The sequence below is a fragment of the Paenibacillus sp. MAHUQ-63 genome, assembly GCF_028765165.1.
GTDB lineage: Bacteria > Bacillota > Bacilli > Paenibacillales > NBRC-103111 > Paenibacillus_E.
The window spans coordinates 1-57671 of record NZ_JARADB010000004.1 but is presented as its reverse complement, the minus strand read 5'-3'; the positions used below and the strand labels follow the sequence as shown (position 1 = coordinate 57671).

The following is a 57671-nucleotide window of genomic DNA, read 5'->3' as shown; positions in this document are numbered from 1 at the left end:
CCCCTTCCTCGATCGCAACCTCGAAATCGCCGGACATCCCCATGGACAACTCCTTGATTTCGTAAGGAAAAATACGCTGATCGTTCAAACGGTCCCGCAGTTCCCGCAAGCCTCTGAACACAGGTCTGGTCGCTTCAGCTTCCATCTCATAGGGAGCCATGGTCATCAAGCCGGTAACCTGAATATGCGGAAGCTTGCTTACCTCGGAAGCGAACTCGAAGAACTGCTGGGGATCAATGCCGTACTTCGATTCTTCGCCGGAGACGTTCACTTGCAGCAGGCAATTTACTTGGATGCCAAGCGCTGCAGCCTGCTTGTCCAATTCCTTGGCGAGGGACATCCGGTCCAGCGAATGGATGTAGGCGAACTTGCCGATGACATCCTTCACTTTATTCGTTTGCAAGTGACCGATGAAATGCCAGGTTCCGCGCTCGTGCAGCGCCTCCCACTTGGGCTTGACGTCCTGCCAGCGGTTCTCGCCGATATGCCGCATGCCCGCATCCAGGACGCTCCTGGTCGTCTCTAGGGAAACATATTTGGTCACCGCAATGATATTGATCTCCTTCGTATCCCGCCCCGCCCGTTGACAGGCGGCAGCGACGCGAGACTCCACTTCCTTCATGCGTGTCAGTAAACTCATTTCGCTATGAACACCTCAATTCCACAATGCCGCTTGCCCAGCTCATCTTATCGAAGACCGATCCAAGCAACCATTCTCCCTGTTGAACCCCCTTCTCTTCGGTGAGAAAAGAAAGTGTCGGTTCTGCAACTCGTACATAACTGGGATACTTCGATATGGGACGACAAAATTCCTGCTTGGCGCAACAATTTTCGGTTTAGTTCTTGCAAATTCAGCATGTACTTCCCATTCTCCTTGCTCCGAATGACTTCAAGCTGCTCCGCTTGTGAAGCTTGGATCTCGGCGAGCACGGCGTAGACGCGATCCGCAACGGTTCGGTCCACCTCATAGCAGCAAACGCCGATGGAAGGTCCGATAGCCGCCCGAATGTCCGAGGGCTGGCTACCAAAAGTATGCGTCATTAAGGATATTGTAGCCATGGAAATGTTTAGTACCGAGCCCTTCCAACCCGCGTGCGAAAGTCCTGCCACATGACGGACGGGATCATAGAAAAACAGCGGCACACAGTCCGCGAACTGCGCGCACAGCACGATTCCCTTTTCATTCGTCACGAAACCGTCCCTCGCTTGAATAGCCGATTCCCGCGAAGTCCTCCCTCTCCCCTTATCCGCCTGCCGGACGATGGCAATTTCATTCCCGTGCACTTGCTCCCCATAGGTAAAGGCTTCGAACGGCTCGCCGACGGCTTCGGCCAGCAGCTCGCGGTTCCTGATCACATGGTCAGGCAAGTCATGAACATGCAGTCCGCAATTCAGCGTCGAATACGGCGCTTCACTTACGCCGCCGTGGCGGGACGTAAACCCCGCCGTCACTTTTTCGAATTGATCCATCCAACTGGCTATCGTATAAAGGACCGGCTGATCCTCTTTGGTTTGTTGAACAAACGGTTCCATTCGTCTGCCTCTCTCCTCTTCCATCCGTCTCCTTCTACTTTAGCATAAAAAAATAAAAAGACACACGATGATCTTCTGAGGCCCAGGGCCAGCAGTCCTCTCGTGTGCCACAGCTTAATTGCGGAACTGGCGGTTAAATTCGTAAACGCCCTCGTTCGTATCCTCGGTTTGACGATACGGCCTTACCTCTTCCAGTTTCACCAGCACGACATCAGCGCCGATCTTCACAATATGCTTCCACGGAATGATAACGTCCGTCCCCGTTCCGAACAATCCGAAGAAGCGGCTTTGGTTCGGCACAACGATCGATTCTATGCGACCCTGGCGCAGATCAAGCTCCAAGTCACTGATTTGACCGAGCTTTTTGCCGTCCACAATATTGATTACATCCTTCGTCTGGAAATCAGATATTTTCATGAGGCTTATCACCACGAATCTCATTAGATTTGAACTGATTTTGTACTAGTATATGTACCGGGTGGGCAAAATGTCCTGAATACGAAAAAAAGACCGCACGGCTTGTCAGATCCGCGTCGGTCTTTATGTAATGAAATTACGATTTCACATGTTTCTGCATCTGGCCGATGGCCGACTTCTCCAACCTGGAAACCTGTGCTTGTGAAATGCCGATCTCATCGGCAACTTCCATCTGCGTCTTGCCTTCGAAGAAGCGCATGGAGAGAATCAGCTTTTCCCTGGCATTCAGCTTGCGCATCGCTTCTCTCAGCGCAATGCCTTCGATCCAGGACAAATCTTTGTTCCGCTCGTCGCTGATCTGATCCATGACATAGATTGGATCTCCGCCGTCATGGTAGATCGGCTCGAACAACGAAACCGGGTCCTGGATGGCGTCGAGTGCAAAGACGACATCCTCTTTGGGCACGTTCAGCGCCTCGGAAATTTCATAAATCGTGGGTTCGCGCGAATTCGCATTCGTCAGGCTGTCTCTGACTTGCAGCGCTTTGTAAGCAATATCTCTTAAGGAACGAGAAACGCGAATCGGGTTATTGTCTCGTAAGTAGCGGCGTATCTCACCTATAATCATCGGTACAGCATAGGTTGAGAATTTGACATTTTGGCTCAAATCGAAGTTATCAATAGCCTTCATCAGACCGATGCAGCCAACCTGGAAGAGATCGTCCACATACTCCCCGCGATTATTGAACCTCTGGATCACACTTAGAACCAACCTGAGGTTCCCGTTCACCAATTTCTCTCTTGCCGTTCGCTCCTGCTTGGTCTGCAAATCAGCGAACAGCTCGCGCATTTCAGCATTGGTCAGAACAGGCAGTTTGGCGGTATCAACACCACATATCTCAACTTTATTTCGGGTCACCGTGATTACCTCCCAAGGAGAAACATTAATGTTAATTATCCCCGCGAGCGACCGATTTATTCCTCGTCCGAACCGTGCATGACCACTTGACAAAAGGGCTGCGACTCGCTCCCCCCTGAGACTGCTGAACAATTTCGATATCCGGCCGCCAAAAAAATTTTCACAAAAAAAAGAGAGGCTGAATGGCGTCAGCCATTCGATGCTCTCCCTTTCCTTTACACCATCTTATTAAATTCCTTGCGCAGCCGCTTAATAATCCGCTTCTCCAGCCTCGATATGTACGATTGGGAAATGCCCAATAGATCCGCTACATCCTTCTGCGTCTTCTCCTCGCCGTCTTGCAGGCCGAAGCGCAGCTCCATGATGATCCGCTCGCGCTCGCTCAGCTTATCCAGCGCTTTATGCAGCAGCTTGCGGTCAACCTGCTCCTCGATATTTCGGTATATCGTGTCGTTCTCCGTACCCAGCACGTCGGACAAGAGCAGCTCATTGCCGTCCCAGTCAATGTTCAGCGGTTCATCGAACGAGACCTCCGTACGGATCTTGCTGTTGCGCCGCAGGTACATCAGAATCTCGTTCTCGATACATCGCGAAGCGTAGGTGGCGAGTTTGATCTTCTTCTCCGGGTCGAAGGTATTGACGGCCTTGATTAAGCCGATTGCTCCGATCGAGACCAAATCCTCGATATTGATCCCCGTATTTTCAAATTTTCTAGCTATATAAACAACCAATCTCAGGTTGCGCTCGATCAGCATAGCACGAATGGCGGCGTCCCCGGACGGTAATTTTTCCAATAAGTATTCTTCTTCTTCTCTCGTGAGCGGCGGCGGTAAAGCTTCACTGCCACCGATGTAGTAGATTTCTTCTCCCTTAAGGCCGAGAAACATCAAAAGTCGGTAGTACGCTAGTTGAAAAAGCATTTTCCACTTCAAGAACATGTTAGTTTCCTCCTAAGAGTTTTGCATTGGCAAAGCTGGTTTCGTTAGCTTTGCTGTGTTGCAGAAGGCATATGGCTCATCTACTAACCGGCTGATAGTAAGGCTGGGTGAATGATCGCTTGATACGATCCGTCGCTGCATAGCTTTCCTCCGTCGAGTCCAATGAGTACTTTTGACGCTTCAATCTGCGTATGATTATGGGTGATCACCACCTTATCCGGTTTAATGGCCAGCATGAATTGGGTGTTCCGGTTAACGCCCCGGTAAGGCACAAGACGCAATCGGTCCTGCCATACGAACTCCTCCACACCCAAACCACTTATGATCTGGTCAACATCTGCCGACCGGATCCTCTGCAGCCATTCTACTGGCAAGACATCGCCCCATTCCGAGACCTCCATCACCATGACTGGGGTACGCGTCAACGGGTCATACAGTTGGTTGCCTGTATCAATCAACCCTTTGCAAGTCGCCGTGTAATCCCCTACGTGTATCGTTACCTCCGCTACGAACGTAGTCAGCACCTCACGCTGCTTCGTGCTTTGCAGGACGGTTCTAAACCACCACAGCAAAGGAAGCAGCAGCATCAGGACAAATAGTACGCTGCCGATTTGCAGCTGAAACATCGGAACACCGGATGATGTGAAGACAATTCCCTTCATCACGTCGGATGAAGAGGCTGCGACATAATGGATGCCGAACATGCCGCCGGCCACAGCGAAATTGACTAACAGGAACGTTCCGACGTTTCTTATTAAATTTTGTAAAGAACCGAACCCAAAAGCTGTCATAATCATCGCTATGCAAAATATACATTTCACAGAAAATGTAAATAAGAACGCCGGCACCGGCAGGAACATAATGACTACATAGGAGGCTCCTAAGAACGACGAACCTGCGATTCTCCACCACTTGAACGAGATTTTCCGCGTTTTGGCCGTCACGATCAACATGGCCGCATCGATCAGAAAGTTCAGCAGGAAAATGAGATCCGCGTAAACGATCACAATGTCCTCACCTCCATGACAGATGCTATTTCAACCATTTTCCTGACGAAACTTTAAGGTTCTAAATCAGTATAGGGCAAACCTATTTCAAAGTCTGTCTAAATGTGCTGATAGGCTACTACTTTTTTTGTCAGTTGACGCGGCATCCGGTTCGCTAGAAAAGCCCTAGAAATAGCAAAAAACCGAAGCCACTACGATCTGTAGGGCTTCGGTCTCTTTACATATTTGATGTAATTATTTGTCGTTATTCCGTCCGCGGTTGCGCAGGAACGTCGGAATATCCAATTGGTCGTTCGATGGTGTAGAACCGAAAGGTTTGAGATTGTTCAAGCGGTTGTCCGAAGTCTGCTGGGTTGACGGCTGCTCTGGTTGTCCTGAGATCGGACGTCTCGTCTGCTGATTCATCGGCATCGCTTTATGTTCAAATCCCGTTGCAATAACCGTTACAAGAATCTCGTCTTTGAGCTTCTCATCGATCACCGCACCGAAGATCATGTTCACCTCTATATCGGAAGCGGAGGCAACAATATCTGCCGCTTCGTTAACCTCATAGAGGCTAAGGTTCACACCGCCGGTAATGTTCATCAGAACCCCGCGCGCTCCTTCAATCGACGTTTCCAAGAGCGGTGAGGAAATCGCCTTCTTCGCTGCTTCTGCGGCACGGTTCTCGCCGGTCGCTACCCCGATGCCCATAAGCGCGGAGCCGCGTTCCGTCATGATCGTTTTGACATCGGCGAAGTCCAGGTTAATGAGACCAGGAACTGCGATCAAGTCGGAGATCCCTTGTACGCCTTGACGAAGCACGTTATCCGCTTCACGGAATGCTTCAAGCATAGGCGTCTTCTTATCTACGATTTCCAATAATCGGTCGTTAGGAATGATAATGAGCGTATCTACTTTCTCTTTCAGCGCCGCAATCCCTTGCTCAGCTTGCAAGGAACGCTTGCGGCCTTCGAACGTGAACGGACGCGTCACGACGCCTACCGTTAGCGCGCCTACTTCTTTGGCGATTTCCGCAATGACCGGAGCCGCCCCTGTTCCCGTACCGCCGCCCATACCGGCTGTAACGAATACCATATCTGCGCCGCGAAGCGTGTTCAGAATCATCTCCCTTGACTCTTCTGCCGCTTTCTTCCCGACGTCCGGGTTAGCGCCTGCGCCAAGACCGCGCGTAAGCTTGTCCCCGATTTGCAATTTATGCTCGGATTTCGCCAGATGCAGCGCTTGCGCATCCGTGTTCACCGTAATAAACTCAACGCCTTTGACGCCGTTCTCGATCATACGGTTAACCGCATTACTACCGCCGCCACCTACACCGATGACTTTTATTTGAGCCAACTGGTCCAAATCCATATCAAATTCAAACATGTGAGTCATATCCCCCTAACTTTGCATTCACTATATAAATTCACTGAAAAAACTTTTGACACGTTCGATAAAACCTGGTTTTGAACTATCGGAGGATTTTTTTGTTGCTGCAGCAGCCGTCTTCGCCACTACTTTCTTGGAGATGCCAGAATTCCGGTTCTTCATATATTTGGATACGAACTGTATGATGCCGACGCCGCTTGTGTAAGACGGGTCACGCACACCGATGAAATCAGGGACGGCAATACGAACGGATGTGGCCAACTGCGCCTGCGCAATCGGAAGGATGCCAGGCATACAGACGGTACCGCCTGTCAGCACATAACCGCCGGCAAGATCGCCATAGCCCAGTCGGTGCACCTCGGCACGAATCAGTTGGAAAATTTCTTCCACACGGGGTTCAATGATATTCGCCAGATCAACTTGCGAAAACTCTTTCTCCACGTTGCTGCCCATTCTCGTTACTTTGAACACTTGATCGGGAGCGGAGTCGTCTACGGAAGCACAGCCGTACTTCAGCTTGATTTTCTCTGCGATCTCAAGCTGTGTCCGAAGACCGATCGAGATATCGTTGGAGATATATTCGCCGCCGATTTGGATCGTCGACGTAGCTGCCAGATTGCCTTGCTCAAACACAGCAATAGTCGCCGAACCTGCACCGATATCAACGAGAACCGTTCCAACCGATTTCTCATCCTTGGATAAGGCCAGCTGTCCGGATGCAAGCGACATCAAGATGAGACCTGCGACCTTCAGTTCGGATTTTTCCACAACACGGATTAAATTATGTATCCCCGTCTTCGCGCCCGTGATAATCGTCGCTTCGACTTCCAAGCGAACGCCGATCATGCCGCGAGGATCGTTAATGCCCTCTTGACCATCTACTAAGTACTGCTTCGGTACGACACCAATAATTTCACGTTCGGGAGGTAATGCGATGACTCTTGCCGCTTGAATGACACGATCGATATCCTCTTCTCCAATCTCCCGGTCTTCATTAGAGACCGCGACGACACCGTGACTGGATTGCAGAGCAATATGATTTCCTGAAATTCCAACATAAACCTCGGAAATTTGTACGCCTACCATACGTTCAGCATGATCAACGGCACTGCGGATGGAGTTCACAGTTTGATCGATGTCAACGATAGCGCCTTTACGAATACCCTCTGACTCGGCAGATCCCACACCTATTATATTAATGGTTCCGTTAACAACTTCCCCAATAATAGCACGAACCTTGGATGTACCGATGTCTAAACTAACAATGATGTCATTGTTGCTCAAGCCCCTGGCACCTCCTATAACTTGGATAATAAAGTGATTTCATGACAATTACATAAATACGTATTCCACACAACCGCCATATTCCCTCTTTTTTCTACATTTTTTTTGCTGGACATCAAGTCGTTTTTTTCAACATTCCATTTTCGATAGAATTGGGGTAAAACGCGTCTAGTAAATCATTCTCCAAATTGCCAGGTTAATAGGTTTCTATTTAACCATAAAACTAATTTTAACATTAATTTTCATGCTTGAGTAGCCCATTAAAGCGTTTTTTTGCGAGTCATGACGCGGTGTTTCCTCTTATGGCCCTTGAGCGGTCAATTTCGGCTTCGGCTTTGTGCCGGCTACTGCGACGGCTTCGTGGCGGATTTGCCAGAATCTTTGTTAGCATCGGGGGTAGGGCTTGGCTGACCGCTTCCGGATTTAGCACCGGACGTACTGCCCGAATCGCTCCGGGGCTGTTCATTCGGTTCGAATGGAGCATGGTATTCAACTTCCAGCATGGTGATCACTCCGCTGGTAATATGGTCTTCATGTAAGCTTGCTATATATGCCGGGAGATTGTCAATTTTCTCGGGCAAATAGGCAATGGTTGTATACACCTCAAACTGGGATCTTGTGTACAGTTTGATTTTGTCAGGATACGGCTCGGAAGGATCCGGCTTGATCTCGGAAATATCCGAGAGTGCGCTTTCCGGAATTTCGCTTAGCACTTTACAAAGCGCGGCCTTGTTCGGGTCCCCGTCCGTCCACCCGGTCAGGATCGGCATATCCAGCGGAACGCTGCTGCCTGCAGGCAGTTCGACGATTGCCCCGTCTGCGAGCACGGCTTGCTTCGTGCCGTTTGCGCCCAATTGAAACGCGACCTTCGGAAACTCCTCCACGGTTATATGGATGACGCCGGGAAAGTGCTTCTTCACGGATGCCGTTTTGATCATCGGCAGGGAAGTGATCCGCGATTCGATCGTTCCCGACGAGACGGCGAAGAAACGGTCTCCGACCGCGATCTGACTGGCTTGTCCAATAGTTTCGGCAGCCATAAGCTCATTTCCTTCAACCTCGATCGCACTAATTCGGCTCAGCGACGATTGAAAGAAGAGAATGAACAAAATGATGATGAAAAAAATGAACAAAAAAATGAGCAGTTTCCGATTGGTACGCGCTCGTGGCTTGGGTACAGGCGGCAGAGCGGGCACATTGCGGTCTTCTGACAAGATGGGCACCACCTAATAGTTTCGTATGGAGGATCATATCTACATATCTATGGCCCTGTTTCCGAACATCGATGAAAACCGTGAATCCCCGCCTGCTGCCAGGAAGGGATGCGCGGAAATCATTCAAATGTTCCTCTTATTCACTCGGGACCGGTGATTGGCGATGCACGGAGGCTCCCAACCTGGAAAGCATTTGTTCTATTCTATCATAGCCTCTATCAATATGGTGAATTTGCTCAACAATCGTCGTGCCATGCGCAGCCAGACCGGCGATAACGAGTGCCGCGCCAGCACGCAAGTCGGTAGCCTCCACAGTCGCTCCATACAGCCTAGGAACGCCGCGGATAAAGGCTGAACTCATATCCACACGGATATCTGCACCCATGCGGGACAGTTCATCTACGTGTTTGAATCTACCTTCGAATATCGTTTCTTTCATTACGCTCATGCCGTCTGCTAGAGAGAGCAGCACCATAACTTGCGATTGCAGATCCGTAGGAAACGAAGGATGCGGTGAGGTGACGATGCGTTCAACGGCTTTCGGCCTCGTCGGACAGCTTACATGTATTATATCATCGTCAGTGACGATTTGAACACCTGCGCGCTTAAGGACATGAATTACCGATGTCAAATGAGCGGGATTGACCTTCTCCAGGGTGATGTTCCCTTTGGTTGCGGCTGCGGCAACCAAGAAGGTACCGGCAACGATGCGGTCCGGGATGATCCGGTATTCGCAAGGCGTTAGTGACGTTACACCGCGAATCGTGATGGTGTCCGTCCCGGCTCCGATAATGTCGGCGCCCATTGCATTCAGGAAATTTTGCAAATCCTGTATTTCCGGCTCCCTTGCCGCATTATAAATCGTTGTGATGCCTTCCGCCCTAACAGCGGCCATCATAATATTTTCCGTAGCTCCGACACTGGGGAAATCGAGGACGATTTCTGCCCCATGCAAGGAGTCGGCCGTGCAAACAATTTTGTTCGCGAATTCTTCGATGCTGGCACCGAGCGCTTGCAAGCCCTTCAGGTGCAAATCGATTTTACGTTCGCCGATCGCGCAGCCGCCGGGCTGATACACCGTGACACTGCCGAATCTGGCGAGCAGCGGACCCATCAGAAAGATGGAAGATCGCATCTGACCCATCAATTCTTCCGGAATATGTGAGGAATGTGCTGTGGATGTTGTAACGGATACCGTATCCTCCTGCTGTTCGGCACGACAGCCCAGTGCGCGCAAAATACGCATCATCGTGTCGATATCCAGCAAGTTCGGAACGTTGTGCAGAGTATGAGTGCCGCTAGCTAGGATGCATGCTGCTAAGATTGGTAATGCGGCGTTTTTCGCGCCGTGTATCTGGATGGCTCCCGTGAGAGGTCTTCCACCTTCGATAACGAGCTTCTCCAAAGTTCCACCTCCGATTTACCTCTCACCCATCACCAGCACTTCAGGTACGAGCGATATGCCGTACTTCGATTGTACGATCTGCTGTACTTCGGTTATGAGAGTGAGAACGTCCTCGGCTTTAGCATCTCCGGTATTGACAATGAAATTGGCGTGCAGCGTAGAAATTTCCGCTCCACCGACACGTTTGCCTTTCAGGCCGGCATCTTCGATGAGCTTTGCTGCGAATCCCCCTGCGGGGTTGCGGAATACACTGCCGGCACAAGCTAATTGCAGCGGCTGCGTGCGGAGACGCCGATCCCGGTACGCCGCCATGGCGCCCGCAATTTCTTTGCGTTCTCCGACCTGCAGTTCAAAGACAGCTTCCGTTACAATGCCGGGTAATGTATGCAAAATGGAATGCCGATAAGCATACTGCAAATCCTCCACCTGCATGGTGACCAATTCCCCTGTGTCCAGGATGACTTCAGCCTGCTTGAGTATGCGTGACACATCGGACCCGTGAGCCCCTGCGTTCATGTAAACGGCGCCTCCCACAGAACCGGGAATGCCAGAAGCAAACTCCAGTCCGGTTAAACCTTCTTTGGCCGCTAAGACGGACAATTTGATGAACGAATAGGAACCGCCGGCATATACGGTCGCGCCTTCGAAGCGCAAAGTCTCCAGCGCCGAGCCTAGCTTAATGACGACTCCACGAATGCCTTTGTCACTGACGAGCAGATTGGATCCTCGGCCGATAATCGTCCACGGCACTCCGCGCTGATGCAGGAAGCGAATGCATGCTGCAACCTGCTCTTTCGAATGAGGGAGGATAAGACAATCGGCCGGACCTCCGATTTTCCAAGTCGTGTAAGGGGCCAGTCGTTCATTCGTTCGAATCTCGCCAATATTTGCTGCCTGTAAGTCGGATATTAACTGCTGCATGGGAAAACCTCCTTCACAGAACGTAGGGCGAAATTATTGAGCCATCGGTTTGAAGTTCCATAATTTCATAAATACGGACCCTGTTTGAAGTTGGCCGGTCTTCTTTCAGCGGTGCCGTATCAAGCCTTAGGTGTCTGTCACGGTTATAGTATAGTTTATGTAAAATCGGATAGAGTGTGACAATCGCCCATTCGCTTTCGAAAATCTAACTTGATAAGCTATGGGATTCAATCAGTTTCACGATGGCTGCCACGGCATCGCTGTCGTTGCGCGCCTGCATGGCGGCCTTATAGGACGCTCTGTCGGCGTATAGCGACTCTACGCGCGCCAGCAGTGTCTCAGGTGTTAATTCCTCTTCCTGCAGAACATCGGCGTATCCGGCTTTCTGAAAGGACTTCGCATTCAGGATCTGATCGCCACGGCTCGCTTGCAAGGAAAGCGGAATGAGCAGCATCGGTTTCTCCAAACCTAGAAACTCATAAATCGACGTTGCGCCGGCGCGTGAAATAACCAGCTCGGTCATCGCCAGCACATCCGGCAGCTCTTCATTTAAGTACTCGAATTGCTTATAACCGCGCAGCCCGGCATGCTCCGCCGAAATATTGCCTTTGCCGCACAAATGCACGATCTGGAACTGCTCCAGCAGGCGGGGAAGATTCGCTCTCACCGCCTGGTTAATCGCTTGGGAGCCTAAGCTGCCTCCCATAATTAAAATTACCGGCTTCTGCTTGTGGAAATCGCACAGCTGGTAGCCGGCAGACGCTTTGCCGCTGCGGATATGCGCGCGGATCGGCAAGCCGGTCAGTACCGCCTTATCTTTCGAGACATGCTGCAGCGATTCCGGAAACGTCACACATACCTTCGTCGCCAGCGGTATCGATATTTTGTTAGCCAAGCCTGGCGTCATATCGGATTCGTGAATGATCACCGGCACTTTATTGAGGCGGCTGCCCACAACGACCGGGACGGAAACGAACCCGCCTTTCGAAAAGACGATGGCGGGCTTCAAACGGCGGAGCAATCTATAAGATTCATACACGCCTTTCATGACTTTGAAAGGGTCCTTGAAATTTTTCAGATCAAAATACCGACGCAGCTTCCCGGACGAAATCCCGTAGAACGGAACCCCTTCATGTCCGATGATGTCTTTCTCGATGCCTGTAGCTGAACCTATGTATTTAATTTCCCAACCCAGCTCCTTCAGCCTCTGCATGAGGGCGATGTTGGGTGTCACATGTCCTGCGGAGCCTCCTCCGGTGAAGACAATCGTTTTCATTCCCCTGTCACCTCGAATAACGGGATATATTAAGCAGGATGCCGACCGAGGTCAGCATGAGTGTGAGCGATGAACCCCCTGCGCTTATGAACGGCAGCGTGATGCCGGTAACCGGGAACATCCCGATGACAACGCCGATATTAATAATAACCTGCACGGCAATCATGCCGATGATGCCGACAGCAATCAAACTCGCGAACGTATCCGGGGCCGTGATCGCCGCCCGCATACCGCGCCAAACTAGAATCGTAAACAGAAGCAGCACCAGCGTACCGCCTATGAAGCCAAGTTCTTCGGCAATGATGGAAAAAATAAAATCCGTCTGAGGCTCCGGCAAGTAACTGTATTTCTGCCGGCTCATGCCCAACCCCAAACCTACCAAACCGCCCGGTCCTATCGCATAAAGCGATTGAATAGATTGATAACCTGCACCCAGCGGATCCTGCCAAGGATCCAGGAAAGCGGTGATCCGCTTAAGCCTGTAAGGTGCGGCGATGACCAACCCTACGAAACCGGCAACTCCTATCATACCTAGATAAGAGAGATGAAGCAATCTTGCGCCCGACGTATAGATGATGAGCAGCGATGCGCCGACGAGCACAGCGCCGGTCCCCAGGTCAGGCTGCAGCATAATAAGCCCGAAAGCCAGCCCCATAATGCCAAGAGGCGGCAAAAGCCCTTTCGTAAAATGGGTGATTTTGGACTGCTGCTCGGAGAGCAGTTTGGCCAAATAAAGAATCATACCCATCTTCATGAACTCCGACGGCTGAATGCCGAAGGCGCCGATCCCTAACCAGCTGCGCGCGCCGCCGCGAACGACGCCGATGCCGGGAATCAGCACGATGACCAGCATGATGAAGCACACAATCAGCGTAATTCTGGCGAATTTTTTCAAAACGAGATAATCCACATTCATCGTAAAAAACATGGCGACAACGCCGAGAACGGCGAATATCAACTGCCGCTTCAAGTAGTAGAGCGAATCGCCGAACTCGCGAAACGCGAGTACGCTGCTCGCGCTGTACACCATAATAATGCCAATCGTCAAAAGCAGCAAGGTGGGAATAATTATCCAGATATCAGGAGCGGACCGTGCTTTACCCATAACAGACACCTCTTTATGTGTTCTGGGCCAAATGTGGATAAGCCCTATTTAAAGGTTATGCACGGACTCCTTAAACATGCGTCCCCTCTCCTCATAGGAGGGGAACATATCCCAACTTGCGCAAGCAGGTGAAAGCAGGACGATATCCCCGGGTTCGCTCATCTGCCAGGCAAGCTGCACGGCTTGAGCCACCGCATCCGCTGCATCCTTAGCAGTATCGACGGTTTGAATGCGGCTAATCCCTGCCAGCTCGGCAATATGATTAATTTTCTCCTTCGACTGCCCCAGCGTTACGACACCTTTAACCCGGTCGCGGAACGTCGGAAGCAGCTCCATATAATCGGAACCGCGGTCAAGGCCGCCGGCAATCAGAACGAGCTTCCCTTCGAACACTTCAATCGACTTGATAGTTGCCGCAGCGTTCGTGGCTTTGGAGTTATTGTAGAAGGTCACGCCATCCAGCTCTCTCACGAGCTCCAGACGGTGTTCTACGCCATGGAAGCTTCTTAGCGCCTCGGCGATCGTCTGAGGCTGTACGCCTACTGTCAGGGCGGCTGCAGCCGCTGCCAAAGCATTCTCCAGGTTGAAACTGCCCGGAATCCCCATTTCGTTGGCCGGCATAATGGTCACGACCTCGCCCTGCCCATTCGCATAAACGAGGTTCTCCGAGCCCTGCTCGAAATAAACCCCGTAATCCAGCGCTTCCTTCATCGAGAACGGGAACAGCTTCGCTTGCAGCGACGGCATCAGCGCCCGGCAAACCGGATGATCCCAATTCAGCACGGCCGTATCTTCCGCCGTTTGATTGGCGAAAATCTTCGCTTTGGAGGCAATATAGTCATCCATCGAACCGTGATAGTCCAGATGAGTTTCATACACATTCAGCAGCATTCCAATTCTCGGACGGAACGAAGTCGTTCCTTTGAGCTGGAAGGAGCTCAGCTCCACAACCATCCAATTCTCCTTCGTCACTTCGGGAGCCGCTTCGGTCAGCGCACGTCCGATGTTGCCGGCGACCACCGGAGACAAGCCTGCTGCATCCAGCATTAATCCGATCAGCGTCGTCGTCGTCGTTTTGCCGTTCGATCCGGTAATGCCGATAATCGGCGCTTCACAGAACTGATAAGCCACTTCGACCTCGGTCACAACCTCGACACCGAGCTCCAATGCTTTGCGGACCGGCTCAACCGTGTAAGGAATGCCCGGATTCTTCACGACAAGCGAAACCCCTTCGTGCACCAGGGACTCCGGATGATGCCCGCAGACAACAGAAATACCCAGGGCCTCCAGTTCGTCGGCCTCAGGGCATGCGCTCCGCTCTTTTTTGTCATTGACAGTGACAAGGGCTCCTTTTTGATGAAAAAGCTTAGCCGCAGCGACGCCGCTGCGAGCCAAGCCCAGAACAACCACTTCAAGTCCACGATATTCCCGCGGATGCCTCATGTTCTACAACACCTCATTCATATATAGTCCGAGCGCGGCAAGTACGAGACCTGCGACCCAGAATGTAATTACGACACGCCACTCCGACCATCCGACCAGCTCGAAATGGTGATGGATCGGACTCATTTTGAACACCCGCTTGCCTCTAGTCTTGAAAGAAACGACCTGGATGACAACGGACAAAATTTCGACGAGGAACACGCCGCCAACGATCGCCAGCAGAAGCTCCGCTTTCGTCAAAATCGCCACGGCGACAAGCCCGCCGCCGATACCGAGCGACCCGGTGTCTCCCATGAATACTTTGGCCGGATGCGCATTGAACACAAGAAAGCCAAGCACAGCGCCAACCATGGCCGCCGAGAAAATCGCGGCCTCCGGCTGCGTATTATTCATTGCGATTACCGTATATGCGCCGAATGCGATTGCACTTGTCCCGGCCAGCAAGCCGTCAAGCCCGTCGGTGAAGTTCACCGCGTTGGATGCGCCCAGCATGAGAATCGCCATCAGCGGGAAATACAGCCAGCCCGGATTGAAATGAAACTCTACAAACGGAATATATAAGTCCGTGCTATGCCCTTGCATGACCAGGAGATAGCACACGATCGCCGAGATGAGCAGCTGCCCGAACAGCTTCTGCTTCGCCGTAAGGCCTAGCGAGCGTTTGAAAATGATTTTGATGTAATCGTCCAGAAAGCCGACGAGACCATACCCAAGCGACGCGATCAGCAAGATGAGCAAATCCGTATTTTTATCGGCAAAACGAAGCGTCGCCAGCGCGAGCGCCAATAAAATAATGACGCCGCCCATTGTCGGTGTCCCTTGCTTTTTCAAATGCGCTTGCGGGCCGTCCTCGCGAATTTGCTGGCCAAATTTCATCCGCCGCAAAATCGGAATAAACAGCGGCCCCATAATCAAGGCGAGCACGAATGCAACGCCCATCGTTAATAAAATTGCGTTCTCCACGTTTGGTTCCCCCTGCTCGTTAACGCCATGCGAAAACGATCTACTGATTCATAATTGATAATGAGCCGGCGGTTAGGCCAGCAAGGCGTTCACTACTTGCTCCAGCCGCATGCCCCGCGAGCCCTTCACGAGCACGAGATCGTCCGGCTGCGCCACAGCAGCGAGCTCGCCTGCAAGCTGCTCTTTGTCGTCGAAGGCGCGTACGCGCTCCTTCGGAAACCGCCCCGCCGCTTCCTCGGCAATGAAGCGGCCCAACCGGCCGAACGTGAAGACGTAGTCCGCACGTTCCGGGGACAGCATCGCGCCGATCTCGCGATGGAACCGCTCTTCGTGCTCGCCAAGCTCCAGCATGTCGCCGAGCACGAGGAACTTCCGACCGAAGCCGCCCAGCTGCTCGGTCAACAGGATCGCAGCCCGCATCGATGCCGGGCTGGCGTTGTACGCATCGTTGAGCACGGTCAGCCCGGAGGCTGCCGTTAGCTTCTCGATGCGCATGCTGGTCATTTGCAGCGAGCGAAGCCCCGCTGCAAGGGCTTCCGGCTGAACGCCGAAGGCTTCGCCGATCGCGATGGCCGCTAACGCATTGATGACGTTATGCGTGCCGAGCAAGGGAATGTACAATTCCGGATAGCCCGGAGTATTGATATGGAAGTGCGCGCCGTCCGCATCCATCCGGATGCTGATTGGAAACTTCGCGAGCTCCTGTCCTTGACCGAAGCGGAGCCTGCGCAGTCCTTCCGGCAGGCTGATTTCGCTCAGCGCCTGCTCGATAAGCGGCTCGTCACCGTTGTACACGAGCAGACTGCCGCTCGGCATGCCGCTGACGATCTCCACCTTCGCTCGGGCGATTTCCTCGCGCGATCCGAGCTGGAGCATATGCGACTCGCCGATCATCGTGATGATGGCGGCATCCGGCTCGGCCAATTTGCTGAGCAGCTCGATCTCGCCGCGTCCGCTCATGCCCATTTCGACAACGGCGAATTCCGTCGTCTCTTCCAGCTGCAGCAGCGTCAGCGGCAGGCCGATATGATTATTGAGGTTGCCTTTCGTCTTGTGCACCTTATACGTACTACCCAGAACGGCGGCAACCAAATCTTTCGTCGTCGTTTTCCCGTTACTGCCCGTAATCCCGATAATGCGTACGGGCAGCTCCTGGCGATAGGCCTTCGCCAATTGCTGCAAAGCCGTGAGGCTGTCTTTGACCAGAATGTGCGGCACGCCGGCCGGCGCATCGCCACGGTTTTCCTGCCAGAGCACGGCCGCCGCCCCTTTATGGTAAGCTTCTTCCGCGTAGGTATGCCCGTCAAATTTCTCCCCGATCAGCGGGACGAACAGACTGCCTGCAGGTATCGTCCGGGTATCCGTAGAAATGCCGGCGATACTCACTGCACCTCCGTCTGTTATGCCTGAACATTCACTCCCCAACATGTCTGCGATCTGCTGTAATGTGCGCCGAATCATCGTGTTCTCCCCTTTATCGCAGCCTTGGCCACCAAACGATCGTCGAAATCATGCTTGACTCCCATGATATCCTGATACGTTTCGTGGCCTTTTCCCGCTATCAATATTACATCCTTGGGGCCTGCCCCTTCAATAGCCTTTTGTATCGCTTTTTTGCGATCGGCAATTAATTCGTACCGGTTATCCGGGTAATTCGCCTCTTGCAAGCCGGGAACGATGTCCCGAAGAATAGCTTCCGGGTCCTCGGTTCGCGGATTGTCCGATGTCACATATAAATAGTCGCTATAGGACGCCGTCACCTTGCCCATCAACGGACGCTTCGTCTTGTCGCGATCGCCGCCGCAGCCGAACACCGTCACAACCCGTCCTTCGGCGAATTCGCGCACGGTGGACAGCGCGTTCTCCAACCCGTCCGGCGTATGGGCGTAATCCACCAAGACCAAGTAATCCTGGCCTTCGTCGACCACCTCCATGCGTCCGTCCACGACGGCAATGCTCTCCAAGGAACGCTTGATTGCCTCCAGCGGGAACCCTTCCGCCAGCGCAGCCGAGATCGCTCCCAGAGCGTTATAGACATTGAATTTCCCGACAAGCTTCATCTGGAACTCGGCATTCCCCGCAAAGGAGACAAGCTGGAACGACGTCCCTTTGGCCGTAATGCGAATGTTCGTGGCCCGTACGTCGCAAGGCTGTTCAATGCCATATGTAATAACCTGCGCCGCCGTCAATCGGCCGAACAGCTCCGATGCGGCGTCGTCCGCGTTCAGAACGGCGTATTGACGCTCTTGCGGATCGCCGGAGAATTCGTTCCCAAGCCGCGAGAACAAGAGACCTTTGGCTGCCGCATAGTTTTCCATCGTTTGATGATAGTCCAGATGATCCTGCGTCAAATTGGTAAATATGCCCGAGCGGAAATGAATCCCCTTGACCCGGCCCATTTCCAATCCGTGGGAAGATGTTTCCATGACGCAATAATCGACCTGAGCGTCCGCCATTTTCCGCAGGATCCGCTGCAGCTCCAAAGATTCCTGCGTATTGGTCGCTTTATTTTCTTCATACTGCTCGCCGATTTTAATATGAATATTTCCCATCAAACCCGTCTTGAAGCCCTGGTCCGAAATGATTTTATCTAATAAATAGGTCGTCGTCGTTTTGCCGTTCGTTCCCGTCACGCCGATCATTTTCATTTGTTGGCTGGGGTAGCCGTAGAAATGCGCCGCCAAGGCTGCCATCGCATATCTGGCGTCTTTCACGACAAGCTGCGGCACGGGCAGATCGAGCACCCTTTCCGTAACAAGAGCAGAAGCCCCAAGCGCAATCGCTTTTGGGGCATAATCATGACCGTCAACGGTCAGTCCGGGGATGCAAAGGAACAGATTCCCCGGTTTTATTTTACGAGAGTCTGCTTCAATCCCCGTAATTTCCGTGTCCGCATTGCCGTGTATATAGGTAATGAGGAGTACCGAAGCAAGCTCCTGCAGTTTCATGAGCAACCTCTCCTTAACGTTTTTCCTAACTATTATGGACAATTTTATGCATATGGAAAAGCAAAACATGTCTTACTTGCCAAAATCTTTTTGGCGAGGCTTATTGCGGCGGCGCATTGTCGGATAGAAAGATGCGAATCGTAGAGCCTTGATCGACCCGCGTTCCCGCTTTGGGCGCCTGACTGATTACATATTTGCCGTTCCCCGATTTGGCCAGTTTAAAATTCATGTTCAGATCTTCTAATATATCATCAACCGACGCTCCAACCAAGTCCGGAACTTCGACAACCGGCGTTTCGCCGTACCGGTATTCTTTATTGAGCTGATTTTTGTCCGGCTCCACCTTCATATAGCGAAGTGCGTCAGCCATCATATTCTTAACGAGCGGAGCAGCGATCAGACCACCGAATTGAATGCCTTTCGGGTCATCGACAGCCGCATAAATGATCACCTTCGGATTATCCGCCGGTGCGAAGCCGATGAACGAAACGATATGCTCATCCGGCGAGTAACGGCCGTTCACAACCTTCTGGGCGGTCCCCGTCTTCCCGCCGACCCGGTAACCGTCGATAAACGCGTTGCGCCCCGTGCCCAAGGCTACGACGCTCTCGAGCGCTTCGCGCACTTGTTTGGAAGTGTCTTCGGAGATGACATTGCGCACCAGCTCAGGCTCCACGCTATTTACGACCTCTCCCGTATCCGGGTTCGTGAACGATTTGGCCAAGAATGGCTTGAACAGCTTGCCGCCATTGATCGCTGCGGAAACCGCCGTAATCTGCTGAATCGGCGTCACGGAAACGCCTTGGCCGAACGCCGTTGTCGCCAGCTCGACCGGTCCGACCTGCGAAGGCTTGAACATGATGCCGTTCTCTTCGCCGGCCATATCGATGCCGGTCTTCTTGCCGAAGCCGAATTTGGAAATATAATCGAACAGCTTCTCTTTGCCAAGCCGCTGACCCATCACGACGAAGCCGGGGTTGCAGGAGTTCTGAACGACTTGCAGCATCGTCTCGCTGCCGTGCCCGCCACGCTTCCAACAGCGCAATCTGGCTCCTCCGACTTCGATGAAGCCGGGATCGTAGAACGGCTCGTTCTTGAGATCGACTTTCTTCTCCTCAAGCGCTGCGGCGAGCGTAATAATTTTGAATGTCGAACCTGGCTCGTACGTTTTCCAGATCGGCAGATTCCGGTTGTAAGTCTCGGACGGATAATTTTTGTAATTGCCGGGCTCATAGGTCGGTCTGCTGCCCATCGCCAATATTTCACCGTTGTTCGGATCCATCATGATGGCCACAACGTTCTGCGCTTGGTATTGGACCATCGCCTGATCCAATTCCCTTTCCATGACCGACTGCAAGTGGCTGTCGATCGTCAGCTTGACGTTAAGCCCGTCTTTGGGGCTTGTATATTTGTCGGTCGTCCCCTTGAGCGTTCTGCCTGCCGCATCGGTCATGTACGAGATATGGCCGGGAATCCCCGTCAACTGGGAGTCGTACTTGGCCTCGATACCTGTCAGACCCTTGTCGATTCCGGCGAAGCCAAGAATGTGAGCCGCCAAGCTGCCGAAAGGGTAATATCTTTTATTGTCTTCAGCAACAACGACACCGGGAAGGTGAAGATTGCGGACTTCCTGCGCCTTTTCAATCGTAATTTTACGTCCCGACGGCTTAATGTCGACTTGCGACGTTCTCTTCGTGATTTGCTTGTAAATGTCGTCTGCATTCCCCTGAAGCACTTCCGCCAATTTGGCTGCCGTGCTTTGCGGATCTTCAATCTGCACGGGGATGGCGACAATCGTTGGCGTACTCATACTGTAGGTCAGCGTAATGCCGTTGCGATCTTGAATTTCTCCTCTTTTCGGCGCAAATTCAATCTGTCTGCGCCAGCTGTCCTCCGCTTTATTCGCCAACTCTTGTCCTATCCAAAGCTGAACATAGGCGAGTCGAACAATAAGCGCTGTGAAGATGATCGTGCCAATGATGAGCGCAGTGAACAATCTGCGGCGGACGGTAACGTTAGAAACTCGCATGAACGTTCATTCTCCCTTCCCGAATAAGTCAGTCTCATTCCTAACATGACTATTCGGGACAAACAGGGGTTAGAACAAGCTCTCACAGTTGCCTGCGCTATGGCGCTCTATTCCGGCTCTACGGCAAGCTTTAAGGCGACTTTTTGGCTACTTGTTTCTGTGCATCGCTTTTTTCATTTTTGCTGTTGTTCGTCGGTGGCGGCGTCGCTCCGCTCGCGGCACCCGCAGCTGCCGTTTTCTCATTGAGCGGGTTCAACTGCAGCGTTACGCTTCGCGCTTCTCCTTCACCCAACGACGCTTGCTCCGATACGTATCCTTCACCGGTCGTTTGGCAATTCACTTTGAAAAAGGAGCAAGCCTCTACGGCATCTCGCAAGGATCTGCCGACCAGATTAGGAAGCGGCATTTCACTTACGTTTTGCATCGCAACATATATTCGTTGCGTCGAGACGATTTCAGTACCCGGCTTAGGGAATTGATCGACGACTTTCTCACCTTTACCAAACACTTCCAGAGTCAGTCCGCTCTCTTTCGCCATAGCTTTAGTGCTTTCTGCCGTCATCGCCATGAAGTTCGGCACCGTCAGCTTATTGGCTGCCTTCGTGACCATTTGCGCCTGCTTGCTAGATTTTACGCCCATATATTGCAGAGATTCGCCGACGATTTCTTTGAAGGCCGGCGCCAGCACCTGGCCGCCCAGATGGTAATTGCCTCCGAGTTCCGGCTGATCCGCGATCAGGGTGACAAGAATCTTCGGATTCTCGACAGGCGCATAACCGATGAAGGAAATGACCCAGGAATCCGTCGAGTACGTTTTCTCGCCCGGGCGGACGATATTCGCCGTTCCCGTTTTCCCCGCTACCCTATAACCTTCCATGAAAGCCAGCTTACCCGTACCAACGTCTTGATCCGATACGACCTGCTCCAAATATTCGCTAACTTGCTTCGCCGTTTTCTCGCTGACGACTTGTCTGACGACCTTAGGCGCAAAAGACTCAATCGTTTTACCGGTTTTCGGATCAACGATGTCCTTCACGATATGCGGCCACATCAGCTTCCCGCCGTTCGCCATTGCCGCATAGGCGGCTGTCTGCTGAATTGCCGTGACCACGACTTTCCCCTGGCCGTACGTCGCCGTAGCGACCTCGGGTTTATACCGCATATCGATGAGCCCGGACACCTCGTTCGGCATATCGATATTCGTCTTCTCCTCGAAACCGAATCTCGTAATATAATCGCGGAACTTAGGTTCTGTCAATTTCTCCAAACCGAGTTTAACGAAGGCCACGTTACTGGAACGCTTTAGTCCTTCCAAATAAGAGATTTTCCCCCAGCCCACATAGTTGTGGTCATGGAGCTCGCGGTCCGCTACCTTGATTTTCCCGGATTGATACATTTCGGTAGGGTTAAAGACCCCCTCTTCTACGGCACCGGCTAGGGTAACCAGCTTGAATGTCGACCCCGGCTCATACCGCGAAGCTACAGCGGCATTTTTGAAATCGGCTTGGTCATTAATGTTCCAGTATGAGTTCGGGTTGAAGGTCGGCGTATTCGCCATCCCCAATATTTCCATCGTTTGCGGATCGACCGCAATCGCGGTTAAGCTCTTCGGATGCCATTTCTCCGTAACCTTGGCCAGCGCGCTTTCCAAATAAAATTGAATGTTCTTGTCGATCGTTAGACGAACATTTTTCCCGTCTTCCGCAGGCTTGAAATCTACCTTGGCATCGGGCAATTCCACCCCTTTGCCGTCCTTTTCATAGCTAAGCATACCGGGCACGCCTTTCAGCGTATCGTCCAGCTTCAGCTCCATGCCGAGCGACGCCTTGCCTTCTTTGTTCGTATAGCCCAGAATATGCGCGGCCAAAGTCTCGCCAGGATAGTAGCGCTTCTTCTCTTCGATAATGCCTATGCCGATGTTCGTTTTGGACGATTTATTCAATCTCGTCTGCATCGTGGCAATGAAATCGCGAACTTGGTCAGCCTTCTCTTTATCAATTTTCCACCCTTCATTGCGGATCTCGACATTGACGGCATAATCGCTGCCATCCGGCTTCTTTCTTGTCGCCAACTCTCGTATTTTCGTTTCAAGCGCCGGTTTGGTCGCATCGGATTCTTTCAATATATCTGCCAAACCTCGCGAAATATCGTCTGCCACCTGCAGCCCGTCTATCATTTTGGGGTTCAGCGTGACCGTATAAGCCGTGCCTTCCACGGCTAACACCTTGTCATTCCGGTCCATGATCGTTCCGCGCACCGGCGCAATAATCCGGTCGGTCTCCCATTTCTGCTCGGCCTTCTCTAGCAACCACGATGCGTCAACAACCTGAATCCAATAGACTTTCACTATGAGGACAACAAAAAGAAGGGTGAAGAACCCTCCGATAAGTAAGGAACGCAGCTTAATTTTTTTTGTCATATCATATACCTGCCCGTTACGGTTTAGATGAAGCTACTTTCGTATTTTTGCTGGCGGCGGTCGATTTGGAGGCTTTGGCTTGGGTATCCGATTTCTTCACGTCGTCCAAATTAAAGCCGAGGCGAATAGCCTCTCCCTTTATTCTCTCCGGGCTCTGCAATTTCTCGACCTCTTGCTTCAGCGCACTGTTTTGAGCTTGAATGTCGCGAATTTCGACTTGCATTTTCAGAATGCTGGCATTCATTTGATAAATCGCCGCGTATCGCCAAATAATGACACCTGCCACGATGACACAGAGGAGCACCGTAAACAGATATAGCATTTTCTCTTGAGGGGGCAGCGACTTGTTGCGGTAAACAACCTTCGTTGTCTCTTTAATCTTAACCTTCGCAGCCGGAACTTTCCGTTTCTGGTCAAGCGCCAAATTCCCTTGGATATAAGATGGCATATCAATTTCCTCCTTTTGTATCAAAGCTTTTCGGCAATGCGCAGCTTGGCGGATCTAGCCCGCTGATTCACCTCTAGCTCATGCTCGCTTGGGATGATCGGTTTACGAGTGACTAATTTAAGATCTCCGGATTTCTTACATACACACATTGGAAAACCCGGCGGACATGTACATTTTTCCACATTTTTAACGAAAAACTGTTTGCAGATGCGATCTTCCAAGGAATGGAAGGTGATGACAGCAACTCTGCCTCCAGGCGCCAAACAGCGGACGGATTGCTCCAACGCTTCTTCGAAGGCGCCCAATTCGTCGTTCACGGCAATGCGCAAAGCTTGAAAGCTTCGCTTGGCAGGATGCCCGCCTGTACGTCTGGCTGCCGCCGGAATCCCTTCCTTAATCAATTCCACCAGCTCGCCGGTCGTTTCGATCGGTGCCTTAGCCCGAGCCTCGACAATGACCCCCGCAATGCGGCGGGAAAACTTCTCTTCGCCATATTCGAACAAAATTCGCGCGATTTGATCCTGCGGCCATTCGTTGACGATCGTTTTGGCCGTTAGTTCCGTGGTACGATCCATCCTCATATCGAGCTCCGCGTCCTGATGATAGGAGAAGCCGCGTTCTCCATCGTCCAACTGCGGGGAGGATACGCCCAGGTCGAACAAAATGCCGTCAACCTGCGGTTTCCCGTCGCGCAGCGCTCTCGGCACGCCTTGCAGCACGTGCTCCAAATCTCTGAAATTGCTCTTCACAATCTTTACACGATCCAAGTAAGGTCCCAATACCGATTGCGCATTCGCTAAAGCTACGTCATCCTGATCCAGACAAATCAATAGCCCTTCCGGACCTAATTGGGAAGCGATCAAGGAACTATGCCCCGCTCCTCCCATCGTGCAATCCACGTATACGCCATCCGGCTTTATATGCAATCCTTCAACAGATTCTTCTTTCAATACCGTCACATGATGAAACACTTGATGTCCTCCTAATTATGGCAACTATAGATCAAAGTTAAAGTCGACAAGCTTTTCCGCTATTTCATTAAATGATTGTTCCGATTCATTTGCATAGCTTTCCCAAATTTGCTTGCTCCAAATCTCCACCCGGTTCGATACACCGATTACGACGCAATCTTTCTCAAGCTTGGCATGCTCGATGAGATTGCCCGGAATGTTGGCTCTCCCTTGTTTGTCAAGGTCACACTCTGTAGCACCGGAAAAGAAAAAGCGGGTAAATGCGCGCGCATCCGATTTCATCAGCGGCAGTGCTTTCAGCTTCTGCTCGAGTATCGCCCATTCGGATCGGGGATATACGAATAAGCACTGATCCAGACCGCGTGTGATAACGAAGGATTCGCCCAGGGCTTCACGAAACTTGGCCGGGATAATCATGCGGCCTTTTTCGTCTATGCTATGTTGATATTCCCCCATGAACATAGCATGGCGCCCCCTTTCCCTCCACTTCGTACCACTTTTCACCACTTTTTTAGTGTTATTCGCCAAAAACGCAACAAATCCTGCTTCATGAGCAGGATTTGTGAAAATTTTTTCATTTTTTAGGTCTATTCTGCGTCTTTCGTTCCTTGCTTCTCTTCTTCAAGTGAGTTCAAAGATGCATTTTGTTCTTTCAGTTCATTTCGCACCGCTTGAAGCTGTTTGTTTCTTTTGCGCCTGTATACCCAAATCGGAACCCCGATGAGCAGTAAAATAACGAGTACCGGGAAGGCGGCAGCCGCAAAAACAAGGACAGCCTGCAGGACTGCGACTAGTACGTTAAGGCTAGAATTCCATGACTTCAGGATCCGTTCTCCTAAAGTTAGCTTGCTCGGATCGGACAAAAGCGGCTTCTTATCCGTTAGCTGATACATCCGAATTTCAATGGTGGAATAAGCCACATTTTGATCCAAATATCGCATGCGCCCTTTAATCTGTTCGATCGCTTCCTGCACCTTCGCCAATTCATTGGAAAACGCCAGCAAATCGTCGGTTTTCGTTGCCTTCTCCATGAAGCTGAGCAGACGTTCCTCAACGAGCTGCTTCGCTTTCAACCGGGAGCTGAGATCGACGTACTCCTCCGTCACATCCTGCCCCTGCACGCTGCGCTGAAGAGCGGGGCTGATTTTCTCCAACCCGTCCAGTAACGAAACGAAGCCGCTGGCAGCCACCTTGATCGTGAACGTGCCGCCCTTCTCGCCTGTATTGGCGTTCTCCGAGAACTGCAAAATATATGCGCCGCTAAGCGCGACCAGATCGCGCAGTCCAGTCTGCGCCTTGGCGTAGTCATCGACAGGCATGACCAGATTCGCACGGTAGATCAACTTGCGGTTGAATCCGGCCGCTTCGTCGCTGCCTGTCGCCGCCGGTATGATCGTCATCGAAGCGTCCTTCCCTTCGGACGGCGCCGCCCCGGCTTCTGCAGCGGGCGCTTCTTTGGCGTCGGAGCTCTTCGTCGACTGCTGTTTGACCGCCGGCGCGACTGCTGCCGTTTGCCCCTCGACGTGAAGCGAATCAGCTTTCGACGAGCTGGCAGCTGCCCCCGGTACGGAATCCTCCTTGGATGAGCTGCATCCGGCCAGCAGGCTTCCTGCCAGCATGCACATGGCAAGCAGCAGACTTGCCTTTCTTCTTAACGTGTTGACCCCCATTTTGCCAACCCCTTCGCTACCAAATTTTAGGTTTTACACCCTATAAACGGAGTATGAGGAGGAAAGGTTGCAGGCAGCAAAGGTGACGATGAGTGATAGCGGGAGAAATTCCAGTTAGGGCCTTGCGGCAGGAGAGAGATAGGCTCCAGAGTGTCGTCCAGCGTTACAAAGTGCAAGGTCAGATTCCTCAACGAGCCAAGCCTACACTATGATCCCCGCCCATAGCGGGAATTTCTCCTGATAATTGCAGCTTGCCGAGCGACAAATGCCGGGTAACAGGAAAAACTCCCGTTAATCAGCCTGCATCCGCCGACTTTACGCAAAAAAGGGGAAAATTAACGGGAGGAATTCCCTCTATTCGCACAACTGGGCTCATATTCGCAGGAATAACGGGAGAAATTCCAGTTACGCCCTGCGGCAGAAGAGAGATAGGCTCCAGAGTGTCGTCCAGCGTAGCGCCGCCCAGCGCCCGAACGAGGTGACAGGCCTCCCTCAGCGAGATCCCCACCCATAACGGAAATTTCTCCTGTTAATTGCAGCCAAACGGATCCTCGAATGCTGAATAACTGGAATTCCTCCCGTTAATCAGCCCGCATCCGCCGACTTTACGCAAAAAAGGGGAAAATTAACGGGAGGAATTCCTTCTATTCGTACAACTGGGCTCATTTTCGCAGGAATAACAGGAGAAATTCCAGTTACGCCCTGTGGCAGAACAAGAAGACAGGCCACCTTCACCGAGAGTCCCGCCCATAGCGGGAGTTTCTCCTGTTAAACGCAGCCAGCCAGAACCTCCACCGAAAGTACCGCCAACAGCAGGAGTCCCTACTGCTAAATGCAGCCCGACGGATCCTCGGTTCTTGCGCGGCACCCTGAGGCGACACAAAAAAAGCCTTCCAACCCACTCCATCGTGGTTTGGAAGACTCACTTCTCTTAGTGCTCCGCCCAGCTGTCCAAATATTGCTTCTGCTCTTCCGTCAAGGAATCAATGCTAGTGCCGAGCGACTCCAGCTTGAATCTGGCCACTTGCTCATCCAATACATATGGAACATTCGCAACTGTTTTGCCCAATTTCTCATACTCATCGTTCACATATTTCAGCGACATCGCTTGAAGCGCGAACGTCATATCCATAATTTCCGCCGGATGACCGTCGCCTGCCGCGAGGTTGACAAGACGTCCTTCCGCCAGTATGTAAATTTTGCGGCCGTCCGTCAACTGGTACTCTTCGATGTTGCGTCGAACCGTACGTTTGCTCACCGACTGCGCTTCCAGCTCAGGCTTGTTAACTTCGACGTCGAAGTGTCCGGCATTGGACAAGATCGCTCCGTCCTTCATCACTTTGTAGTGCTCGCCGCGAATCACATCGCGGTTGCCCGTTACCGTAACGAAGAAATCGCCCAGCTTCGCCGCTTCCATCATCGGCATGACGGCAAAACCGTCCATGTACGCTTCCACACCTTTGATCGCATCGATCTCGGTCACGATCACGTTCGCGCCAAGTCCTTTGGCCCGCATTGCAACGCCTTTGCCGCACCAGCCGTAGCCGACAACAACGACGGTTTTACCGGCTACCACCAGGTTAGTCGTCCGGTTAATGCCATCCCATACGGATTGCCCCGTACCGTAACGGTTATCGAACAAGTATTTGCAGAACGCGTCGTTGACCGCGACCATCGGGAATGCCAGAGTGCCTTCCTTCTCCATCGCTTTCAGACGCAGAATGCCGGTTGTCGTCTCTTCGGCACCGCCGCGCACTTGCGCAGCCAAATCTTTGCGTTCGGAATGCAGAATCGACACCAGGTCTCCGCCGTCATCGATAATCAGATCAGGCTTCGTTTCTAGCGCTTTGATCAACAATTCTTTGTACTCTTCGGGAGTCGGGTTATATTTGGCATAAACGGTAATCCCGTCTTCGACCAGCGCCGCACATACATCGTCTTGTGTGGACAGCGGATTGCTTCCCGTAATCGTAACGTCCGCTCCGCCGGCTTTCACTACTTTGGCCAGGTACGCGGTTTTCGCTTCCAGATGCAAGGAAATCGTTACTTTCAGCCCTTTGAACGGCTGCTCTTTCTCGAATTGCTCGCGAATGCGATTCAGAACAGGCATATGCGCCTGTACCCAATCAATTTTCAAATGACCGTCAGGGGCCAACGCCATATCAGCAACGATACTTTTGTCTACAGTTGTCATCGTTCGTTCCTCCTACAAATAATAAACGCGGTGCATACCGTCTACAGGAATCGGCGTCTCGAGCAAATCACGAAGCCAATCATTCCCATATCGATTCATATAAGCACACCCATTATACACTCTTTCCTGCGGCTTTGCTAACGGTAAAATCGTAAGGCGAATCCGCTCCAACTGGCGGAGCGTCGCATCAAACTGCGTTTTGTACGCTTCCGACGCCTTATGCTGCAGAAACTCGATCTGCTCCACAATCTTCGCCAGATTCGTATCCCCCAGCTTCCTTACGCCTGGATTAATCGCCCCTAGAGCCTCCACGAGCGGCGTGTAGCTGTCGCGGAAGTCCGCCTTAACCTGATCGAAACGCTCGTTCAAGTGCAGCGTATCCTGAGCATCGAGCCAAGCCTGCTTCTTCTCTTCAAAACGGTGGAGAACGTCCTCGAAACTGTACGCGTATTTATTCATCTGCTTGTGTACCGTACCCTCGATTAGCGTGAACTCCAGCCGCGGCGCAACGATGGGCATTCGCATGCCGAACTGCTCGAACGCATGCTTGGTCAGCGCCCAGTAAGCAATTTCACCCGGTCCGAGCACGGTTGCCAGCACAGGGAATAAATACTCCTGCATCAACGGACGGGACATCACATTGTTGCTGAATTGCTCAGGCTTCGTCATCGCCAAATCATGAAGCTCCGCCTTCGTGAAGCGGTGCTCCTGCTTCTTATCGGCGAACCGGTCTCCTTCGCGATGCAGCAGCAAGCGCTGGCCATCCGCATATACGAACAAATTCGCGCCGTCAACAGCAATGTCCGCCTGAGCGTTGTACCCGGCTTGCAGCACCTCTTCCTGACTTTTCAGCAAGGAGGCTGTCAGTACTTCATTGTGCACAACCAATTGCTCGAACATCCCCGACTCCAGACTGCGCAGGGACGGTTCATCGGCATCGATCAGCACAAGGCCGTATTCACCGAACAGCACGGCCATTAAGCGGGCGAAGGCTTCCGACAGCGTCGCTCCCCCTGCCGTTACACCCTCCAATTTGGCCATCAGCGAAGCCTTGAACTCCGTATCCATCAACGACTGGTCCATAGCGGACAAGGCCTCCCGCCAAGCTTCAGGGGCAAGCGGAAGCTTGCTGACGGACGTGCGCCTTCCTGTCGGATGATCCACTTTGATTTTATCGATTTGCTGTGATTGCGAAAGCGTATAAATATGATTCACTTCATCGAAATCATGGTCTTCGCCGGCAATCCAGAAAACCGGCACGACCGGACGTTTTAACTTCGAGCTCCACTCCCGTGCCAACTGTACGAGCGTTATCGCTTTGTACAGAACGAGCAGCGAGCCTCCGAACAAACCCGCCTGTTGGCCCCCCACTACAGCCAGCGCTTCCTCACCGGCAAGCGCGGCAATTTGGTCCATTGCAGGGCCGTTATTGCCGATTCTCTCATTATATGTGCGCAGCACTTCAATCAAGCGGCCTCTGTCAGCGCGAGGCGCGCTCTTCCTTTCATCCAGCCACTTCATCCGCGACTGCCAATCGGCATCATCGCCGAAATGATACGGGAACAACGAACGGGCCTCATCCGCCCCGCTTACATAATCCTCAGCCAGCTTCTGACTCTTCTTCCAATGAAAAGATTCCATTTGCATATGCGACTAGTGTCCCCTCTTCATACCAAATAAAACAACTATCCTTTGATTGTACACGGTAGGACCGCAATCGTCAAAACTGTATTTTAATTAATTACAATTGATTGGAGAGCTGTTCACAAAAAAACCGCCCCTGACGGGACGGCTCTAATTGGATTAATACAAGTGACAAGCGACGAAGTGATTAGGCTCCACTTCTTTGCTAGGCGGCATCGATTCCGCGCATTGCGGCATCGCTTGCGGACAACGCGTACGGAACGGGCAACCGCTTGGCGGGTTGAGCGGACTCGGCACGTCGCCTTGCAGGATGATGCGTTCGCGTGTACGCTCGATTTCCGGATCCGGAATCGGAATCGCCGAAAGCAGCGATTGCGTATACGGATGCAGCGGCTTCGCGTACAGGTCATCGGATGTCGTGACCTCGACGAGATTACCCAGATACATAACCCCGATACGATCGGAGATGTGCTTCACCATCGCCAAGTCATGGGCAATGAACAAGTAAGTCAAGCCCATTTCTTTCTGCAGCCGTTTGAACAGGTTGACAACCTGTGCTTGAACGGAAACGTCCAGCGCCGAGATCGGCTCATCGGCAATGATGAATTTCGGTTCGATCGCCAGCGCCCGGGCAATCCCGATTCGTTGACGTTGACCGCCGGAGAACTCATGCGGGAAACGGTTCGCGTGCTCGTCGTTCAGACCTACGGCGCGAAGCAGCTCCATCACACGCTCTCTGCGTTTTGTGCCTTTGTACAGACCATGAATGTCTATACCTTCAGCGATAATATTCCCTACCGTCATACGAGGGTTCAAGGATGCGTAAGGATCCTGGAATACCATCTGCATGTTCCGGTTGAATTCTTTGAGCTTCTTGCCTTTGAGCTTATGAACATTTTCACCGTCGAAAATGACTTCGCCATCTGTAACATCGTACAGATTGATAATCGTTCTTCCCGCAGTCGATTTCCCACAACCGGACTCGCCAACGAGACCGAATGTTTCACCGCGGTTAATTTCTATCGAGAAATTGTCAACGGCTTTAAGCACTTTGCCGCCGCCAAGATTAAAATGCTTCTTCATATTGCGAATTTGCAAGATGGGTTGATTCGTTTTAGACATGTTGATGACCTCCCACTCCTACAGGACGTTCAACTTTCGGCGCGTCCGGATGCAGCAGCCAACAAGCGGAGCTGTGCGTTTCGGAAAGCGTCGTATGCTCCGGATCGACTTCCAAACACTGATTCATTGCATACGGACATCTCGCCGCAAACGCACACCCTTTTGGAGGCGCGAATAGATCCGGCGGCGTACCTGGAATAGGTACAAGCTCTTCATCACTGTTCGTATCCAAACGAGGCACCGAGCGCAGCAAGCCCCATGTGTAAGGATGCTGAGGATCGTAGAAAATTTCGTCTACCGTCCCTTGCTCGATAATTTTCCCTGCATACATAACCACGACGCGCTGCGCCATATCGGCAACGACACCAAGGTCATGCGTAATTAAAATAATAGATGAGTCCGTCTTCACGGAAATGGTTTTCATCAAATCGATGATTTGCGCTTGAATCGTAACGTCAAGTGCCGTTGTCGGCTCATCTGCGATAAGCAGCTTCGGAGAGCAAGCAAGCGCGATTGCGATCATGACACGCTGACGCATACCGCCGGAAAGCTCATGCGGGTATTGATGAATACGGCCCTCAGGAGAGTTAATCCCGACAAGCTTCAAAATTTCGATCGCTTTTTCGGTAGCCGCCTTCTTGCTGATCCCTTCGTGCTTGATGATACCTTCTGTAATCTGATCGCCGATCTTCATCGTCGGATTCAGCGAGGTCATCGGATCCTGGAAAATCATTCCGATTTCGGATCCGCGAATTTTTTCCATTTCTTTATTGGAAAGCTTCGTAATGTCCATTTTACCGTCGAACATGATCGAGCCGCTTTTTATATAACTAGGCGGAGTAGGAATTAGACGCATGAGCGTTTGTGCCGTTACGGATTTACCGCAGCCGGACTCCCCTACAATCGCCAAGACTTCACCTTTTTTCAAAGAAAAATTAACGCCGCGAACAGCTTGAACTTCACCCGCGTACGTGCGGAAGGATACCCGCAAATCTTTTACTTCCAGCAAATTGCCTTTGGATTTGGTGCTCATTATTATTCACCCCTTCTTACTTGCGCATTTTTGGATCTAGCGCATCACGAAGCCCGTCACCGAGCAGGTTGAAACTTAACAAAATCAAACTGAAAATGATAGTCGGGAAAATCAGGCGATGCGGGTACAAACGGATATAGTTAGCGCCGTCGGACAGCAGGTTACCCAATGAAGCGAGCGGCGGCTTAACACCAAGACCGATGAAGCTTAAGAAAGCTTCGGTGAAGATCGCAGAAGGAACGACGAACGTGATTTGAACAATGATAATCCCAAGCGCATTCGGAATAAGGCTGCGCATGATAATTCTCATCGGCGACGCGCCCAGCGTACGGGATGCAAGGACGAACTCCTGCTCTTTGAGCGTGAGCATCTGCCCCCTGACCAAGCGGGCCATCGGCACCCAGCCGGTTATGGCCATGGCCAAAATAATCGATGGAATCCCTGAGCCAATAACCATGATAAGCAGAATCGCAATCAATAGGAAAGGGATCGCATAGACGATCTCGATCGCACGCTGCATCACTTCATCGACTTTACCGCCGTAGTATGCGGAGATACCGCCGTAGATGACACCGATAACCAAGTCAATCAGTGCAGCTACGATCCCGATGAACAAGGAGATCCGGGTTCCCCACCATACGCGGGTCCATACGTCGCGGCCGAAGTCATCCGTACCGAACCAATGCTGTCCGTTCGGTGGAATATTTTTAATTTTCAGATCTTGCGTTTGATAGTCGTAACTCGAAACAAAAGGAACGATTACCGCCAATACGATTAAAGCAACCAATATAATTAAGCCAGCCATTGCCAGTCTATTTTTCTTAAGTCGTCTCCAAGCGTCCTGCCAATAATTGAGCGAAGGTCTTACGATTCTTTCGCCGGTTAATGTTTCTTTTGCAACGGGAGCAAACTTGTAGTTAGTCTCTGTTGCATTATTCGGAGTTTGCATGTATTATTTCCCGCCTTTCCCAAGACGAATTCTAGGGTCTACGAAACCGTACACGATATCTGTGATAAAGATAACCAAAATGAGAATGGCCGAATAGAAGATCGTTAATCCAGAAATCATGGTGTAGTCATTGGAATAAACCGATGAAACGAAGTGTTTACCCAATCCTGGTACTGAGAAAATTTGTTCAACTACGAGTGTTCCTGTAATGACGTTAACGAAGATTGGACCGATAATGGTAATGACCGGTAAAATCGCATTCCGGATCGTGTGCTTCACAACGACCGTAAAGTTGGATAAGCCTTTGGATTTCGCCGTTTTGATGTAATCTTGATTAAGAACGTCGAGCATCGATGTCCGCATCAAACGAGCCAGGATGGCAATGGTTCCGAATGAAAGCGCAATCGCCGGCAAAATGCGATAGCTTGGCCCTTTCCACAATCCGGCAGGAAGAATTCCCCATTTGACGCCGACATAGTAGGAAAGAAGTGGACCAAGAACGAAAGATGGAATGGAAACGCCTAGAATGGCGATGAACATTGCTGTGTAATCGCCTGCTTTGTTATGCTTAAGCGCCGCGATAATCCCTAACGTCAGACCTGCAACAATCGCAATCGCGATCGAAATCAAACCAAGTTCAAGCGAAGACGGAAAAGCTTGCTTGATAATATCTGTAACTTTGTGAGCAGGAAATTGAAAGGAAGCTCCTAGATCGCCATGGATGATGTTGTTCATGAAAGTTAAATACTGTTCCCATAATGGCTTATCCAAACCGTATTGCTTCAGCAACATATCTCTCGTAGCTTTAGGAATCCGTTCAGCGCCTTCTCCTAGTGGATTACCTGGTAAGTTTTTCATCAATACGAATGTGAATGATGCGATCAGCCATAACGTGATAAGCGCATATAAGAAGCGGCGAAGAATGAACCTGACCATATTGCTCCTCCTTTATTCATTTAAAGCTCGAAGAAATCTAGAAGAGGCCGCTCCCACGAGGTGCGAACGGCCCCTTCCTTTAATTCTTCAACCTATAAAAACTTTATATTACTTGATGGACGTCCATTTCAATTCCCACTCTTGACCGAAGGAAGGAAGAATGATTCCCTCGATGTTCGGCTTTTTCAAGTAAGCGCGTGTACGGAAGTACAGCGGGGATACGCCTTGATCATCCATAAGGATTTTCTCAGCTTCAACCATTGCTTTCGCACGTTTGGACGGATCCACTTCGGTTTGAGCCGACTTAATGAGTTTGTCGTATTCTGGGTTGCTGTAGTCGCCTTCGTCAAACTCTCCGCCTGTTACCCACATATCCAAGAATGTCATTGGATCGTTGTAATCTGCGCCCCATAGGGAAAGTGCGATTTCGAAGTCATGCTTGGAAGAAAGCTCGATACGCAGTGCGTGTGGAACCGGGTTCGCTTCCGCTTCGTATCCAAGGTTTTGTTTCCATTGTGCAAGGATGAACTCAAGTGATTTTTTCGCAGTTTCTGTATCGTCTGCGTTCACTTTCATTTTCGGAAGAGCTGTCAAGCCAACTTCTTTCAAACCTTCAGCAAGCAATTGCTTAGCTTTGGCTGCATCGAATTTCGGCTGCGTGTCGCCTGCGGATTTACGGAAGTCGCCGCCTGCACCGTCGGAAGTACCGCCTGGAACTAGACCCGTGGAAGCTACGGAACCGTTAGCAAGTACGGTATCTACGTAAGCTTGACGGTCAATCGCCATACCAAGGGCTTGACGAATCTTCTTGTTAGCCAAGGCAGGAACTTTCTTCGTTTGGTACATCAGGTAAGAGTTCGTCAACTCTGGCTTAGGCAGGTTGTCTGGCTTACCGGCATACAGTTTCAATTGATCGCGGTTGATTTCTGTCAAATCAGCAGCGTCTGTTTCGTACAAGTTCAGGCCTGTGTTGCTATCTTTAACGATGTTGACAGTTGCTTTCGTAAGTTTTACGTTAGCAGCATCCCAGTATTTTTCGTTTTTAACAAGCTCAAGTGTTTGACCGTGATCCCATTTGCTCAGGATGAACGGACCTGCACCGATGACTTTATCCACTTCTGCGCCGTATTTGTCGCCGGCTTTCGTTACGAAATCTTCTCTTTGCGGGAAGAATGTTGCGAATGCAAGCAATTGTGTGAAGAACGCAACTGGTTTTTCCAGTTTGATTTCAATTTGCTTGTCACTGATCGCTTTAACGCCAAGAGCGTCTTGCGCTTTTTTAACTTCTTCAGGCGTTTTTGCTTTCGTTACATCTGCTCCGCCTTTAATCCAAGCAACGATGAAGCTGTATTGGCCTTTAGTCGCAGGATCAAGAGTACGTTTGAAGGAATAAACGAAATCTTGAGCTTTAACCGGTTGGCCGTCAGACCAGTTCGCGTTGTCGCGAATGTCGATTGTGTAAGTTAGACCGTCTGCAGAAATTTTAGGGAAATCTTTCGCAAGAGCTGGAGTTGCTTTGCCGTCTTTGTCCGTACGGTAAAGCCCTTCGTTAAATGCGCTGATGAATGTAAACGCGGCATTCGCCGTTGCTTTGGAGCTATCCATTACCGGCGGCTCTGCAGTGAAGTTAATTTTGATTTCTTGTGGTTTGTTGGACGCAGGAGCTGTTGTACCTTTCGTATCGCCAGCTGGAGATGCAGAAGGACTTTCCTCGTTTTTCGCGCAACCAATTGCAACGCTGCCCATAAGCGTTAATGCTACTGCTGTTGAAACCCACTTTGTCGCTTTCATAAAACGCCTCCTCTAAAATTATGTATGTCTAGAATATCTATGGTCAGGTGTGTTTGATAGTTTTCCTAACATGATCTTAACACCCTTAAACCCAAAAAAGGATGAAACCGCTTCATAGATGTTATAATAGTTAACCCATACCTCTGGTAAAAAAATTTACTAGACTCTACGCAAGGAATTATAACACAAACCCACGCTTTGTCCAGTGTTAATTTACCTAAGTAAGAATATTTGTAAAAAAATAATGAATATGAAAGTGCCCCACGGTTTCTAATTATACAACCATCGGTCAATAAAATCTAGACGATATTCATTGTTATTTTCTACAAAACTCAAATAAATATTACAAAGACTTTCGAATTATCGCTCAATTCGTAAATTCACCTCAAAGCAGCCGGCTTAGGTCGAAAACAAGTAGTTTTTACCAACGTGGAGAACGAACAGCACAATATACAGCGTCGCAAGTCCTAGAAAGCTGAGCCTCCAAACAACTCTGCCGACTCTTACCAGATCCGTCTTCCCTTTTAAATGCGTTTGGTAACCGCCGATAATCCCGAAGGCAATAAGTAGTACGAGGGTAATGAGCCAGAAGCCGAAATCCGTATGAAATAGCTGGTTCCACATCAAAGAAACCGAGCCCAATAGGAACAAGGTCGTCACATCCATGGTCAGTCGAGTCGTCATCTTCTTATCGCGAAGAAACATATATACGAGGAACCATAGCAATATAAACGTAATAAAAGGCGCCACAGCAAGTGCTGCGTAAACCGTAGAAATCCAACTGAATAACATGTCCATCCTGATAACCACCTACACCGGCTTATTCTAACGCTTTCACTAACTGGTACACCGTACGGTGTACAGGAAGCTCAAGATTCAGTTCATCCGCTAGCTGCAGCAAGCTTCCATTAATACGGTCAATCTCGGTACTTCTGGCCTGTTCGATATCTTGTAGCATAGAAGAGTGATTCAGCCTTGTCGCCTCACAAACTTGCAAGATGGTGTCCCACAAGTGATCGGGCACTTGAGTGCCCCGAGCCTCGACGACAAGACAAGCTTCCCGGTACAGGTCCCTCATGAGCGACATTGTCCAAGCAGAATCCAACAATTGCCCGTTTCTCACACGCAAGATGGCGGTTAACGGATTGATCACACTATTGATCAACAGCTTGCTCCAGATTCTCTCTTCCATGTTGTTCGACATGAATGTTTGAAATCCTGCTTCCTTCAGAAGATTCACTAACAAAAAGTGCGTTGATTCTTCTTCATCGGCTCGCAAGCTCCCCAAGTAAGTAACGCCATGCCCCGTATGAGCAACGGATGTATCCCCTTCGCGCCGCGCCCCTTCGGTCGTAACGGCTAGCAGCAGTCGCTCTGCCGGAAGCGCCTCGCCTAGTATCGATTCATGGCCGACCCCGTTCTGAAAGCTGATGAGACGCGTGCCGGAAGATAGCTTCGAACGGATATAGGCTGCCAGCTCCGGCGTGATCGCCGGTTGTTTGACCATCAGTAAAATATAGTCGTAAGATTGCACCAAATCACTTGCAGACGTCTCTTCCGTATAACTTTCGAACTCTATGATTCCCCCGCGCGTCGTCCGATGCGGCACGTCCGTGCCGGCAAGACGGATCCCCTCCGCTCTGAGCCGTTCTGCCTGCTCTCGCGTTCTGGTAACTACCTTCATATACTCGCACAGGGCGGATAGTTTTGCGGCGAACAAGAGCCCCAACGAACCCGCTCCAATAATCATCAATCGCATGTCGATCCCTCATTTCATTGCCATTGTCATCATTATACAACAAAAAAGCCTCAGACCAAGGATCTCCTTGAGCTGAAGCTCTTTCTGCAATAGTTCGATTGGAACTTACGAACTTACTCTACTCTCTCTAAGTTACCGTTCGCATCCATCTTGAACCGCGGCTTCTCTTCTTCCTCTTCTTCCACCAAGAAAGCCATTTTCCTTGCCCGGTCCATAATTTGAATCAAAGCTTTATAATCGTCATTCACGACGCGGTAATCGGTTTCTACTTCATTCACTTGCTTGTTAAGCTTATTGTTCTCGCGGCCGAGTCTCTCGAGTTCGTCCTCTTTGTCTTGCAGCTCTTTTTCCAAGTTTTTAATATGACGGTTCATATCTTGATACGTGTTTCTCCATTGCCGAAGGAACCGGATCACCGCATCGATCGAAAGCGTTTCCTCGGTGAAAGCTTCTGCTTTCCCCGTTGTTAACTCCGTACTATCCAACAACCCGATAGAAGAGGAGCCCGAGATCGATACAGCGGCGTGCTTCTTCATCTGCGTTCTCTTCTGCCGCTGTGCCTTGGCGATCTGAATCGCCGCTTCATACTTCTTTCTGACAAAGCTGTTCCAGCGAAATCCGCAAGCTGCCGCCGTGCGTCCGATCCGTTCTCCAACTTCCTCAAACGCAGATAATTGCGTGCTTCCCTCTCTAATGTGACGCAATGTCACTTCCGCCAAGATCAAGTCGTCTTCATCGCTCCAAGCATCCTGTCTAATTGCCGACATAGGTTAAACCTCCTAACATAATGTACAGATGCATCTAACTGAAAGAGGCCAGCTTTTTACGATAAATAGGGGTCATCTTTCAGTATGAATAAGAAGAATCAATTTGCAGGTACCGGTGTATAAATTGATTCGCGCCATTATTACTATTTCTATGCCCGTACTAGAGTTCATAGAATCTATTTGATACTAAATGGTATTGCCAAATTTTTTGACACTCATACATGGGATCTGGATAAAAAGACATACTACAACTATATGATGAAATGTTTTCAATTTCGTCACGGTTTGACGGTTTACACTAAACAATTCAAAAGGTATAATGTGATGTAGTTAAAGTGCAACGTGGTATGAGAGGGGGATGTAACGAGAATGGATCGCATGTTTCGGGTTTTAGGTTTTTGGACACTTGTAATCGCGCTAATGAGCTTGGCTGGCGATATGATCCCAATGTCTTTGATTTTCTTTTTCCAAACAGCCGTATTCGTCATTCTGGGCTATATGCGCTTGTCAGAACGTACTTACATATTGTTGTTCTGGGGATATATGATTCTCTCCTTCAGCGGGTTTACGTACTGGTCATTTTTCAAAATGTCCGTCTAATACCGGCACTAGTAACAACAAAGCAAAAAAAGGTGATCCGAGGGCTATCCTTCGGATCACCTTTTTTCATTTCCGCTTTTGACAGCGGTAAATACCTTGAACAGCTCGCTCATCCCATCGCTTAGAAGCAGCTGGCGGATTGCACGGTTGCGTTTGGACACTTCGCTGAACGGGTTCGAATCATCATGATCCTGCAGCTTCTGCAGAATGCCCTGCTCCACCAGAAACTCGCGCTGCGTTTGAAGCTTGCAGGAGGCGAACCCATGAAGGCGCGCTGCCGATTCCACCGCTGAGAAATTGACATGAGCGGTAATATCCTGCTCCCCTTGATGAACCCATACATCATCGTGCGCCTGGTGGTTCCGGTAGCACATCAACGTCCCCCGGTATCGATGAGGGGCATATAGCTCCGCTTCGATTGCGCCGTAATCGATGAGGATGCAGCCTCCGCTAATCATGCGCTGTGAAATGCGGGCGATCCACGCTTCACTTTCCAGATTCAGCTCTCCGATTTGACCGTCGATCCATTGAACTTTTAAACTCTCTATGCTGTCTAATCTAAGCTTGGAACGGATAGGCCGCCAAATTTCTGCGAAAGCCTGATCCGTCTCCTGCCAGGTCACATAAGACTCTTGAAAGCCGCCTTCCTTCCAGCGAATTCGGTGCACAGGGAAAGCATCCAGCAGTTCATTCGCCAAGACATACACCTGCTCTTCCGGCTCTTCGGCCAGCCATTCCAGCTCGCTGAGCGAACGAATCCGCGGCGCATGCCCTTGAAGTGCCTGCTGCTGCAAACTCCGGTGATACGCGCTGCTTTCTATGAGCGTGTAAGTTAGGCATTCATAGACGCCAGGAGCAATCCTGCGCATTTCATCCAGAAGATGCAGCGCTAAACGTCCGCTGCCTCCTCCCCACTCGACGAGATGAAGGGGACGATCTTGGCCAGCTTGTCCCGCCAGGAAAGCGGCAATCATTTCCCCCATCACGGAACCGATCGAGGAACTGGTGTAGAAATCGCCTTCTTTCCCGATCTTGGGACGTTCACTCCGATAATATCCGTAGGGCTCGCTGTAAAGACATAGTTCCATATAATCACGGAAAGTGATAGCCCCCTCCGGCGCTGACCGGATTGCCTCTATCAAGGCCGCTATCACTTCCGGATGCCCAAGCTGATGCTTCATAAGATCACCCCAATTGTTTACTTAAAGACAAAGCCGCTTGAAACCATTATAATGAAGAATGATTATGGAAGGAGACGACAATCGCATGTCAAAGAAGTGGATCACCCTTACGGCGGTAACGGCTATCAGCTTGCTATCGTTAACTGCATGTACGGACAATACCAAAGTGAAAGAAGCATTCGAACAATCGCTAAACAAGCAAAAGGAAATGAAATCCTATACCTTTGAAGGCAGCACAACGCTTGCGATCGGCGACGCTCTGTTCAAAGGGTCCAACCCTTTGACGAACGGATTGCTATCCTTCGTGAAAGAAAGCACGATCGAATGGAAAGGGATAGCAGGCTTGAACCCGATCCAGTATCAGACCGATATGAAAATTACGCCTAAGGGCTCATCTTCACCTATCGAGATACCAATTCTCATTAAAGATAGCAAAATGTATTTTAATATGCCAGCATTAAATAAAACGCCGGACGAGTATTATGCAGTCGATCTGCAGCAACTGAGTCAAAACAGCAAATCGCCGCTGACGCCGGATACGCTCGCCAATACATCGCAGCTGTCTTCAGCTCTGGCTACGCTTGTTTTCAACGGCATCGACGCCAAATGGTACAATGAGGCCAAAGAACCTGTCAAATTAAAGGATGGAAGCACCGCGAAATCCATCAGCGTCGAAGTGACCAGCAAGAATGAAAAGGACATCAACACATTATTTCAATCCAAACTGCCGGAGTTCATCTCCAATTTGCAAAATAACGGCTTCCTTACAAGCGACAAGGCAGAGCTTCTCAAAAAATCGCAGCCTGGTACCGCCCAGATCAAAGCGCCAAGCAAAATGACCGTCGCCGTCGATGAAGCCGGCTTTATCCGCGATCAAACTCTCGATCTCGTCTTCCAGCTCACCGTTGATGGCAAAGTGCAGGATAACCATATTGTCCTCCACCAAACCTACGATGCTATTAATCAAAGCACGCCGCTAACGAAGGAAGTGCCGAAGAACGTCAAGAGCTTTGACGAGATCCTGAAGCTTATCGCTCCCCCCAAAAAATAGCGGGCAGACCGAAATACTTACTTCTCTTTTGAAGTAAGTATTTTTTTGTGCTTCATTTAATAGAAATATGATAATCTGTTTATAGGGGGAGAATGCATGCAATGAAACGTACATACATAGCTGTGTTGATGAGCCTGCTGCTCCTTGCGCAACTGACGGCCCCATTGGGCACGGCATTCGCTGTCGAAACGGGAACCGATGAAGCCAAGGGACTCGTGCAGAAAGGGCTTACCATTTATGAGATTGATAAAGAACTCAGCCGGCTGAATGAGCAAGATGCAACGCTCGTAGAGCAAATCAAACAGAACGAGCTCAACATCACAGCGCATAGCGTCCATGTAGACAGCACACGAAAGCACGCAGGCCAAGTGATCAGAGCTTACTATACCGGTGACCGGGACTCCATCTGGATGCTGCTGTTTTCCGTAAATTCCTTTGCCGACGCATTGCGAATGTTCGAATATTTGCAAATGATCTTGTCGAACGATCAGCGCACAGTATCTGCATTCATAGAATCTTTCAATAAATTAAAAACGTTGCAAACAGAGCTCCAAACCTCTCGCCAAGAGCTTCAACAGACCAAAGAGAAATATCTCGCGCAGCGCGAAAGACTCGTAAAGCTGCAGGAAGAATTGGACAAACAGCTCGCTGTAAGCGCGCAAGCACAAGCCATCCAAGATCAGATCAAGTCCTTGAATGAGCAGTGGAAATTAGAGGGCATTCCATTATTCCGTGAATATTTGAAAAACCTATCCGCCGCTTTCCGCGAGCTCCCGCAGTATGTAACCCAAGATAAGAAATTCATGGACTTATCATCCATCCAGAATCCGGTCATCACGATCAGCGATACGGATTTCAATACTTACTTACATGCCCAAAACGAACAATTGAAAAATTTGAATTTCCAATTTGCCGATGGCGCGATCTTGGCCAAAGGCCAGAAAGATTCCGTACAAGTCGCCATCGAAGGCCGTTTCCTGCTCAAGGAGAATCCCCAGATGAATGAAGTACGCTTCTCCGTGGATAAACTGGAATTCAACGGCTTCGAGCTCCCGGATACGACGATCGAGGATTTCGCCAAAGAATTTCAGCTTGGCTTCATACCGAAGAAAATCGTCTCCTATCTCGATGTCATTAGCGTAGAAACCAAAAACGGCTCAGCTGTTGTGAAACTCAAAATATCCTTGTAAACTGACAAGGACGATTTCAAGAAGCGAGGAACTCAAATGGAACACAAAATTGGATTGCTCATGGATATACCCGAAGGCAAACTGCCGGGCTTCTATGCACAAATCGTGAAAGCACTGGCAGGAAAGGTTGACCTGTTCGACCGAGACAAAGAAATGCTCATTGTCAGCAGCGAGGAGCAGCATACCGCCCTCTTGGACGTCATGGCTAAGTTCAACATCCCAACGGATCGGATGGAGCTGGTCTTGCTGCCCGAGAATGCTGAATTAACCGATCTTTTCGGCGATTATGGCTTTACTAGCCGTTCCGAACATCACTATTTGTACGATAAAATCGTCGCCTCCTTCCGCTTTACCGAGGATAGTAAGCAAGATGACGTCGATATGGCCTCCCTACAAATGGAGGAGCATCTTCTCGCCATTTATAAGGATGGGGGCCAAGATATTTACGTCGTCGACCGTCAGCTCGAAGAGCTGATGCAGGGGATCGCCAAGGCGTACCGCGTACGTATCGAATTCCTCCGTTAAGCCAAGAAAACCCTCATTCCCTGTCAGGGAGTGAGGGTTTGTTGTTGTCTAAAGCAAATCCGCAGCAAGCTGGGCGAGATGTGATCGTTCACCTCGTTCCAAGGTGATGTGCCCGCTGATATTCTCCTGCTTGAATCGTTCCACCACATATGTCAAACCGTTGCTTGAAGCATCAAGATACGGGTGGTCGATTTGATCGGGATCGCCGAGCAGTACGATTTTACTTCCTTCCCCTACACGGGAAACGATCGTCTTGATCTCGTGCTTGGATAAGTTCTGGGCTTCGTCGATGATAATGAACTGCCCCGGGATGGACCGTCCGCGAATATACGTGAGCGCTTCAACCTGAATGCTGCCCAGACCGGCAAGCACTTTCTCGATGTCGCCCGGCTTCTTCGTATCGAACAAATATTCCAAATTATCATAGATCGGCTGCATCCACGGACGCAGCTTTTCCTCTTTTTCACCTGGCAAGTAACCGATATCTTTGCCCATAGGAACGACAGGCCGCGCAATCAGCAGCTTCTTATATTTCCGGTCGTCTTCGATCTTCATCAGTCCCGCGGCTAACGTGAGCAGCGTCTTGCCGGTACCCGCTTTCCCAGTCAGGGTGACGAGCGGGATCTCGTCGTTGAGCAGAAGCTCCAGAGCCATGCGCTGCTGCGCATTCCGCGCGGCAATTCCCCAGATGGGATCGTTGCTTAGGAAGAGCGGTTCCAGCTTCTTGGCGTCCGGCGTCACTTTCAACAGTGCCGATTTGGATGAACCGAGTTCATCCCGCAGAATAACGAATTCATGAGGGTGCAGCATATACGATAAATTCAGCGATGTCACGGTTAAGAAACGATAGGAGTAAAATTCATCGATCACGGACGGATGCACATACAGCGTAATATAGCCCGTGTACATATCCGTTTGTGCTACGATGCGGTCAGTTAAATAATCTTGGGCAGTGATGCCGAGCACATCGGCCTTAATCCGAACGAGCGTATCCTTGCTTACGATAACGACCGGTCTCGGGAAATCATTCGCCTGTTCTTCCAGATGATAATTCAACGCAACAGCCAAGATGCGGTTATCGTTCGTCAATTCGGAAAAAGTATCCTGCAGCTTAGCAAAACTGCGATGGTTAAGCTCCACTTTGATGCTGCCCCCACGCTCAAGCGTGATGCCGTCGGATAAGGTTCCTTTGGTCCTCAAACCATCCAATAATCGCGAAACATGCCTAGCGTTACGGCCGATTTCGTCCGCATTCCGTTTCTTCGAATCGATTTCCTCCAACACCACGGCGGGTATGACTACTTCATTATCTTCGAATGAAAATAATGCATTAGGGTCATGAAGCAGCACATTGGTATCCAACACGTAAATTTTTTTCATTGGTGTGTCCCCTCCCAGATTTGGCGTTAGATCAGTGGTTATATTTCCATACATACAACCTGTTAGTAACGGATAAACTAAACGCGAGATTCAAGGAAAGGATCGATTCTAGTGAGACTATTGTGCGTATTTTTGTTGGTACTGACCCTCGCGACTGGCTGTAGTCAAGCGCCGAAAAGTGGTGCCCCCTCTCAAGATACAAATCAAAAGCAAGTAAGAGTTCAACAAATCGCTCCGCAAAAGCTGGAAATAAAAGATTCCAAAGCTGTTGCTGAACATTTGGAAAGCTTAGCCACCTCGATCCCGCAAGTGGAGAGTGCGCACTGCGTCGTGTTCGGCAATACGGCCGTTGTCGGCATCAATCTCCGCAAAGATATGGACCGGGCTAAAGTAGGAACCATCAAATATTCGGTCGCGGAAGCCCTCAAAAAGGATCCATACGGAGTGAATGCCATCGTGACCGCCGATCTCGACCTGGATCAACGACTGCGCAACATTCGGGATAATATGAGAGCAGGAAGGCCGATTACCGGGTTTGCTGAACAAATGGCGGATATCATGGGCCGGGCTATGCCGCAGCTGCCACGTGACATTCGCAACCCTCAGGACACGACTGGAGCTCATGACGCGAACCATGCCGGGCATGCAGCTCCCCCTCAATAATTTGGCGGAAGACAACAAAAAGCCTGACTGCTCGAAGCAGATCTAGGCTTTTTTTATGACATCAAAAACTTGGCCGGGCGGCTTGGCACATTCACGGCTTGCACAAGTTTTCGCATATTCAACTGTTGTCATCGTCAGGGCGCGGTCAATCATTTGCTCCGGTAAAGCTGGGAAGTGTACCGCCATATCGTCTGCGCCTCCTACAAGGTGGATGAAAACGATCCTTACACTAACAGTATAGCATAGCCGGTGGCAAGCGTTCCACCTTTATGTATCTATTTTCAACTCATGCGAACACTCCTTTATCACCCAGATATACCTTATTGTACGTCGGATAATTCAAGATATGTCCTAGATGAGCCTATTGGTTATTGTAAACAGGATTAGCCCGGATGTCTTCGAGCAGCTTCTCCGCAGCTTCGCGGTCAAAGCTGACAACACTCTGGGTTCCTTCTCGTTCATAGGAAATATGAATTTTCATCGGATCACTTTCATTCACAAGCTCCATGTGGCCGACGCCATGATCCTCACGGAGAATCATCGCGAAGAAATCCAATGTTTCTTTGGCAGCTTCATCATCCGGCCTGCCTTCTTGGACAATGTGCATTTGCAGCCAGTTAAAAAATGTGTCTTGAAGATTCATATCCTAGCCATCCTCCCTGAGTAAAATAACATCATAACCGGTAGCCAGCCAACGCCGCCACTCCCGTATCCACGAACGGTAATGAACGCTGCCTTCTTCCTCCGTGTTTAACTCCCATTCACTCACAAGCTGCAGCGCTTGCTCCCGTGAAAGCAGATGATTCAGAAAGGCCTCTCCGCAATGGGACAGATGGAAGGGGGCCCCGTCGAAGACAATCGCTTCGGATATCGATAAATCCAAGTCCATGACTTCAGAGCCGCAAAGCTCCTCGTCATCGCTCAGCAATAAGCTGGCTTTGAAAAGGGGCAGCAGCCGCGGATGCTTCCGGCCGGCCAGCTCGCGAAGCGAATCCAGCGCTTCTTGCGGTGTACATCGGATGCGTTCCGCTCCAAGCACAAGCGGCGAGCCGCTTACGACCGGCGTCAACCAATAGCTTGTCATTCAGGCGTGCTCCTCGTGCCGCTGCGCTTCTCGATGAAATAACGGATGCGTACGAGAAACATCAAAGAAATGGCTACAGCCAGACACAGCACGATCGGCAGACCTGCCACTTGGAATACAAGCAGCATCACCGAACCGATGGCCATAAGCACATAGACGACGGCTGTCTTGAGGATGGGCAGTTTACGCGTACGAAAAACCTTATTATATACATAAGACATGAAGACAAAAATCATCAAGTAAGTCATATAAATGTGATTGCCAAACCATTCGTTCAAAGCTGTCAACAGGATGCACTCCATTTCACTTTTTAAATAAGATCAACGCTCATTCTCTCATTATCGCTCAATTAAGCAAATAAATAAAGGGAAATGCAGCCGATCGGCTAACATTTCCCCTATTAAGAAAACTTTGTGAATTATGCGTTCGCCTCTGCCATTTTACGTTGTTTCTCTGCACGCTCACGTTCGCTTTTGTTCAAGATTTTCTTACGAATTCGAACCGATTTTGGCGTAATTTCGCAATACTCGTCATCGTTCAAGTACTCAAGCGCCTGCTCCAAGGAGAAAATGCGTGGAGTCTTCATTTTGACGGTTTCTTCTTTGTTCGCGGAGCGGATGTTGTTGACCGCTTTCTCTTTGCAGATGTTAACGATGATATCGTTATCGCGCGTATGCTCGCCGACGATCATACCTTCGTAAACTTCTGTTTGCGGGTGTACGAACAGGATCCCGCGATCTTCGACAGAAAGAATACCGTACAGCGTGGAGACGCCTGTTTCGCTGGATACAAGCACGCCTTCATGACGTCCGCCAACATTAGCGCCTTGGTAAGGGCCATAGCTGTCGAACGCATGATTCATAATTCCGTAGCCGCGCGTCAATGTCAAGAAGTTCGTTCTGTAACCGATCAGACCGCGAGCCGGGATCAAGAACTCCAGACGAACGTTGCCGCTGCCATTATTGATCATGTTGACCATTTCCGCTTTGCGGGAACCTAAGCTCTCCATAACGGAACCCATGCTGTCTTCCGGAACGTCGATGATCAGACGCTCGATAGGCTCCATCTTCTGGCCATCGATTTGACGGATGATGACTTCCGGTTTGGACACTTGAAGCTCGAAGCCTTCACGGCGCATGTTCTCGATCAGAATGCCCAAGTGAAGCTCACCGCGGCCGGAAACGATGAACGCATCCGGGCTGTCTGTATCTTCGACACGCAAGCTCACGTCGGTTTCCAGCTCTTTGTACAAGCGTTCGCGAATTTTACGGGAAGTTACCCATTTGCCTTCGCGGCCTGCGAATGGAGAGTTGTTGACAACGAACGTCATTTGGAGCGTCGGCTCATCGATTTTGAGTACAGGCAAAGCTTCCGGATTCGCCGGATCCGCCACTGTTTCGCCGATGTTGATGTCTTTGATACCTGCGATCGCGATAATATCCCCTGCAGCCGCTTCTTCGATCTCAATGCGCTTCAAGCCGTTGAAGCCGAAAAGCTTCTCGATACGAGCTTGCTTCATACCGCCTTCGCGCGTCATGACGGCAACCGATTGACCTTGGCGAATTTTACCGCGGTTAACGCGTCCAACGCCGATACGGCCCAGGTATTCATTGTAATCCATCAAAGTAACAAGGAATTGCAGCGGTTGGTCCACATCTTCCGTCGGTGCAGGAATGTGGCTTACGATCGTCTCATAGATAGCTTCCATGTTCGAATCTTGTTTATCCGGATCCAAGCTGGATGTTCCTTGCAGAGCGGATGCGTACACGACGTGGAAGTCAAGCTGTTCGTCTGTAGCTCCAAGCTCAATGAACAAGTCCAGCACTTCATCTACCACCTCAGCCGGACGGGCGTTAGGACGGTCGATTTTGTTGACAACGACGACAGGCGACAGATTGCTTTCCAGTGCTTTGCGAAGCACGAACTTCGTTTGCGGCATGGTGCCTTCGAAGGCGTCGACAACGAGCAGAACACCGTCAACCATCTTCATGATCCGTTCCACTTCACCGCCGAAGTCGGCGTGTCCTGGTGTATCTACGATATTAATTAAGAAGTCTTTATAATTAATCGCCGTATTTTTCGCAAGAATGGTGATACCGCGCTCTCTCTCGAGATCGTTGGAGTCCATCGCTCTTTCTTGGACCGCTTCGTTCTCACGGAATGTGCCGGACTGTTGAAGTAATTTATCTACGAGTGTGGTTTTGCCGTGGTCAACGTGAGCGATAATTGCAATATTGCGGATCTTGTCTCTTGCCTGCATGAATTGTCAAACCCTCTCTACCCTATAATTTTCGTCTCTGTTCATAAAAGAAGCGTCGGACAAAAGCGCCGACGCTTGACATTTATGTTTATTATACGCAGTTTCTCGACATTATGCAAGAAAAATGAACGGCAACATAAAACTTTAACAAGCGGCCGGGCCATTTCTTTCCAGCGTAACGCTTGCATTACCATCCGCTGCGCCTGCGAAAAATCATAAGAAGTCCGGCTGCCACAAGGAGCAAAGCGATTACATAGATCCCGAGCTGAACAAGCAGCGTGATCCCGAACAGGACGGCGGAGACGATGCCGAGCACGAGAGCGGCAATCCATACGCCTCTGTCGCTCCCCCTGTCAAATAAGTGAAGCTCGTATAACCCGACGGCTACGCCGAGAATGAAGCCCGGCCAGATGTACGCCATCGATCCCCAGCCAAATATGTTGCAGAAAAAAAACATCAAACCGTACGTCGTAAGGATACCTCCCGGGACAAGGACGCCTGCCGGCCACGTGCGGTTAAAGTACAAAATGTGAAACAGCAAGCCCGGACCGAGGACAAAGATCGGCCAGAAAAATGAGAAAAGAAAATGAAAAACGCCTAGTTTACCGAGCAGCAGCAATACGGCCAGGCCAATTAACAGGATGCCGATGGAATAGCTGTTACGAGCCATGCGAATTCCCTCCTATTCAATGATCAGCGCGGCGTCCGGTTCGACACCATTCAACATAGAGTGTATCGCACCTGGCCTCAAATTGCTAGCCTTCCCGCTACTTGCGTCCCCGCCGTTTGGCCTCAAGCAAACGGCTCATGCTGTCCGGCGGCGGCGCGGACGGCGGCATCCCGCTCGGCGGCTCAGCGCCAGTCGGCGCGGGCACATCCGGCGCTGTGCCTGAGGGCGCAGGCTTCGCAGCCGGCGCAGCAGTCGGCGGAGCCTCCGCCGCCGCGCGCTTACGCTGCAGCTTGTGCTCCGCAAGCTGCTTGCGCTCCCGGAGACGCCCCAGCGGCGTCTCCGGAGCAGCCAGGCCCCCTGCGTGGTCAGGGGCCTGCCGGAACCTTGCCGCCCGCAGGCCGGGCGGCAGAGGCACGCGGCGCGCTGCAATGTCCAGCAGCAGCAGCGCGAGAGCAGCCATCAGCAAGTAATGGCTGATGGGGGTGTATCGCTTCTGCCCGGCGGAAGCGAAAGCGAAGACATCTTCCGGATGCTCCAGCGAAAGCATCCGGCCGCCGGTAAGCTCAGCGAGCTGCTGCAGCTTGCTGAGCCCGGAGCCGTCCGTGATCCGGTATTCCGGCGAATACGGGATCACGAACCCCGTCGTCGAAGTGCCCTTCCAACTCCCTTCGGCTTCGCCTCCGGCCAGCAGCTCGGTTTTGGCCAAATAGACGCCAGACTTATCCACAGATAGCTGTGCTGAATAATCTCCAGGCGCCGTCGACGTAAAGGCAATCTCCCGCGTGCCTAACGATTCATCCGTCACCGTCGCCCGAAGCTCGCCGCTACCGCCCGATTGGTCCATCGCCAGCTGGCCGATCTTGGCTTCCAACATCATCTGGCTGCCGTCAAGATGTCCGTTAAGTTCCAGCGGCGATGCTTGAAATTGCGGGAACGTCCACTTGATCATTCCCGTTAACAGGGGAGCAAATGCCGGCCATCCCACCCAATTGCCGCTCCAGGCGCCGGTCACGTCGCTCGTCCAGGCAACTGACCGGCCCGAACCGTACTGCCACCGTGCAAGCACGGGGTCAGGCTCCGGACTCGACAGCACCACCTCGGCGGCTTCTTTGGGCGTGGTGGCGATATACCCCTGCAGCTCAGGCAGGCCGCCGGCAAGCAGAGGGGACCAATCCGCACCGCCGGTGATGGCTGGCACGAAAGGTTGATTGACGACGTACGTTCGAGAGATCAGTACGGCTTCGCGGCTGAAAATCGCCGGAATCGTCGTTTGATCGACGGCGGCATAATACCTGCCCTTCGCCAGCTCCGCGATACGGCTAAGCAGAGCCTGGTCCGCATCCGTACCGATCGCGACCGTGGACATCGTGATGTTATCTTTTTGCATGCGCTCCGCTAATGCCTCGTAGCTTTGCGTTGTCGCGGATTGGCCGTCCGTCAGCAAAATCATATGCTTCCGCTGCGCATCCACCTTGGACAGCTTGGCATAAGCCTCTTCCACCGCCGTATAGATTTCCGTTCCGCCGTCTGCCGGTATCGAATTGATCTTGGCGATGACGTCTTGCTTCCGACTGAGCTTCTGCGGCTCCACATACCATTGGGGCGAAGAATCAAACCCCAGAACGCCCAGCGTATCCTTCTCTCTGAGCAGATCGACCGTACGGGACGCCGCTTCTTGGGCCAGCATCATTTTATCGCCTGACATGCTGCCGGACTTATCGATCACAAGCACGATGCCGAGCGAAGGAATTTCCCGTTTCCCCCGCAAATCCATATACACCGGCAGCGCGCGCTCGATCGGCGTTTTGAAATAACCGCCAAGCCCATAGCTGTTGTCGCCTCCGAACATCACGAGCCCGACGCCATAATCACGAACGGCTGTCTCGATCATCTCCATTTTGAGCTGCGGCAGCTGCGTAGCCGCTACATTGTTCAGAATAATGCTTTCATAGCCGGTGTACGTCATAAAATCGTTGGAAAGCAGCTCCGGCTGTACGGTTTCGTATGGAGTGAGCGAAGCTTGCAGCGCTCCCTCAAGGTTAGGGGAAGTCCCGGACTTCCCTTCAACGATGAGCACCTTCGGAGGACCTTCTACTCGGCTGAAAGCGTAGTGCGTATTGTTGGCCGAAAGCTCATCGCCTTCCATATACACTTCGGCCCGGTAGCGGTGGAAGCCCGGCTCTTTGGCAAGAAGCTGCAAAGCGAAGCGATTCTCCCCTTTATTCAGCTGAACCGATCGCGAGCTGATCTCTTGATTGTCTTCAAACACGCGAAGCGCCGCAGGTCCCGAGGTCGTGGAACGTATGGCAACCTCGGCCGTATAAGCTTCCGCTTGAAACAGCTTCTCCGGCACCGACACAGACGCGATTGCCGCATCCTTGCGTTCTTGACCCGCCAGCGGGAGAACGTCAACCGCAATTCCGCGATCGCGCAGCAGCCTGCCCTGGCGCAGCAGGTCCCCCACATTCTCTTCGCCGTCCGACATGAGAACAATACGCCCGCTCCTTTGGGCAAGAAGACCGGAGGCGAGCTGCAAACCGGACGCAATATTGGAGAATTGCGGCTGCGGCGGAGAGGCGAATTGGAAGCTGTCCGTGTCTCTTGCATCCAGCGGCTTCTCAACGGAAGCCTGCAGCGCCATCGAGATAACCCCAGCCTCGTCTTCTGCGGACGTGCGCCCTCTCACGGCGTCGCGTATCCACTGCGCTCCCGCCGTTTCCTGCTTCACGCTGTCCGAGAGGTCGGCAGCAAAGACGACGTTCTTGTGATGCAAGCTCGTATACAGCTGCGCGCCGGAGAGCGCCAATACAAGAAGCAGCAGTACTCCGGTGCGAAGCGTGATGACGAGTTTTTTCCTCATGCCTTGCAGCCGGTTACCACTGCGCCATAACCACCATATATAGACTGGGAGCAGCAAGAGCATGAATAAGATGGATGGGTGATCAAGCTGAATACCCACGCCGGTACACCTCCCATTCCACGGTTAACAGCAACAGCAGCGCAACAACGATCCATGGAACGAGAGAAGAGGCTCCTGTCGTATCCGCACCGTCCGGCCGGTGATGATCCTCCGCTTCACCTGCATAGCGGAGCTTAAGCTCCGCCTTCCCGTTCACATTCGATTCTCTTGCGTCCATGACGACTTCCAGCTGTCTCTCCTGAACTTGATTGCCTGACTCGTCATATTCCTTCAAAGTATATAGACCCGGAAGCTTCGGTACAGGCTGCCTCGCAGCCAAGCTATGATTCAGAAGCTCCGCCTGCTCTGCGGGGGCGCCAGCGCCGACGTTAGTGCCAGCGTTAGTTCCTCCAGCATTAGTTCCAGCGTTTGTACCAGCGACATCCGTTTCCGGCGTCCAAGTCGCTTTCACAGCCTGCGGATGGAAATTAACATCGATGCGTTCACCTGCCACGACCCGGCCCAACTGACCCCCATGCTGTTGATTCAACCATGTGATTGTATTTTGCACGAGAATAGGAAACTCTGAGCGGAGAGCCAAGTCTGACTGCGCCAACGGAAAAGCAAACGAAATCCTTGCCACGCCGTCTTCGGTGCCTGCCGCAATAAGCGGAATCCCCGCAGCGGAAACAAGCACTTTCTCCCAAGGTGCAAGTTTCCGATTGTACGCATGTGCCAAGGTAACGTCTTGCATGGAGATATAACGTGTAACAGGATGGTCCGCAATCTCGAACTTTCGTTCGGAAGCTAGATTCGAAGTTGCGTGGGCGGAAGAAGCAAACCTCCACAGAGGCTTTGATGCCAGAAGTTTCTTCCATGACGGCGATTGCAGCGCCGAATCGTCAATTCCGTCCAGCACGATGATGTCAGGGGGGACGGTTGGCACCGGATACGTACCGTCATCGCTTCGTTGAATTTGCAGGACATCGGTTTTCGCCAAAAGAAGCGCTTTCTGCAAAAACAGATTGCCTTCGCCTACATAGGTAATTTGCGTTCGCCCCGTCCCTTCGGGAAAAGCGTTTGCGGCGTTGTCAGCTTGCAAGGCATCGGTTGTTCCGAGTTCAAGCCGATAGCGGCCGGCATAAGCCAGCTTGTCGAAAAAGACCGTATGCTGCTCTCCCGCTTGCAGCTTGTAGGCGCCGGAGCGAAGGACCTGCGAATCGCCGTAAAGACGGAGTTCGATGTCCGTGCTGCGATTTCCCCAATTTTTCAGAACGGCAACCGCCCGATGGGTATCCGCGTCGGCACTTTTAACCCCGAACTGGGCAATTGATACATTGATCGGCGCCTCTTCTTCCCGCACCTGATCGGCTTGGAACTCCTGCAGACCAACCACCTGAAACGGAACTGAAAATACCAGCTCTTCCGGCTGCTCCGCCCACTGGGCGTCCGTATAAATGCGCACCTCGCCGTCAGGGTCCTCTCGCGTCAGGGCTGAGGCTAAGGACAGGGATTCCTGGACATTGGATCTGCCATAGAAAGGCGTTACTTTATCAAGCGCCGATTGAAGTGCAGATACATCCGTTTCCCTTTGTACCAGCAACTCCGGTTGATCTTTCATGACGAGCAAGGAATACATCCGATGACTGGCTTCATTGCGAACATAGGCCATCAGATGCCGCTTCGCTTGCTCCAGCCGAGTCGATCCTTGTTCGGTTACCGCCTGCATGCTGGCCGAAGCGTCAATAACGAAAAAAATATGAGCCTTCGCCGTCTGTTGGCCCCGAACGAACGGCTGCATCAACGCCACGACGAGCAGCGCTGCGGCAAGCAGCTGAAGGAGCAGCAGCGCTTGGCGGCGGAGACGCTGCCACGGACGGGTGGCTTCCTGTTCGCGAAGCACGCGCCGCCAAAGCATATGGCTGGAGACTTCCGTATCGGCATACCGCCTTTTGAGCAGATACAGCAGGATGATGATCGGGATTGCAAGCGCGAACCATAGGCCGCTTAACGTTGCGAATTGCATAATTGCTCACCTTTCCGTAGCGTTAATCGTTCGCAGTGAACATGCGTCAGGCTGTTTGACATTGGATATACTACGAAACAGTCGTGTCATTCAGTTTTCCCCTGTCTAACAGGTTTGCCTATGTCCAACTAGGGAGGTACCATGGAATCTTTATCTCTAAATGAAAGAAAAAAGCGTAAGCCGCTTTGGACCAAAGCTTTTCTCATCACTTCGCTATCGAATTTGCTGCTCTTTTTCAGCTTCCAAATGCTGATCCCGACGATCCCTACGCACGTAGCGCAATTAGGTGGAAACGATATGCAGGTAGGGCTAGTGATTGGCATTTTCACGATATCATCGCTCATCACCCGGCCGTTTGCCGGAAGGGCGCTGGATTTGCTGGGACGCAAACATGTACTGCTTGTCGGTCTCGCCATCTGTACGCTGACGATCGCCGGTTATTCATATATGGCCGTTGTGGCGCTTATCTTAGCCGCCCGCTTCGTCCATGGCATCGGATGGGGAATGTCGACCACATCCTTAGGGACGGTCATCGCAGACATCATTCCGCCTGAACGAAGAGGCGAAGGCATGGGCTATTACGGCCTCTCCAATACGTTTGCCATGGCGCTGGCCCCGCTGACGGGATTATGGCTGATGCAAACCTTCAGCTTCCATCGCGTGCTGCTAATTTCCACGCTGCTGGCACTTCTTTCTTTGTTCAGCTCACTGTTTATTTCCTATGAGAAGCCCGTGTCTCCCCGTAAACAGGCACAACGTCCGAAGCTTATCGACCGTTTGTGGGAGCGGTCTGCCATTCTCCCTTCGGTTATGCTGCTGTTCACCGCCATCTGCTATGGAGGCATCGTGACCTTCATCACGCTTTACGGTCATGAAGCCGGCATTTCGAATGTCGGCTGGTTTTTCCTATGTAATGCCGCTATGGTGTTGATCGTGAGACCGATAACCGGGGTGCTCTTCGATCGCAAAGGTCCCGTGTGGGTACTGCTGCTGGGAGCTTTGTTCACTATCAGCGGACTGCTGCTCCTCTCCTACGCGCATTCGGAATTGAGTCTCGCCATCGCGGCGCTGTGCTACGGCGTAGGCTTCGGTTCCTTGCAGCCGGCCTTGCAGGCTTGGACCATCGCGCGTGCAGCGCCGGACCGGCGCGGTGCCGCTAGCGGCACTTTCTTCTCCGCCAACGATCTTGGCATCGGACTTGGCGCCATGGTGTTAGGAGCATTCGCTAACATCACGGGCAGCTATGCGCTTATGTACCGCTGCTCGACTGTACTCATCGTCATCTTCCTGATCATTTACGGTTGGAGCTTCTGGCAAGCGCAGCGCAGCATGCCTCTTCCGCAGCGGTGAAACTTTAGCGGACCAATCCGCTGCGGCGAAGCTCCCCAAGCAGGAAATCACTGACAGGCACATCCGTGACGGCAAGCAAATAGGTGATACCGCGCCCATGGCAGAATGCTCTTAAGGATTGAATATACGCTTGGGCGGCTTCGCTGTACGCCTGCAGCACTTTGCCGCTCATGGCCACTTCCCTCGCCTCCCCGGATTCGCTGTCAATGAGCCGCAGCTCTCCGGAGAGACCGGGACTTAGCTCTTCGCGGGCGAGCACCTGCACAACAACCACTTCCTGTTTCGCAGCCAGCAAATATTTCAAGGCTTCTTCCACCCCGTCCTCGTACAAAAAATCCGAGAATAGCCAGGTCATCCCGGGCTGGCGCGGCAGAACGGCACCATTCCGGAACACCGCACCGATATCTCCCGGGCCTTGCGCTGAACAACTGCCCAAAAATTCAAACAGCCGTAGAGCAGACCCTTTGCCGCGGAGAGGCCTCAACTGCTTCGTCATGACTGTCGCAAATGCACCTGCGCTAACCCGGTCATACCGCCCCAGCGATAAGTAACCGATGCCCGCAGCTAATTGCAAAGCATAGTCCCACTTCGTGCCGGCACGTGCACGATCCATCGCCCGGCCGCCGAAGTTCATCGATTCGGAGGCATCCAGCCACAGGTTAACCTGCAGCTCCTGTTCATCCATAAAGAGCTTAATGAACGGCTTGCCCGTCCGTCCGTAAGCATGCCAATCCAATTGGCGCGTATCGTCGCCAGGCGTGTACAACCGGTAATCGGCGAATTCCAGCGACGACCCCATATCCTTCGACCTCCTTCTTCCCTGCATCGTGCCCCTGATCCGGTTCTTGGCTGCAATAGCCAGCTGATCCAGGCGCCGCATCAGCGCAGGCTCAAGCAAATCGTTGCCGCCGTTCATCGGTTCTGCTCCATCGATCGAATGACCGAAGCGATAATCGCATCCGGCGATATGCCCATCGCCTGGCCTTCGAAGTTCAGAAACAAGCGGTGCCTCAGCGCCGGGACGGCTGCCGCATGAAGATCCTGCCTGGACACATGAAACCTGCCTGCCAGGAAGGCTCTTACTTTGGCCACGGCGATCATCGCTTGCACGCCGCGAGGCCCCGCACCGAAACGGACGTACCGCTTAACATCTTCGGGCGCCGCCGGCTCATCGGGATGAGTGCTCAGCAGCAGCTCGACCGCATGGTCCAGAACATCTTCGGCCACAAGAATATGCTTCAGCCCCTGCTGAATGTGCAGGATCAATTCCCCGTCCGCCACCTTATCCGCTTGGAGGGTCTGTGCGGAGGTCGTGCGCAGCACGATTTCTTTCAGCTCCTGCTTCGTCGGATAGGTAACGTGAATTTTGAGCAAAAACCGGTCCAGCTGCGCTTCCGGCAGCGGGTACGTCCCCTCCTGTTCCAACGGATTCTGCGTTGCCAGCACGAAGAAAGGCGAAGGCAGCGAGTAGGTTTCCGTGCCAACCGTTACGGTTTTCTCCTGCATCGCTTCCAGCAGGGCGCTCTGTGTTTTCGGCGTAGCCCGGTTGATCTCATCGGCCAGCACAAGATGGCCGAATAGAGGACCTTTTTGAAATTTATACGAAGTTTCGCCCTGCGCTCCGAATTGAATGACATTCGTGCCCGTAATATCGGCCGGCATCAAGTCCGGCGTGAACTGAATGCGGGCGAAGCTGAGGTCGACCGTATCCGCGATCGTTTTGACGAGCATTGTCTTGCCGAGCCCGGGGATGCCTTCAAGCAGCGCGTGACCTCCGGCAAAGATGCACCAGAGCAGCTGCTCGACAACTTCTTCCTGACCGACGATGACGCGTCCGATTTGTTCTTTCATGCGGGCAACCGCCGCACCCCACGCTTCCAATTGCTCCTTCGATTCGACCATCCGTTCCGCTCTCCCTCCAGTATCCTCTAACCTTTCTGTCTAACGCTGCGGTTGAATTTCGAGGAAATAGTCCCGCACCAAATTTTGCATATGCTGCGGCAGCTCCGAGCGGTTCAAGGCGCTCGACGCCTCCGCTGCATAATCGGCGTAGACGTCCTCGTACGGCCGCGATGCCCCGTCCAGAGCGGGCGCAGAGCCGCCTTGGCTCACTTCGCCGCCGCTGCCGCGCGTCGGGCCCCCGTCGGCGTATGTGCCGCCGGTGCCAAACCGTTCGCGCGGCGTCGTCACCAGGCCGCGCGAGCCGGCGCCCGTCCCGCCCTGCGTGCCGCCGGCTCCGCTGCCGGCCCCGGGTGCGCTGCCGGTCCCCGGCGCGGCGCCCGCACCGGCGCCAGCGCCTGCGGCTGCTCCGGCGGC

General features: G+C 51.6%; 52 protein-coding genes (1 of these 52 running past the window's edge). 6 read left to right on the top strand and 46 right to left on the bottom strand.

The window, feature by feature from the left end; all coding sequences use genetic code 11:
* The 33 genes from PUT07_RS23400 to PUT07_RS23240 form a co-directional block, all read right to left on the bottom strand.
* On the bottom strand, window positions 1–640 hold the 5' portion of the coding sequence (locus PUT07_RS23400; protein ID WP_274471009.1) for a YggS family pyridoxal phosphate-dependent enzyme. It extends 47 nt beyond the left edge of the window; 640 of the gene's 687 nt are visible here — the first part of the coding sequence; its start codon is at window positions 638–640; its stop codon lies off the left edge, out of view.
* 47 nt (window positions 641–687) lie between these two features.
* Window positions 688–1533, bottom strand: coding sequence for a peptidoglycan editing factor PgeF (gene pgeF, locus PUT07_RS23395; RefSeq protein ID WP_274471007.1), 846 nt, complete (start codon window positions 1531–1533; stop codon window positions 688–690).
* Window positions 1534–1647: 114 nt separating this feature from the next.
* The gene (locus tag PUT07_RS23390) at window positions 1648–1950 is read right to left on the bottom strand and encodes a YlmC/YmxH family sporulation protein (RefSeq protein WP_274471005.1); all 303 of its coding nucleotides are present in this window, start codon (window positions 1948–1950) and stop codon (window positions 1648–1650) included.
* A 136-nt stretch (window positions 1951–2086) separates the two neighbouring features.
* A complete protein-coding gene (gene sigG / locus PUT07_RS23385) occupies window positions 2087–2869 on the bottom strand; it encodes an RNA polymerase sporulation sigma factor SigG (protein ID WP_274471004.1) in 783 nt (260 codons plus the stop codon).
* A 215-nt stretch (window positions 2870–3084) separates the two neighbouring features.
* On the bottom strand, window positions 3085–3807 hold the full coding sequence (sigE, locus tag PUT07_RS23380; RefSeq protein ID WP_274471002.1) for an RNA polymerase sporulation sigma factor SigE: 723 nt from the start codon (window positions 3805–3807) through the stop codon (window positions 3085–3087).
* A gap of 83 nt (window positions 3808–3890) precedes the next feature.
* Entirely contained in the window at window positions 3891–4814 is a 924-nt protein-coding gene (gene spoIIGA, locus PUT07_RS23375) for a sigma-E processing peptidase SpoIIGA (protein ID WP_274471001.1), read from the bottom strand.
* Between the two features lie 234 nt (window positions 4815–5048).
* Entirely contained in the window at window positions 5049–6182 is a 1134-nt protein-coding gene (ftsZ, locus tag PUT07_RS23370; protein WP_274471000.1) for a cell division protein FtsZ, read from the bottom strand.
* A 30-nt stretch (window positions 6183–6212) separates the two neighbouring features.
* Window positions 6213–7469 (bottom strand): cell division protein FtsA, encoded by a 1257-nt coding sequence (gene ftsA, locus PUT07_RS23365; protein WP_274470999.1) that lies wholly within the window; start codon window positions 7467–7469, stop codon window positions 6213–6215.
* A gap of 344 nt (window positions 7470–7813) precedes the next feature.
* Entirely contained in the window at window positions 7814–8683 is an 870-nt protein-coding gene (locus PUT07_RS23360; protein WP_274470998.1) for a cell division protein FtsQ/DivIB, read from the bottom strand.
* 136 nt (window positions 8684–8819) lie between these two features.
* A complete protein-coding gene (gene murA, locus PUT07_RS23355) occupies window positions 8820–10088 on the bottom strand; it encodes a UDP-N-acetylglucosamine 1-carboxyvinyltransferase (protein ID WP_274470997.1) in 1269 nt (422 codons plus the stop codon).
* 15 nt (window positions 10089–10103) lie between these two features.
* Window positions 10104–11009 (bottom strand): UDP-N-acetylmuramate dehydrogenase, encoded by a 906-nt coding sequence (murB, locus tag PUT07_RS23350; RefSeq protein ID WP_274470995.1) that lies wholly within the window; start codon window positions 11007–11009, stop codon window positions 10104–10106.
* A 205-nt stretch (window positions 11010–11214) separates the two neighbouring features.
* Complete coding sequence (locus PUT07_RS23345; protein ID WP_274470994.1) at window positions 11215–12285, bottom strand: undecaprenyldiphospho-muramoylpentapeptide beta-N-acetylglucosaminyltransferase; 1071 nt, start codon at window positions 12283–12285, stop codon at window positions 11215–11217.
* A 7-nt stretch (window positions 12286–12292) separates the two neighbouring features.
* Complete coding sequence (gene spoVE / locus PUT07_RS23340; RefSeq protein WP_274470993.1) at window positions 12293–13390, bottom strand: stage V sporulation protein E; 1098 nt, start codon at window positions 13388–13390, stop codon at window positions 12293–12295.
* A gap of 48 nt (window positions 13391–13438) precedes the next feature.
* Complete coding sequence (gene murD, locus PUT07_RS23335) at window positions 13439–14833, bottom strand: UDP-N-acetylmuramoyl-L-alanine--D-glutamate ligase (RefSeq protein WP_274470992.1); 1395 nt, start codon at window positions 14831–14833, stop codon at window positions 13439–13441.
* Window positions 14834–14836: 3 nt separating this feature from the next.
* The gene (gene mraY / locus PUT07_RS23330) at window positions 14837–15772 is read right to left on the bottom strand and encodes a phospho-N-acetylmuramoyl-pentapeptide-transferase (RefSeq protein ID WP_274471653.1); all 936 of its coding nucleotides are present in this window, start codon (window positions 15770–15772) and stop codon (window positions 14837–14839) included.
* A gap of 96 nt (window positions 15773–15868) precedes the next feature.
* Entirely contained in the window at window positions 15869–17257 is a 1389-nt protein-coding gene (locus PUT07_RS23325) for a UDP-N-acetylmuramoyl-tripeptide--D-alanyl-D-alanine ligase (protein WP_274470990.1), read from the bottom strand.
* A complete protein-coding gene (locus PUT07_RS23320; RefSeq protein ID WP_274470988.1) occupies window positions 17254–18744 on the bottom strand; it encodes a UDP-N-acetylmuramoyl-L-alanyl-D-glutamate--2,6-diaminopimelate ligase in 1491 nt (496 codons plus the stop codon). The genes PUT07_RS23325 and PUT07_RS23320 overlap by 4 nt, the downstream gene beginning before the upstream one ends.
* 100 nt (window positions 18745–18844) lie before the next feature.
* Window positions 18845–20773: a stage V sporulation protein D gene (locus PUT07_RS23315; RefSeq protein ID WP_274470987.1), complete on the bottom strand. Its 1929-nt coding sequence runs from the start codon at window positions 20771–20773 to the stop codon at window positions 18845–18847.
* 130 nt (window positions 20774–20903) lie between these two features.
* Window positions 20904–23192: a penicillin-binding transpeptidase domain-containing protein gene (locus PUT07_RS23310; RefSeq protein WP_274470986.1), complete on the bottom strand. Its 2289-nt coding sequence runs from the start codon at window positions 23190–23192 to the stop codon at window positions 20904–20906.
* A gap of 16 nt (window positions 23193–23208) precedes the next feature.
* Window positions 23209–23640 carry a cell division protein FtsL gene (gene ftsL / locus PUT07_RS23305; RefSeq protein WP_274470985.1) on the bottom strand — a complete coding sequence of 144 codons (432 nt, stop codon included), beginning with the start codon at window positions 23638–23640 and terminating at the stop codon, window positions 23209–23211.
* 20 nt (window positions 23641–23660) lie between these two features.
* Window positions 23661–24611 carry a 16S rRNA (cytosine(1402)-N(4))-methyltransferase RsmH gene (rsmH, locus tag PUT07_RS23300; RefSeq protein ID WP_274470984.1) on the bottom strand — a complete coding sequence of 317 codons (951 nt, stop codon included), beginning with the start codon at window positions 24609–24611 and terminating at the stop codon, window positions 23661–23663.
* 24 nt (window positions 24612–24635) lie between these two features.
* On the bottom strand, window positions 24636–25073 hold the full coding sequence (gene mraZ / locus PUT07_RS23295) for a division/cell wall cluster transcriptional repressor MraZ (protein ID WP_274470983.1): 438 nt from the start codon (window positions 25071–25073) through the stop codon (window positions 24636–24638).
* 125 nt (window positions 25074–25198) lie between these two features.
* Window positions 25199–26281, bottom strand: coding sequence for a DUF4349 domain-containing protein (locus PUT07_RS23290; protein WP_274470982.1), 1083 nt, complete (start codon window positions 26279–26281; stop codon window positions 25199–25201).
* Window positions 26282–27212: 931 nt separating this feature from the next.
* A complete protein-coding gene (locus PUT07_RS23285) occupies window positions 27213–28475 on the bottom strand; it encodes an adenosylhomocysteinase (RefSeq protein WP_274470981.1) in 1263 nt (420 codons plus the stop codon).
* A 12-nt stretch (window positions 28476–28487) separates the two neighbouring features.
* Window positions 28488–30122 carry a bacillithiol biosynthesis cysteine-adding enzyme BshC gene (gene bshC, locus PUT07_RS23280; protein WP_274470980.1) on the bottom strand — a complete coding sequence of 545 codons (1635 nt, stop codon included), beginning with the start codon at window positions 30120–30122 and terminating at the stop codon, window positions 28488–28490.
* Between the two features lie 156 nt (window positions 30123–30278).
* Window positions 30279–31241, bottom strand: a complete 963-nt coding sequence (locus tag PUT07_RS23275) for an ABC transporter ATP-binding protein (protein ID WP_274470979.1) — start codon at window positions 31239–31241, stop codon at window positions 30279–30281.
* Window positions 31234–32274, bottom strand: coding sequence for an ABC transporter ATP-binding protein (locus PUT07_RS23270; protein ID WP_274470978.1), 1041 nt, complete (start codon window positions 32272–32274; stop codon window positions 31234–31236). Before PUT07_RS23270 ends, PUT07_RS23275 begins: the two co-directional genes overlap by 8 nt.
* Before the next feature lie 16 nt (window positions 32275–32290).
* The gene (locus tag PUT07_RS23265; protein ID WP_274470977.1) at window positions 32291–33223 is read right to left on the bottom strand and encodes an ABC transporter permease; all 933 of its coding nucleotides are present in this window, start codon (window positions 33221–33223) and stop codon (window positions 32291–32293) included.
* Window positions 33224–33226: 3 nt separating this feature from the next.
* Window positions 33227–34159: an ABC transporter permease gene (locus PUT07_RS23260; protein WP_274470976.1), complete on the bottom strand. Its 933-nt coding sequence runs from the start codon at window positions 34157–34159 to the stop codon at window positions 33227–33229.
* A gap of 108 nt (window positions 34160–34267) precedes the next feature.
* Window positions 34268–35950, bottom strand: coding sequence for a peptide ABC transporter substrate-binding protein (locus tag PUT07_RS23255; RefSeq protein ID WP_274470975.1), 1683 nt, complete (start codon window positions 35948–35950; stop codon window positions 34268–34270).
* A 399-nt stretch (window positions 35951–36349) separates the two neighbouring features.
* Window positions 36350–36748 (bottom strand): DUF3397 domain-containing protein, encoded by a 399-nt coding sequence (locus PUT07_RS23250; protein WP_274470974.1) that lies wholly within the window; start codon window positions 36746–36748, stop codon window positions 36350–36352.
* A gap of 22 nt (window positions 36749–36770) precedes the next feature.
* A complete protein-coding gene (locus PUT07_RS23245) occupies window positions 36771–37709 on the bottom strand; it encodes a ketopantoate reductase family protein (protein WP_274470973.1) in 939 nt (312 codons plus the stop codon).
* Window positions 37710–37822: 113 nt separating this feature from the next.
* Window positions 37823–38476, bottom strand: coding sequence for an RsfA family transcriptional regulator (locus PUT07_RS23240; protein ID WP_274470972.1), 654 nt, complete (start codon window positions 38474–38476; stop codon window positions 37823–37825).
* A gap of 369 nt (window positions 38477–38845) precedes the next feature.
* Between PUT07_RS23240 and PUT07_RS23235 the strand changes: the two genes are divergently transcribed.
* Window positions 38846–39076, top strand: coding sequence for a DUF2626 domain-containing protein (locus PUT07_RS23235; RefSeq protein ID WP_274470971.1), 231 nt, complete (start codon window positions 38846–38848; stop codon window positions 39074–39076).
* A gap of 56 nt (window positions 39077–39132) precedes the next feature.
* Here PUT07_RS23235 and PUT07_RS23230 read toward each other — a convergent pair whose 3' ends face one another.
* The gene (locus PUT07_RS23230; RefSeq protein WP_274470969.1) at window positions 39133–40257 is read right to left on the bottom strand and encodes a class I SAM-dependent methyltransferase; all 1125 of its coding nucleotides are present in this window, start codon (window positions 40255–40257) and stop codon (window positions 39133–39135) included.
* A gap of 85 nt (window positions 40258–40342) precedes the next feature.
* Here PUT07_RS23230 and PUT07_RS23225 point away from each other — a divergent pair, with 85 nt between their 5' ends.
* From PUT07_RS23225 to PUT07_RS23215, 3 genes are all read left to right on the top strand, one after another.
* The gene (locus tag PUT07_RS23225; protein WP_274470968.1) at window positions 40343–41308 is read left to right on the top strand and encodes a hypothetical protein; all 966 of its coding nucleotides are present in this window, start codon (window positions 40343–40345) and stop codon (window positions 41306–41308) included.
* Between the two features lie 101 nt (window positions 41309–41409).
* Window positions 41410–42498, top strand: a complete 1089-nt coding sequence (locus tag PUT07_RS23220; protein ID WP_274470966.1) for a hypothetical protein — start codon at window positions 41410–41412, stop codon at window positions 42496–42498.
* Between the two features lie 36 nt (window positions 42499–42534).
* Window positions 42535–43023, top strand: coding sequence for a hypothetical protein (locus PUT07_RS23215; protein ID WP_274470964.1), 489 nt, complete (start codon window positions 42535–42537; stop codon window positions 43021–43023).
* 48 nt (window positions 43024–43071) lie between these two features.
* On the opposite strand, the gene PUT07_RS23210 is transcribed toward PUT07_RS23215, so the two are convergent.
* Window positions 43072–44403, bottom strand: a complete 1332-nt coding sequence (locus PUT07_RS23210; RefSeq protein WP_274470963.1) for a PhoH family protein — start codon at window positions 44401–44403, stop codon at window positions 43072–43074.
* 111 nt (window positions 44404–44514) lie between these two features.
* Here PUT07_RS23210 and PUT07_RS23205 point away from each other — a divergent pair, with 111 nt between their 5' ends.
* Window positions 44515–45066 carry a YhcN/YlaJ family sporulation lipoprotein gene (locus PUT07_RS23205; protein WP_274470961.1) on the top strand — a complete coding sequence of 184 codons (552 nt, stop codon included), beginning with the start codon at window positions 44515–44517 and terminating at the stop codon, window positions 45064–45066.
* 42 nt (window positions 45067–45108) lie between these two features.
* Here the strand turns inward: PUT07_RS23205 and PUT07_RS23200 are convergent, their stop codons facing one another.
* From PUT07_RS23200 to PUT07_RS23165, 8 genes are all read right to left on the bottom strand, one after another.
* Window positions 45109–45252 (bottom strand): hypothetical protein, encoded by a 144-nt coding sequence (locus tag PUT07_RS23200; protein ID WP_274470960.1) that lies wholly within the window; start codon window positions 45250–45252, stop codon window positions 45109–45111.
* Window positions 45253–45427: 175 nt separating this feature from the next.
* Window positions 45428–45709 (bottom strand): hypothetical protein, encoded by a 282-nt coding sequence (locus tag PUT07_RS23195; RefSeq protein ID WP_274470958.1) that lies wholly within the window; start codon window positions 45707–45709, stop codon window positions 45428–45430.
* Between the two features lie 3 nt (window positions 45710–45712).
* Window positions 45713–46150 (bottom strand): hypothetical protein, encoded by a 438-nt coding sequence (locus PUT07_RS23190; protein WP_274470957.1) that lies wholly within the window; start codon window positions 46148–46150, stop codon window positions 45713–45715.
* Window positions 46147–46428: a YlaH-like family protein gene (locus PUT07_RS23185; RefSeq protein ID WP_274471652.1), complete on the bottom strand. Its 282-nt coding sequence runs from the start codon at window positions 46426–46428 to the stop codon at window positions 46147–46149. Before PUT07_RS23185 ends, PUT07_RS23190 begins: the two co-directional genes overlap by 4 nt.
* A gap of 140 nt (window positions 46429–46568) precedes the next feature.
* Window positions 46569–48410 (bottom strand): translational GTPase TypA, encoded by a 1842-nt coding sequence (typA, locus tag PUT07_RS23180; RefSeq protein WP_274470956.1) that lies wholly within the window; start codon window positions 48408–48410, stop codon window positions 46569–46571.
* 187 nt (window positions 48411–48597) lie between these two features.
* Window positions 48598–49080 carry a hypothetical protein gene (locus PUT07_RS23175; RefSeq protein ID WP_274470955.1) on the bottom strand — a complete coding sequence of 161 codons (483 nt, stop codon included), beginning with the start codon at window positions 49078–49080 and terminating at the stop codon, window positions 48598–48600.
* Window positions 49081–49177: 97 nt separating this feature from the next.
* Entirely contained in the window at window positions 49178–52039 is a 2862-nt protein-coding gene (locus PUT07_RS23170; protein WP_274470954.1) for a VWA domain-containing protein, read from the bottom strand.
* Window positions 52023–54005, bottom strand: coding sequence for a vWA domain-containing protein (locus PUT07_RS23165; RefSeq protein ID WP_274470953.1), 1983 nt, complete (start codon window positions 54003–54005; stop codon window positions 52023–52025). The genes PUT07_RS23170 and PUT07_RS23165 overlap by 17 nt, the downstream gene beginning before the upstream one ends.
* A 141-nt stretch (window positions 54006–54146) precedes the next feature.
* On the opposite strand from PUT07_RS23165, the gene PUT07_RS23160 reads away from it, so the two are divergent.
* Complete coding sequence (locus PUT07_RS23160) at window positions 54147–55355, top strand: MFS transporter (RefSeq protein ID WP_274470952.1); 1209 nt, start codon at window positions 54147–54149, stop codon at window positions 55353–55355.
* A 4-nt stretch (window positions 55356–55359) separates the two neighbouring features.
* On the opposite strand, the gene PUT07_RS23155 is transcribed toward PUT07_RS23160, so the two are convergent.
* The 3 genes from PUT07_RS23155 to PUT07_RS23145 are packed head-to-tail and all read right to left on the bottom strand — an operon-like array spanning window position 55360 to window position 57545.
* The gene (locus PUT07_RS23155; RefSeq protein ID WP_274470951.1) at window positions 55360–56271 is read right to left on the bottom strand and encodes a DUF58 domain-containing protein; all 912 of its coding nucleotides are present in this window, start codon (window positions 56269–56271) and stop codon (window positions 55360–55362) included.
* Window positions 56268–57257, bottom strand: coding sequence for an AAA family ATPase (locus PUT07_RS23150; RefSeq protein WP_274470950.1), 990 nt, complete (start codon window positions 57255–57257; stop codon window positions 56268–56270). The genes PUT07_RS23155 and PUT07_RS23150 overlap by 4 nt, the downstream gene beginning before the upstream one ends.
* 39 nt (window positions 57258–57296) lie before the next feature.
* Window positions 57297–57545 (bottom strand): hypothetical protein, encoded by a 249-nt coding sequence (locus PUT07_RS23145; RefSeq protein ID WP_274470948.1) that lies wholly within the window; start codon window positions 57543–57545, stop codon window positions 57297–57299.
* Between the last annotated feature and the right edge of the window lie 126 nt (window positions 57546–57671).

Bases quoted from the DNA above. Each gene is read 5' to 3' on its own strand.
- pgeF (WP_274471007.1), bottom strand. From the start codon at position 1,533: ATGGAACCGTTTGTTCAACAAACCAAAGAGGATCAGCCGGTCCTTTAT.
- PUT07_RS23390 (WP_274471005.1), bottom strand. From the start codon at position 1,950: ATGAAAATATCTGATTTCCAGACGAAGGATGTAATCAATATTGTGGAC.
- sigE (WP_274471002.1), bottom strand. From the start codon at position 3,807: ATGTTCTTGAAGTGGAAAATGCTTTTTCAACTAGCGTACTACCGACTT.
- ftsZ (WP_274471000.1), bottom strand. From the start codon at position 6,182: ATGTTTGAATTTGATATGGATTTGGACCAGTTGGCTCAAATAAAAGTC.
- murB (WP_274470995.1), bottom strand. From the start codon at position 11,009: ATGCAGCAGTTAATATCCGACTTACAGGCAGCAAATATTGGCGAGATT.
- PUT07_RS23345 (WP_274470994.1), bottom strand. From the start codon at position 12,285: ATGAAAACGATTGTCTTCACCGGAGGAGGCTCCGCAGGACATGTGACA.
- spoVE (WP_274470993.1), bottom strand. From the start codon at position 13,390: ATGGGTAAAGCACGGTCCGCTCCTGATATCTGGATAATTATTCCCACC.
- murD (WP_274470992.1), bottom strand. From the start codon at position 14,833: ATGAGGCATCCGCGGGAATATCGTGGACTTGAAGTGGTTGTTCTGGGC.
- mraY (WP_274471653.1), bottom strand. From the start codon at position 15,772: ATGGGCGTTGCATTCGTGCTCGCCTTGATTATGGGGCCGCTGTTTATT.
- PUT07_RS23325 (WP_274470990.1), bottom strand. From the start codon at position 17,257: ATGATTCGGCGCACATTACAGCAGATCGCAGACATGTTGGGGAGTGAA.
- PUT07_RS23320 (WP_274470988.1), bottom strand. From the start codon at position 18,744: ATGAAACTGCAGGAGCTTGCTTCGGTACTCCTCATTACCTATATACAC.
- PUT07_RS23315 (WP_274470987.1), bottom strand. From the start codon at position 20,773: ATGCGAGTTTCTAACGTTACCGTCCGCCGCAGATTGTTCACTGCGCTC.
- PUT07_RS23310 (WP_274470986.1), bottom strand. From the start codon at position 23,192: ATGACAAAAAAAATTAAGCTGCGTTCCTTACTTATCGGAGGGTTCTTC.
- ftsL (WP_274470985.1), bottom strand. From the start codon at position 23,640: ATGCCATCTTATATCCAAGGGAATTTGGCGCTTGACCAGAAACGGAAA.
- mraZ (WP_274470983.1), bottom strand. From the start codon at position 25,073: ATGTTCATGGGGGAATATCAACATAGCATAGACGAAAAAGGCCGCATG.
- PUT07_RS23290 (WP_274470982.1), bottom strand. From the start codon at position 26,281: ATGGGGGTCAACACGTTAAGAAGAAAGGCAAGTCTGCTGCTTGCCATG.
- PUT07_RS23285 (WP_274470981.1), bottom strand. From the start codon at position 28,475: ATGACAACTGTAGACAAAAGTATCGTTGCTGATATGGCGTTGGCCCCT.
- bshC (WP_274470980.1), bottom strand. From the start codon at position 30,122: ATGCAAATGGAATCTTTTCATTGGAAGAAGAGTCAGAAGCTGGCTGAG.
- PUT07_RS23275 (WP_274470979.1), bottom strand. From the start codon at position 31,241: ATGTCTAAAACGAATCAACCCATCTTGCAAATTCGCAATATGAAGAAG.
- PUT07_RS23270 (WP_274470978.1), bottom strand. From the start codon at position 32,274: ATGAGCACCAAATCCAAAGGCAATTTGCTGGAAGTAAAAGATTTGCGG.
- PUT07_RS23265 (WP_274470977.1), bottom strand. From the start codon at position 33,223: ATGCAAACTCCGAATAATGCAACAGAGACTAACTACAAGTTTGCTCCC.
- PUT07_RS23260 (WP_274470976.1), bottom strand. From the start codon at position 34,159: ATGGTCAGGTTCATTCTTCGCCGCTTCTTATATGCGCTTATCACGTTA.
- PUT07_RS23255 (WP_274470975.1), bottom strand. From the start codon at position 35,950: ATGAAAGCGACAAAGTGGGTTTCAACAGCAGTAGCATTAACGCTTATG.
- PUT07_RS23250 (WP_274470974.1), bottom strand. From the start codon at position 36,748: ATGGACATGTTATTCAGTTGGATTTCTACGGTTTACGCAGCACTTGCT.
- PUT07_RS23245 (WP_274470973.1), bottom strand. From the start codon at position 37,709: ATGCGATTGATGATTATTGGAGCGGGTTCGTTGGGGCTCTTGTTCGCC.
- PUT07_RS23240 (WP_274470972.1), bottom strand. From the start codon at position 38,476: ATGTCGGCAATTAGACAGGATGCTTGGAGCGATGAAGACGACTTGATC.
- PUT07_RS23235 (WP_274470971.1), top strand. From the start codon at position 38,846: ATGGATCGCATGTTTCGGGTTTTAGGTTTTTGGACACTTGTAATCGCG.
- PUT07_RS23230 (WP_274470969.1), bottom strand. From the start codon at position 40,257: ATGAAGCATCAGCTTGGGCATCCGGAAGTGATAGCGGCCTTGATAGAG.
- PUT07_RS23225 (WP_274470968.1), top strand. From the start codon at position 40,343: ATGTCAAAGAAGTGGATCACCCTTACGGCGGTAACGGCTATCAGCTTG.
- PUT07_RS23220 (WP_274470966.1), top strand. From the start codon at position 41,410: ATGAAACGTACATACATAGCTGTGTTGATGAGCCTGCTGCTCCTTGCG.
- PUT07_RS23215 (WP_274470964.1), top strand. From the start codon at position 42,535: ATGGAACACAAAATTGGATTGCTCATGGATATACCCGAAGGCAAACTG.
- PUT07_RS23210 (WP_274470963.1), bottom strand. From the start codon at position 44,403: ATGAAAAAAATTTACGTGTTGGATACCAATGTGCTGCTTCATGACCCT.
- PUT07_RS23200 (WP_274470960.1), bottom strand. From the start codon at position 45,252: ATGGCGGTACACTTCCCAGCTTTACCGGAGCAAATGATTGACCGCGCC.
- PUT07_RS23195 (WP_274470958.1), bottom strand. From the start codon at position 45,709: ATGAATCTTCAAGACACATTTTTTAACTGGCTGCAAATGCACATTGTC.
- PUT07_RS23190 (WP_274470957.1), bottom strand. From the start codon at position 46,150: ATGACAAGCTATTGGTTGACGCCGGTCGTAAGCGGCTCGCCGCTTGTG.
- typA (WP_274470956.1), bottom strand. From the start codon at position 48,410: ATGCAGGCAAGAGACAAGATCCGCAATATTGCAATTATCGCTCACGTT.
- PUT07_RS23175 (WP_274470955.1), bottom strand. From the start codon at position 49,080: ATGGCTCGTAACAGCTATTCCATCGGCATCCTGTTAATTGGCCTGGCC.
- PUT07_RS23165 (WP_274470953.1), bottom strand. From the start codon at position 54,005: ATGCAATTCGCAACGTTAAGCGGCCTATGGTTCGCGCTTGCAATCCCG.
- PUT07_RS23160 (WP_274470952.1), top strand. From the start codon at position 54,147: ATGGAATCTTTATCTCTAAATGAAAGAAAAAAGCGTAAGCCGCTTTGG.
- PUT07_RS23155 (WP_274470951.1), bottom strand. From the start codon at position 56,271: ATGAACGGCGGCAACGATTTGCTTGAGCCTGCGCTGATGCGGCGCCTG.
- PUT07_RS23150 (WP_274470950.1), bottom strand. From the start codon at position 57,257: ATGGTCGAATCGAAGGAGCAATTGGAAGCGTGGGGTGCGGCGGTTGCC.